At 42.5% G+C, this 57,671-nt stretch carries 52 protein-coding genes and 2 tRNA genes (2 of these 54 cut by a window edge); 14 read left to right on the top strand and 40 right to left on the bottom strand.

What is annotated here, in order from left to right:
* From LGZ98_RS05540 to LGZ98_RS05555, 4 genes are all read right to left on the bottom strand, one after another.
* Positions 1-152, bottom strand: the 5' portion of a protein-coding gene (locus tag LGZ98_RS05540) for a type II toxin-antitoxin system RelE/ParE family toxin (protein ID WP_021323323.1). 166 nt of this gene lie to the left of the window's left edge; only the first 152 of its 318 coding nucleotides appear in the window; its start codon is at positions 150-152; its stop codon lies off the left edge, out of view.
* Positions 153-598: 446 nt separating this feature from the next.
* Positions 599-1,744, bottom strand: coding sequence for an ABC transporter permease (locus LGZ98_RS05545; RefSeq protein WP_262977807.1), 1,146 nt, complete (start codon positions 1,742-1,744; stop codon positions 599-601).
* Entirely contained in the window at positions 1,744-2,889 is a 1,146-nt protein-coding gene (locus LGZ98_RS05550) for an ABC transporter permease (protein ID WP_228899468.1), read from the bottom strand. The genes LGZ98_RS05545 and LGZ98_RS05550 overlap by 1 nt, the downstream gene beginning before the upstream one ends.
* A gap of 7 nt (positions 2,890-2,896) precedes the next feature.
* A complete protein-coding gene (locus LGZ98_RS05555) occupies positions 2,897-3,868 on the bottom strand; it encodes an HlyD family secretion protein (protein WP_113041627.1) in 972 nt (323 codons plus the stop codon).
* 237 nt (positions 3,869-4,105) lie between these two features.
* Here LGZ98_RS05555 and LGZ98_RS05560 point away from each other — a divergent pair, with 237 nt between their 5' ends.
* From LGZ98_RS05560 to LGZ98_RS05570, 3 genes are all read left to right on the top strand, one after another.
* On the top strand, positions 4,106-5,809 hold the full coding sequence (locus LGZ98_RS05560) for a sensor histidine kinase (protein ID WP_113041628.1): 1,704 nt from the start codon (positions 4,106-4,108) through the stop codon (positions 5,807-5,809).
* Positions 5,806-6,522 (top strand): two-component system response regulator BtsR, encoded by a 717-nt coding sequence (btsR, locus tag LGZ98_RS05565; protein WP_112894262.1) that lies wholly within the window; start codon positions 5,806-5,808, stop codon positions 6,520-6,522. The genes LGZ98_RS05560 and btsR overlap by 4 nt, the downstream gene beginning before the upstream one ends.
* A 170-nt stretch (positions 6,523-6,692) precedes the next feature.
* Positions 6,693-8,495: a carbon starvation CstA family protein gene (locus LGZ98_RS05570; RefSeq protein ID WP_113041629.1), complete on the top strand. Its 1,803-nt coding sequence runs from the start codon at positions 6,693-6,695 to the stop codon at positions 8,493-8,495.
* Between the two features lie 139 nt (positions 8,496-8,634).
* Here the strand turns inward: LGZ98_RS05570 and LGZ98_RS05575 are convergent, their stop codons facing one another.
* From LGZ98_RS05575 to rlmE, 17 genes are all read right to left on the bottom strand, one after another.
* The gene (locus LGZ98_RS05575; RefSeq protein ID WP_113041630.1) at positions 8,635-10,554 is read right to left on the bottom strand and encodes a DEAD/DEAH family ATP-dependent RNA helicase; all 1,920 of its coding nucleotides are present in this window, start codon (positions 10,552-10,554) and stop codon (positions 8,635-8,637) included.
* Positions 10,544-10,624: a protein YrbN gene (yrbN, locus tag LGZ98_RS24210; protein ID WP_105394837.1), complete on the bottom strand. Its 81-nt coding sequence runs from the start codon at positions 10,622-10,624 to the stop codon at positions 10,544-10,546. Before yrbN ends, LGZ98_RS05575 begins: the two co-directional genes overlap by 11 nt.
* 101 nt (positions 10,625-10,725) lie before the next feature.
* Entirely contained in the window at positions 10,726-11,610 is an 885-nt protein-coding gene (nlpI, locus tag LGZ98_RS05580; protein ID WP_113041631.1) for a lipoprotein NlpI, read from the bottom strand.
* A 124-nt stretch (positions 11,611-11,734) separates the two neighbouring features.
* Positions 11,735-13,864 carry a polyribonucleotide nucleotidyltransferase gene (pnp, locus tag LGZ98_RS05585; protein WP_113041632.1) on the bottom strand — a complete coding sequence of 710 codons (2,130 nt, stop codon included), beginning with the start codon at positions 13,862-13,864 and terminating at the stop codon, positions 11,735-11,737.
* A gap of 245 nt (positions 13,865-14,109) precedes the next feature.
* The gene (rpsO, locus tag LGZ98_RS05590; protein WP_015836102.1) at positions 14,110-14,379 is read right to left on the bottom strand and encodes a 30S ribosomal protein S15; all 270 of its coding nucleotides are present in this window, start codon (positions 14,377-14,379) and stop codon (positions 14,110-14,112) included.
* Positions 14,380-14,501: 122 nt separating this feature from the next.
* A complete protein-coding gene (gene truB / locus LGZ98_RS05595; RefSeq protein ID WP_113041633.1) occupies positions 14,502-15,449 on the bottom strand; it encodes a tRNA pseudouridine(55) synthase TruB in 948 nt (315 codons plus the stop codon).
* Positions 15,449-15,859 (bottom strand): 30S ribosome-binding factor RbfA, encoded by a 411-nt coding sequence (gene rbfA / locus LGZ98_RS05600; RefSeq protein WP_036836733.1) that lies wholly within the window; start codon positions 15,857-15,859, stop codon positions 15,449-15,451. Before rbfA ends, truB begins: the two co-directional genes overlap by 1 nt.
* A 65-nt stretch (positions 15,860-15,924) precedes the next feature.
* Complete coding sequence (gene infB / locus LGZ98_RS05605) at positions 15,925-18,654, bottom strand: translation initiation factor IF-2 (RefSeq protein WP_113041634.1); 2,730 nt, start codon at positions 18,652-18,654, stop codon at positions 15,925-15,927.
* 24 nt (positions 18,655-18,678) lie between these two features.
* Positions 18,679-20,187, bottom strand: coding sequence for a transcription termination factor NusA (gene nusA, locus LGZ98_RS05610; RefSeq protein WP_113041635.1), 1,509 nt, complete (start codon positions 20,185-20,187; stop codon positions 18,679-18,681).
* Between the two features lie 21 nt (positions 20,188-20,208).
* On the bottom strand, positions 20,209-20,661 hold the full coding sequence (gene rimP, locus LGZ98_RS05615; RefSeq protein WP_146747889.1) for a ribosome maturation factor RimP: 453 nt from the start codon (positions 20,659-20,661) through the stop codon (positions 20,209-20,211).
* 211 nt (positions 20,662-20,872) lie between these two features.
* Positions 20,873-20,949, bottom strand: a tRNA-Met gene (locus LGZ98_RS05620).
* Positions 20,950-21,007: 58 nt separating this feature from the next.
* Positions 21,008-21,096: transfer RNA gene (locus tag LGZ98_RS05625), tRNA-Leu, on the bottom strand.
* Positions 21,097-21,153: 57 nt separating this feature from the next.
* Complete coding sequence (secG, locus tag LGZ98_RS05630; RefSeq protein ID WP_113041636.1) at positions 21,154-21,492, bottom strand: preprotein translocase subunit SecG; 339 nt, start codon at positions 21,490-21,492, stop codon at positions 21,154-21,156.
* A gap of 176 nt (positions 21,493-21,668) precedes the next feature.
* On the bottom strand, positions 21,669-23,006 hold the full coding sequence (glmM, locus tag LGZ98_RS05635) for a phosphoglucosamine mutase (protein ID WP_113041637.1): 1,338 nt from the start codon (positions 23,004-23,006) through the stop codon (positions 21,669-21,671).
* The gene (folP, locus tag LGZ98_RS05640; RefSeq protein ID WP_113041638.1) at positions 23,003-23,848 is read right to left on the bottom strand and encodes a dihydropteroate synthase; all 846 of its coding nucleotides are present in this window, start codon (positions 23,846-23,848) and stop codon (positions 23,003-23,005) included. The genes glmM and folP overlap by 4 nt, the downstream gene beginning before the upstream one ends.
* An 83-nt stretch (positions 23,849-23,931) precedes the next feature.
* Complete coding sequence (ftsH, locus tag LGZ98_RS05645) at positions 23,932-25,893, bottom strand: ATP-dependent zinc metalloprotease FtsH (RefSeq protein WP_191214797.1); 1,962 nt, start codon at positions 25,891-25,893, stop codon at positions 23,932-23,934.
* A 48-nt stretch (positions 25,894-25,941) separates the two neighbouring features.
* On the bottom strand, positions 25,942-26,571 hold the full coding sequence (rlmE, locus tag LGZ98_RS05650) for a 23S rRNA (uridine(2552)-2'-O)-methyltransferase RlmE (RefSeq protein ID WP_112877186.1): 630 nt from the start codon (positions 26,569-26,571) through the stop codon (positions 25,942-25,944).
* A 140-nt stretch (positions 26,572-26,711) separates the two neighbouring features.
* On the opposite strand from rlmE, the gene yhbY reads away from it, so the two are divergent.
* The gene (yhbY, locus tag LGZ98_RS05655; protein ID WP_112877185.1) at positions 26,712-27,005 is read left to right on the top strand and encodes a ribosome assembly RNA-binding protein YhbY; all 294 of its coding nucleotides are present in this window, start codon (positions 26,712-26,714) and stop codon (positions 27,003-27,005) included.
* Between the two features lie 132 nt (positions 27,006-27,137).
* Here yhbY and greA read toward each other — a convergent pair whose 3' ends face one another.
* Positions 27,138-27,614, bottom strand: a complete 477-nt coding sequence (greA, locus tag LGZ98_RS05660) for a transcription elongation factor GreA (protein ID WP_112877184.1) — start codon at positions 27,612-27,614, stop codon at positions 27,138-27,140.
* 260 nt (positions 27,615-27,874) lie between these two features.
* Here greA and dacB point away from each other — a divergent pair, with 260 nt between their 5' ends.
* Positions 27,875-29,323: a serine-type D-Ala-D-Ala carboxypeptidase gene (dacB, locus tag LGZ98_RS05665; protein ID WP_113041640.1), complete on the top strand. Its 1,449-nt coding sequence runs from the start codon at positions 27,875-27,877 to the stop codon at positions 29,321-29,323.
* Positions 29,324-29,377: 54 nt separating this feature from the next.
* Here the strand turns inward: dacB and cgtA are convergent, their stop codons facing one another.
* The 3 genes from cgtA to rplU all read right to left on the bottom strand — a co-directional run bounded on the left by cgtA (position 29,378) and on the right by rplU (position 31,265).
* Positions 29,378-30,553 carry an Obg family GTPase CgtA gene (gene cgtA, locus LGZ98_RS05670; RefSeq protein WP_113041641.1) on the bottom strand — a complete coding sequence of 392 codons (1,176 nt, stop codon included), beginning with the start codon at positions 30,551-30,553 and terminating at the stop codon, positions 29,378-29,380.
* 126 nt (positions 30,554-30,679) lie between these two features.
* Positions 30,680-30,937 (bottom strand): 50S ribosomal protein L27, encoded by a 258-nt coding sequence (gene rpmA / locus LGZ98_RS05675; RefSeq protein ID WP_036776537.1) that lies wholly within the window; start codon positions 30,935-30,937, stop codon positions 30,680-30,682.
* A 19-nt stretch (positions 30,938-30,956) separates the two neighbouring features.
* Complete coding sequence (gene rplU / locus LGZ98_RS05680; RefSeq protein ID WP_011148618.1) at positions 30,957-31,265, bottom strand: 50S ribosomal protein L21; 309 nt, start codon at positions 31,263-31,265, stop codon at positions 30,957-30,959.
* Positions 31,266-31,517: 252 nt separating this feature from the next.
* Here rplU and ispB point away from each other — a divergent pair, with 252 nt between their 5' ends.
* Positions 31,518-32,489 carry an octaprenyl diphosphate synthase gene (gene ispB, locus LGZ98_RS05685; protein WP_113041642.1) on the top strand — a complete coding sequence of 324 codons (972 nt, stop codon included), beginning with the start codon at positions 31,518-31,520 and terminating at the stop codon, positions 32,487-32,489.
* Between the two features lie 21 nt (positions 32,490-32,510).
* Here the strand turns inward: ispB and LGZ98_RS05690 are convergent, their stop codons facing one another.
* Positions 32,511-32,891 (bottom strand): DNA-binding protein, encoded by a 381-nt coding sequence (locus tag LGZ98_RS05690; RefSeq protein WP_113041643.1) that lies wholly within the window; start codon positions 32,889-32,891, stop codon positions 32,511-32,513.
* 76 nt (positions 32,892-32,967) lie between these two features.
* Positions 32,968-33,315 (bottom strand): DNA-binding protein, encoded by a 348-nt coding sequence (locus tag LGZ98_RS05695; RefSeq protein ID WP_113041644.1) that lies wholly within the window; start codon positions 33,313-33,315, stop codon positions 32,968-32,970.
* Positions 33,316-33,500: 185 nt separating this feature from the next.
* Between LGZ98_RS05695 and LGZ98_RS05700 the strand changes: the two genes are divergently transcribed.
* A complete protein-coding gene (locus tag LGZ98_RS05700; RefSeq protein WP_011148622.1) occupies positions 33,501-33,767 on the top strand; it encodes a helix-turn-helix domain-containing protein in 267 nt (88 codons plus the stop codon).
* 101 nt (positions 33,768-33,868) lie between these two features.
* On the opposite strand, the gene mdh is transcribed toward LGZ98_RS05700, so the two are convergent.
* Positions 33,869-34,807, bottom strand: a complete 939-nt coding sequence (gene mdh / locus LGZ98_RS05705; RefSeq protein WP_113041645.1) for a malate dehydrogenase — start codon at positions 34,805-34,807, stop codon at positions 33,869-33,871.
* Between the two features lie 456 nt (positions 34,808-35,263).
* Here mdh and argR point away from each other — a divergent pair, with 456 nt between their 5' ends.
* The gene (gene argR, locus LGZ98_RS05710) at positions 35,264-35,734 is read left to right on the top strand and encodes a transcriptional regulator ArgR (protein WP_011148624.1); all 471 of its coding nucleotides are present in this window, start codon (positions 35,264-35,266) and stop codon (positions 35,732-35,734) included.
* 44 nt (positions 35,735-35,778) lie between these two features.
* On the opposite strand, the gene mpl is transcribed toward argR, so the two are convergent.
* Complete coding sequence (gene mpl, locus LGZ98_RS05715; protein ID WP_113041646.1) at positions 35,779-37,149, bottom strand: UDP-N-acetylmuramate:L-alanyl-gamma-D-glutamyl-meso-diaminopimelate ligase; 1,371 nt, start codon at positions 37,147-37,149, stop codon at positions 35,779-35,781.
* Positions 37,150-37,314: 165 nt separating this feature from the next.
* Between mpl and fbp the strand changes: the two genes are divergently transcribed.
* Both fbp and ppa read left to right on the top strand, forming a co-directional pair.
* Entirely contained in the window at positions 37,315-38,319 is a 1,005-nt protein-coding gene (gene fbp, locus LGZ98_RS05720; protein WP_112877177.1) for a class 1 fructose-bisphosphatase, read from the top strand.
* 244 nt (positions 38,320-38,563) lie between these two features.
* Positions 38,564-39,094 carry an inorganic diphosphatase gene (ppa, locus tag LGZ98_RS05725; RefSeq protein ID WP_113041648.1) on the top strand — a complete coding sequence of 177 codons (531 nt, stop codon included), beginning with the start codon at positions 38,564-38,566 and terminating at the stop codon, positions 39,092-39,094.
* A gap of 99 nt (positions 39,095-39,193) precedes the next feature.
* On the opposite strand, the gene LGZ98_RS05730 is transcribed toward ppa, so the two are convergent.
* The 3 genes from LGZ98_RS05730 to tamA are packed head-to-tail and all read right to left on the bottom strand — an operon-like array spanning position 39,194 to position 45,056.
* Positions 39,194-39,541, bottom strand: coding sequence for a gamma-glutamylcyclotransferase family protein (locus tag LGZ98_RS05730; RefSeq protein WP_011148628.1), 348 nt, complete (start codon positions 39,539-39,541; stop codon positions 39,194-39,196).
* 2 nt (positions 39,542-39,543) lie between these two features.
* On the bottom strand, positions 39,544-43,317 hold the full coding sequence (gene tamB, locus LGZ98_RS05735) for an autotransporter assembly complex protein TamB (protein WP_262977808.1): 3,774 nt from the start codon (positions 43,315-43,317) through the stop codon (positions 39,544-39,546).
* Entirely contained in the window at positions 43,314-45,056 is a 1,743-nt protein-coding gene (gene tamA, locus LGZ98_RS05740; RefSeq protein ID WP_262977809.1) for an autotransporter assembly complex protein TamA, read from the bottom strand. The genes tamB and tamA overlap by 4 nt, the downstream gene beginning before the upstream one ends.
* A gap of 114 nt (positions 45,057-45,170) precedes the next feature.
* Here tamA and msrA point away from each other — a divergent pair, with 114 nt between their 5' ends.
* Both msrA and LGZ98_RS05750 read left to right on the top strand, forming a co-directional pair.
* A complete protein-coding gene (gene msrA, locus LGZ98_RS05745) occupies positions 45,171-45,818 on the top strand; it encodes a peptide-methionine (S)-S-oxide reductase MsrA (RefSeq protein ID WP_387490281.1) in 648 nt (215 codons plus the stop codon).
* Between the two features lie 154 nt (positions 45,819-45,972).
* The gene (locus LGZ98_RS05750) at positions 45,973-47,304 is read left to right on the top strand and encodes a polyamine export protein PaeA (RefSeq protein ID WP_058589600.1); all 1,332 of its coding nucleotides are present in this window, start codon (positions 45,973-45,975) and stop codon (positions 47,302-47,304) included.
* Positions 47,305-47,417: 113 nt separating this feature from the next.
* On the opposite strand, the gene LGZ98_RS05755 is transcribed toward LGZ98_RS05750, so the two are convergent.
* Positions 47,418-47,624 carry a DUF1107 domain-containing protein gene (locus tag LGZ98_RS05755; protein ID WP_011148633.1) on the bottom strand — a complete coding sequence of 69 codons (207 nt, stop codon included), beginning with the start codon at positions 47,622-47,624 and terminating at the stop codon, positions 47,418-47,420.
* A gap of 290 nt (positions 47,625-47,914) precedes the next feature.
* On the opposite strand from LGZ98_RS05755, the gene LGZ98_RS05760 reads away from it, so the two are divergent.
* On the top strand, positions 47,915-48,469 hold the full coding sequence (locus tag LGZ98_RS05760) for a YtfJ family protein (protein WP_113041652.1): 555 nt from the start codon (positions 47,915-47,917) through the stop codon (positions 48,467-48,469).
* A gap of 96 nt (positions 48,470-48,565) precedes the next feature.
* Here the strand turns inward: LGZ98_RS05760 and cysQ are convergent, their stop codons facing one another.
* Both cysQ and LGZ98_RS05770 read right to left on the bottom strand, forming a co-directional pair.
* Entirely contained in the window at positions 48,566-49,309 is a 744-nt protein-coding gene (cysQ, locus tag LGZ98_RS05765) for a 3'(2'),5'-bisphosphate nucleotidase CysQ (protein WP_228899484.1), read from the bottom strand.
* A gap of 314 nt (positions 49,310-49,623) precedes the next feature.
* Entirely contained in the window at positions 49,624-50,244 is a 621-nt protein-coding gene (locus LGZ98_RS05770) for a BamJ family beta-barrel-assembly machinery protein (protein WP_058589603.1), read from the bottom strand.
* Positions 50,245-50,514: 270 nt separating this feature from the next.
* Between LGZ98_RS05770 and LGZ98_RS05775 the strand changes: the two genes are divergently transcribed.
* Positions 50,515-51,231, top strand: a complete 717-nt coding sequence (locus LGZ98_RS05775; RefSeq protein ID WP_113041654.1) for a helix-turn-helix domain-containing protein — start codon at positions 50,515-50,517, stop codon at positions 51,229-51,231.
* Between the two features lie 36 nt (positions 51,232-51,267).
* Here the strand turns inward: LGZ98_RS05775 and LGZ98_RS05780 are convergent, their stop codons facing one another.
* From LGZ98_RS05780 to argG, 5 genes are all read right to left on the bottom strand, one after another.
* Positions 51,268-52,563: an ATP-grasp domain-containing protein gene (locus tag LGZ98_RS05780; RefSeq protein ID WP_113041655.1), complete on the bottom strand. Its 1,296-nt coding sequence runs from the start codon at positions 52,561-52,563 to the stop codon at positions 51,268-51,270.
* A gap of 10 nt (positions 52,564-52,573) precedes the next feature.
* A complete protein-coding gene (locus tag LGZ98_RS05785; RefSeq protein ID WP_229015767.1) occupies positions 52,574-53,839 on the bottom strand; it encodes an MFS transporter in 1,266 nt (421 codons plus the stop codon).
* 171 nt (positions 53,840-54,010) lie between these two features.
* Entirely contained in the window at positions 54,011-55,708 is a 1,698-nt protein-coding gene (locus tag LGZ98_RS05790) for a carbamoyltransferase family protein (protein ID WP_113041657.1), read from the bottom strand.
* A gap of 23 nt (positions 55,709-55,731) precedes the next feature.
* Positions 55,732-56,535 carry a dimethylarginine dimethylaminohydrolase family protein gene (locus tag LGZ98_RS05795; RefSeq protein ID WP_262977810.1) on the bottom strand — a complete coding sequence of 268 codons (804 nt, stop codon included), beginning with the start codon at positions 56,533-56,535 and terminating at the stop codon, positions 55,732-55,734.
* Positions 56,532-57,671, bottom strand: the 3' portion of a protein-coding gene (gene argG / locus LGZ98_RS05800) for an argininosuccinate synthase (RefSeq protein ID WP_262977811.1). 51 nt of this gene lie beyond the right edge of the window; only the last 1,140 of its 1,191 coding nucleotides appear in the window; the start codon falls outside the window, past its right edge; it ends in the stop codon at positions 56,532-56,534. The genes LGZ98_RS05795 and argG overlap by 4 nt, the downstream gene beginning before the upstream one ends.

Below are 57,671 nucleotides of genomic sequence, written 5' to 3' on the forward strand. Positions count from 1 at the left end.
AAACTATCCCGAACGGGTCTTGTTAACGGGTAGCGTAGCCCGTTGCCACGTTGCTCTAACTGGTCCAGTAATCTTGCCATCTTACCCCGAAGCGCACCCGGTAAGTCTTCTACTTCCTCAGCAGCTTCCGGATGATACAAAAGTTCAAACATCTTTCGACCTCCTTCAACTGGGTTGAAATTAACTTATACGTGAAATTTATGCAAACGATAAATTAATTTATAGGGCAAAAGATCGGATTTTCGTACAGAAATCAGCTAAGAATACCGAAACAATCCGTTTTACCAACAATGACTTTGGTATATCACGGATAGTATTTCCATAAGTATTTTCCATCTCATATCGGTGAAATTGACCGTTCCTGACAACACACCAAACTATCATTGGTTCTGTTATATGATTCTGAAAAAACAATACATAGAGAGATATTTAATGGTAAGTACTAATTATTAATGTGATTACCATAACTTAATCTATCCAACTGAATTACATAGATAAAAAATCATAATGAGTATAAAAATAGAACATATATACACCACTCTATCTGGTCATTTTTCTATCGCACTAGAATAAATCACGAATTAGGAAACATAAATCATCACTTAAATACCCTATGCAAATAATAGGTTATTTTCCTGAATTCACCATTACGCACCATACCTATCAAAATTCCTAGCAGGGTATAAACCACACCAAGAACCAGCATCATAGCGATATCTCCCAATACATTCTGTACTGGCAATCCCATCTGGTTAACACCAGCAATCGCTTTTGTTGCCCAAGTAGACGGTAAAACAGAAGAAATTACTCTCACCCAATCAGGCATTGCCTGCACCGGCCAGACTGTGCCGGAAATATAGAACACAGGCGTGGTAAGCAAAGCGATCGTTAAATAGATCATTTCTACACTGCGCATACACTCTGTTACTAATTTCCCTAATCCGAGTACTGCCAACATAAACAGGAACGTCAGCATTAATAGCAAAGGAATAGACGCCTCCTGCCGATATCCCAACACCCACGGCCAAAGCACAAAAAAGATGATGGAAAGAAAAAGCCAAATCGGTAATAGCGCCGACAGCGCTCCCAAATAGACAGGCAATGGTGGTTTACCTTTCGGTGTACCACGTATCGTAATACTGACCCGCACACAAGATATCAATAACGAGTGTTGTAATAACATCACCAACAAACCGGGAAAAACAATTGCGGCAAAACTGACACCAGGGTTAAATAATCCAATAGCTTCACTACGAATCGGCATTAATAATAATTTTGTCTGTTCAGGACTAAAACCATATTTCAATAATAATTTGCTGTTATATTCGTTTAGCAATTGCCGGTGAGCAGAAGTCAATTCTTGTTGAATTTGTCCATTAGCAAGACGACTGGTTGCATCGCCATAAATCGGAAAGGTGATATTTTTTCCATTAAGGATATTTTTCTCCAGATCCGCCGGGATGATGATAATCGCAAAAATTTCACGTAGCAGTAGATCGTGACGAGCACCAGCCAAATTGTCATAGCTATGGACAGCAATTTTAGCCGTAGAATTAAGCTGGCGTATCAAAGCGCGACTAGCAGAGCTGTGATCTTGGTCGATCACAGCAACCGGTAGATCCCATACTGTTGGCCGGACATATACCAAACTCATCATACACAAGGAAACTAGCATCAACATCCACATGGGCTTTTCCAACATTCCCATTAATACCCGGCGAAAAGTTTGCCAATACATCTGCATTATTCATCACCCTGTGGCAAGCCAAGCCGTTTAAATAACCGATTTCGTACTAACAGAAAGCAAACGACCGGATAAATAAGCAATAAAGCACAAACAGATAAAATACCCAGTAAAGAAACCTCACGCAGAAAAATATCAAACATCGCATTTAAAGCATGCGTCAAAGGCTCAATATTGGCAATTATCCGCGCCGGCAATATCATTGATAATTCTGGCACTGACATACCTGAAAAAGTTGTCGCAATACTGACTAGCACTCCGATTAAACTGTAAGCCGTCAGTGTGCTATTAGTGAAAGTAAACAACAACAAGCCAATACTTTGAGCGGCAATGACATAGAAGAAACCCACTATCACCATATATATTGGGTTACCATTCACTTTTGCATCAAATATACCAATCAGAGCCGCCAATTCTACGATTAGCAACAAAGTAAAAAACAGGGTATAAGGTGCTAATTTTCCCAACAACGCGAAAGTAAATGGTTTCATTGTCATCAGTGTCTTGCTGCGTGCCATGCTATAAATCGTGCAGGTTACAACAAAAAGCTGTAACAAATGAATTGTGGCCGCAAACTGCTGATAATAGATGTAACTACCGCTGGCATTAAAAAGGCTATCATAAACGAGCGTGACATTAGCTAATGGAGGTAACTGATGGCCCATTTCCGTCGCTAATATAGAACGGTACTTCGCATTAATCTCTGCCATTAATCCACTGAAATCCTGAATAGAGTAACTTCCAGCACCATAAAACAACGCGTTGTAATACATACGCACGGTTGGCTGGTCACCTCTGAGCGCATTAGCTTCAAAATCGTGCGGGATATAAAGTAAAGAGTAATCCTTAGCACTACCAAGCCGTTCAAGAGATTCATGCAATCCGCCATCATAAGATTTAATCTGCGCATGGGAAGCCGCATCCAGGTTACGTATTAGATGACGTGACAGCGGACTCTGATCATTATCAACCACCGATACTGGCAGATTAAGCAATGTCCCTTCTGAGAAATTAGCGCTGATAAGCACAAATAGCATCAACGGGAATAACCAGCTTAACCAGTGAAAAACTGGACTACGAATCACAGCCCGGATTTCTTGGCTAAAAGCACGCTCGAAACCACGCCATGCAACCTTGCTCCGCATCAGTCACCTACTTATCCCAACGCCACAATGCACTCATACCAGGACGTAAACCTTTAATAGGCTGTAAGGAATACAAGCGCACTTCAAAGGTTCTTAAATCGAAATCACCGGTGGCACGAGTGGCACGTTTAGTCGCGTAATCACCCATTGGTGAGATATAACGAACTTCGGCTTCAATCTCTTTATCACCTAGCGCAGGTATACGAAGTTTGACTTTATCCCCTTTGTGCACCTTTGCCAGAATGTCTTCCCGCAGGTTATAAATAAAATAAGCTTCTGGTACACGGATTAATGTCACTAAGGGGCTATTAGCACTAAATAATTCACCAACTTCTGCCGGAATCGGCCCAACTTCCCCCGCGACAGGTGCTTTGACCTGCAAATCATTACTCTGGGTTTGTAACTCAATCAGTTGCTGTTCAGCCTGACGTAAAGCCGCTGCATATTTCTGACGCAGTTCAATCCTGTCACCATGCATACCTTCATCCAATACCGCTTTTGCACTCTGCATTTTCTGATAGGCAACATCTCTACTTCTGTGAGCATTATCTAGATCGTTCCGTGAAACATAGCCTTTAGATGCTATATTCTGAATACGATCATATTCACGTACCGCGTTATCATATTCGGTCTGAGCTTGTGCCAAACCCGCTTCCAAATTTCGAATACTTTCTTCACGTGTTCCATGAAGAGATTGTTCCAACTGCGCTTTGGCTTGATCACGAGCAGCTTCTAATGAAGCAACCTGGGCCAGTAATTCAGGGCTTTCGAGAGTGATAAGCAACTGGCCTGTTTTAACATCATCTCCTCGTTCAACGTGACGTTTAATCACTCGTCCCTTAGCTTTAGATGCCACAATCACTTCCGGTGCATCAACTTCACCTTGCAACAATAAATATTGGTTATGGGAACGAAATAACACAGCCATTGCTGTGAGCAAAATAACCAGTAAGATCGTAAAAAGTGTTCTTTTTTTCATGATGTCTTACACATCCAAAATTACCCGACTCGAAACTAACGCTATAGCTTCGCATTGTTCTACGGAAAATTTCTTATATGTTTGTGCGTATAATCACTGATAGAAAGGAAAACGCTTTATAATAGTGTCGTGGTTTATGATTCTTGTCAAATATTAACCCACTTAAACTAAACTTTTAATAATATTATTAGCTGTTTCTGTAAACTAATAACATCCATAAATCCTCCCGGAAAGTTTATGTACGAATTTAATCTTGTGTTGTTATTACTACAACAGATGTGTGTTTATTTGGTTATCGCCTGGCTACTAAGTAAAACACCGCTATTTATTCCACTATTACAAGTGACTGTACGTTTACCTCATAAGTTGCTGTGTTATGTTACTTTTTCCATTTTTTGCATTATGGGGACTTATTTTGGTTTGCATATAGGTGATTCCATTGCCAATACCCGTGCTATTGGCGCTGTCCTTGGCGGACTTCTGGGTGGACCCGGTGTCGGCGCACTGGTGGGATTAACCGGTGGGCTGCACCGCTATTCTCTTGGTGGGATGACCGCTTTCAGTTGCATGATATCGACCATTATTGAAGGTTTAATCGGTGGCATTATTCACAGCTATCTGATGAAACGTGGTCAGATAAACCGACTGATTAATCCCTGGACAGCCGCTATCGTCACGTTTTGTGCTGAAATAATACAAATGGGCATTTTACTACTGCTCTCTCGTCCATACAGTGAAGCATTAGCGTTGGTCAAAAATATCGCCGCCCCCATGATCGTCACCAATAGTATCGGCTCAGCAATGTTTATACGTATCCTGCTTGACCGACGCGCGATATTTGAAAAATATACCAGTGCATTTTCTGCCCAGGCACTAAAAATCGCTGTCTATACCGAAGGTATTCTGCGAAAAGGATTTAATGAAAATAACAGTATGAAGGTAGCGAAAGTTATTTATCAACAACTGGAAATAGGCGCAGTGGCTATTACAGATAGAGAAAAACTCCTGGCGTTTATTGGTATCGGTTCAGATCATCACCTCCCTGGAACACCTATTTCTTCAGAACAATCCCGTCGAGCAATTGAAAATAATGAAGTGGTTTATGCCGATGGCAATGAAATACCTTACCGTTGTTCAATCAATCCAACCTGCAAACTCGGTTCCACCTTGGTCATTCCGTTACAGGGAGAAAATCAGCAAGTTATCGGCGCAATCAAACTTTATGAAGCCAAAAACCGTCTGTTCAGCTCAATCAACCGCCCCCTAGGAGAAGGTATTGCCAGTTTGTTATCCGCCCAAATCCTCACAGGGCAGTATGAACGTAACAAACAATCACTACTTCAATCAGAAATTAAGCTGCTTCATGCGCAAGTGAATCCTCACTTTTTATTTAATGCCTTAAATACCCTGCAAGCAGTGATCCGACGGGACAGTTATCAAGCAGGTCAATTAGTACAATATCTCTCAACCTTTTTCCGTAAAAACTTGAAACGGTCAGAAGAGATTGTCACGCTGTCTGATGAAATAGAGCATGTGAATGCTTACTTACAAATTGAGAAGGCGCGTTTCCGTGAGCATCTGCAAATAAATATTGAACTGCCGGAATCTCTGATTCACGCCAAATTACCCGCTTTTTCTCTCCAGCCAATAGTAGAAAATGCGATCAAACACGGCACATCACAGTTATTAGAAACCGGCAGGGTTACTATTCGTGCTCATCAGCAGAATCAATTGTTGATACTGGAAGTGGAAGATAATGCTGGTCTTTATAAATCGGTCTCTATGGGGGATGGACTAGGAAAGAGTCTGGTAGATAAACGGCTACGACTTCGCTATGGTGAAAATTATGGCGTGCAAATAGATTGCCAGCCAGAAAAATTTACCCGCGTAATTTTATACTTGCCACTCATTAAAGAGGCTAATAAAACTGTGTGCATATGAATATATTAATTGTTGATGACGAACCGCTTGCGCGAGAAAACCTACGTTGTTTGCTAGAAGAAGAACATGATATTCAAATTATTGGCGAATGCGCCAATGCCGTTGAAGCCATTGGCGCCATACATCATCTAAAACCCGATGTTGTATTTTTGGATATCCAGATGCCACGTATCACCGGATTGGAAATGGTTGGTATGCTAGATCCAGAGCATCGTCCCTATATTGTTTTCCTGACCGCATTTGATGAATATGCAATACAAGCGTTTGAAGAGCACGCATTTGACTATTTATTAAAACCACTGGAAAAAAACCGTCTAACCAAAACCTTACAACGATTACGGCAAGGGTATCAGAAACAGGATATTTCCACCCTGAAAGCAGAAGAGCCGTTGAAATATATCCCATGCACCGGCCACAGCCGAATCTGGCTTGTGCGGCTGGATGAAATCCTTTATGTCACCTCCCGCCCAAGTGGAGTTTATGTTATGTGTACCAATGGGCAGGAAGGATTTACTGAACTAACACTTCGCACATTAGAAACCCGCACACCAATGATGAGAAATCATCGTCAATATCTGGTCAATATGACCCATCTGCGCGAAATCCTATTTGGTGATCACGGACAGGCCGAACTGATTCTACGCAATGGCAAAACTATCCCCGTCAGCCGCCGTTATTTGAAACCATTGAAAGAGGCACTAGGATTGAAGTAACCGTGACACTCATCATCTTTTCAGCGGGTTAGTCAGTTCTTACTCACCGCTCACCTGCTGAATCTGACCACTTAACCCGCCATACAACCACTCACTTAGACACTCCCTTATAGCTTCCTTTACCTATGACAAGATACGAGTAAAAATTTATAACTCTCAGGAGAAGAGGAATGCAACACGCTCTCACATTTGTCATTGCAACGTTGTGTATTCTGGTTATCTGCTACCGCTTGTACGGCGTATTCTTCGTTAAAAAGGTACTGAAAGCAGATGACAGCGAGGTTACACCTTCCCATTTACTGGAAGACGGTAAAGATTATGTACCCACGAAAAAATGGGTCAATTTTGGTAGCCACTTCGCAGCAATCGCAGCCGCAGGACCGCTGGTTGGCCCTGTATTAGCAGCTCAATATGGTTATTTGCCAAGTATATTATGGCTACTAATCGGCTGTGTTATCGGCGGAGCCGTGCATGATACGGTTGTTTTATTCGCCTCAATGAAACACAGTGGTAAATCCCTGTCAGAAGTTGCCAAAACAGAACTTGGCCCAATTGCTGGTTGGTGCACCGGCCTTGCAATGCTGTTCATCATTACTATTACTATGGCTGGTCTATCCATGGTGGTTGTTCACGCGCTAGAGCGTAATCCCTGGGGAACATTTGCAGTATTTATGACCATTCCGGTCGCAATCGGTGTCGGTCTATGGGAGCACTTCACAGGTAATATGCGCGGAGCAACTTGGGTAGGTATTATCACCATCATGGCTTGTGTGATTGTCGGCCCTTACATTCAAACATCTACTTTCGGTGAATGGCTAAGTCTACGTACATCAACTGTTAGCTTGGTGCTGCCAATCTATGCGTTTTTTGCAACCGCTCTGCCAGTATGGATGCTACTGACTCCCCGAGGTTACCTTTCTAGTTTTATGAAAATCGGCGTATTCGGCGCGCTAGTTGTGGGAGTCATCTTTATTAATCCAGAGATCCAATTCCCGGCAGTCACTGAATTTATTCATGGTAATGGCCCTGTACTGGCTGGTCCGGTGTGGCCGTTTATCTCTATTACCATCGCGTGTGGCGCTATTTCTGGTTTTCATGCATTTATCGGCTCTGGCACAACACCAAAACAGATCGATAAGTGGAGTGATATTCTGCCAGTTGGTTTCGGTGCCATGCTGGCAGAGTGTGTCGTTGGCGTCATGGCATTGATCGCTGCCACTTCTCTATATCCTGCTGACTATTTTGCGATTAACTCCTCTCCAGAGGTCTTTGCTACACTAGGTATGGATGTTATCCATCTACCACAACTGAGTCAGGAAATTGGTCTGGATCTATATGGCCGTACCGGTGGTGCAGTCACATTGGCAGTTGGTATGGCAGATATCTTCACTCGCATTCCTTGGTTCAGCCAGTTAGCATCCTACTTCTTCCAGTTCGTCGTCATGTTCGAAGCTGTATTTATCCTGACAGCGGTTGATTCCGGTACACGTGTTGCCCGTTACCTGCTGCAAGATTTCTTGGGCGATATCTGGGCACCTCTGAAACGCATTAACTGGTTACCAGGTTCCATTGGTTGCAGTATCGTTGCCTGTTTACTGTGGGGCTACCTACTGAATTCCGGCGATATCAATTCAGTCTGGGCGCTATTCGGTGTCTCTAATCAATTAATGGCGTCCATCGGCCTGATGATTGGTGCAACAATTATCCTACGTCTGTCCGAAAAACGCTGGTATATGCTGACCTGCCTGATACCACTCGCTTACCTGTACGTTACTGTGAACTATGCTGCTTACTGGATGGTGAAGAATATTTACTTCAACTCCGCAACAAAAGGTTTCAACATCTTCAACGGAACAATCTCCATTGTGATGGTTATCCTCGGCATTGTGATTATGGTCTCTTCCATTATTCAATGGCTGAAACTATGGCGCACCCGCAGTGCAGGTAATCCCGTTGAAGCATTAAGTAACTGATCTCTTTCTGTATATTAAAAGCTGCCTTTTGTATAAAAAGCAGCTTTTTTTATTATAAAAATATTGAAACAATTAACTGGCAACAAAAACGGCTCCTGTAAAAAGAGCCGCTTTATTATTTAAATATCAGTCCAGGTGATTACTGTGCGTTACTATTGTTATAACGACGGCGTGGAGCAGATGAACCATTATCATCACCTCGACCACGGAAACTGCTACGGCTTTGGCCTTCACCACGACCTTCACCACTGCGGCGTTCACCATTGAAGCGACGGCCACCACCATTGAAACTCTCACGATCACGACGGGGGCCATTACCATTACCATTACCGTTACTGTTACCGTTACGCCCACCACCACGACGTTCGCGGCGTTCAAATGGTTGTGCATCACCCATTAACTGCATATTCATTGGCTTATTCAAAATGCGGGTACGGGTAAAGTGGGATAACAAATCACCTGGCATGCCTTTTGGCAATTCAATCGTGGAATGCGTTGCAAACAATTTGATGTTGCCAATATAACGGCTGCTGATATCACCTTCGTTAGCAATCGCACCAACGATATGACGAACTTCAACACCATCATCGCGACCCACTTCAATACGGTACAACTCCATTTCACCGACATCACGGCGTTCACGACGAGGACGATCACTACGTTCGCCACGATCATCAAAGCCACTACGACGACGATCATCACGTTCGTTGAATTCGCGGCGAGGACGACGAACCGGATCCGGAGGCAGAATCAACGGGCGCTCACCCTGTGCCATTTTCAATAATGCGGCTGCCAGCGTTTCTATATCCAAATCTTCCGCAGGTTGCAGTTTAGACAGCAGAGTACGGTACTGATCCAGATCGCTACTTTCCAATTGCTGCTGTACATTAGTAGCAAATTTTTCCAGACGACGCTGACTTAGCAATTCAGCATTTGGCAGTTCAACTTCCGGGATAGTCAGCTTCATTGTACGTTCAACGTTACGTAACAAGCGACGTTCACGGTTTTCTACAAACAACAGAGCACGACCTGCACGACCTGCACGGCCAGTACGGCCAATACGGTGAACATAAGATTCCGCATCCATTGGAATGTCATAGTTAACAACCAGACTGATGCGCTCAACATCCAAGCCACGTGCTGCAACATCAGTTGCAATCAAAATATCCAAACGGCCATCTTTCAGACGTTCCAATGTCTGCTCACGCAGTGCCTGGTTCATATCACCGTTTAGCGCCGCACTGTTGTAGCCATTACGCTCCAGTGCTTCTGCTACTTCCAACGTTGCATTTTTGGTACGCACAAAAATAATCGCGGCATCAAAATCCTCAGCTTCAAGGAAACGCACCAAAGCTTCATTTTTACGCATACCGTAAACAGACCAATAGCTCTGGCTGATGTCAGGACGAGTCGTTACACTCGCTTGGATACGCACTTCTTGCGGATCGTTCATAAAACGACGAGTAATGCGACGGATAGCTTCTGGCATAGTTGCAGAGAACAGCGCAGTCTGATGTTCAGCAGGGATCTGGCTCATGATGTTTTCAACATCTTCGATAAAGCCCATACGCAGCATTTCGTCTGCTTCATCCAAAACTAAACCGCTCAGGTTAGACAGATCCAACGTACCACGCTTCAGATGGTCCAGAAGACGTCCTGGTGTACCCACAACAATTTGTGGCCCTTGACGTAAAGCACGTAACTGAACGTCATAACGTTGCCCACCATACAGTGCAACAACATTCACGTTACGCATATGTTTAGAAAAATCTGCGCACGCTTCGGCTACCTGTACCGCCAGTTCACGGGTCGGCGCCAACACAAGGATCTGCGGAGCTTTCAACTCAGCATTGATATTATGCAGTAAAGGCAGACTGAATGCCGCTGTTTTACCACTCCCCGTCTGCGCCATGCCCAGTACGTCACGGCCATTTAATAAATGGGGAATACATTGTTGCTGAATTGGAGATGGCTTTTCATAGCCAAGATCTTCCAGTGCAGAAAGGATAGGTGCTGATAAACCCAGATCAGCAAAAGAGATTTCAGTCTCAGTGGTCATGTAATGGTGCCTCATTAGTTATGGCGGCCAGTCTACATAACGCATCGAAAAAAATTTCGGTCATTTTCATTTAAAATGTGAACTGGCTCAAAGTATTTAATTAAACGAACAAACAAGCCCTCATCGGTCAAGATGATGGACTTTACTAATCGATCTCGAAATGTTCGTCAGCTATTGCTGGTCCGATTCTGATAGGTCATCTTGTTCCTGGCCTAACAGCGCCAATTCCAACAATGCATAGCGGTGCTCAACAAAGTTATGTGCATTGTTAGCTACCGTCAGCTTGAATAACGCAGATGCGCTATCCTTGTCCCCCAGACTTAGGTAATGTTTACCTAAATAGAAGTCAGTTTCACTGAGATGCTCAGCGAGCGAAGTGTTATCCGTTGCATTCTCTTTCAAGCGGTTCATCAATGTATATTCACTAATTTTGCCTAAATAGAATTCAACTATATTCCAGCCCCATTGCCCCCGGTTCGCTTTTTCGTAGTGTTGCGACAAGTTCACCATCGCCCCTTTAGGATAAAATTCCTTTTCCACCAGGTACACCCACAACGAACGGAAAGGATCATTTGGATCGTCTTGATAAAACGCCTGCAGATCATCCTGCGCTAACTTATACCGACCACCGTAATACAACGCGATGCCACGGTTAAGACGCGCGTAATTGTAAGTTGGATCAAGCTCTAATACAGAATCAAACGCTTCATAGGCGGCATCAAAATTGCCAGCCTGTGTGAAGTAAATTCCCAGATAATTAAAAATCTCTGGAATATTAGGCCTAATAGATAAGGCAACAGAAAAATCATTCCGTGCCAAAGCCCTTAGCCCGAGACTATCATACAGCACACCTCTCTCATATAAAAGCTGTGCGTACTCATCTTCTGTCAATGACCGACTCGCAAGAATCTGTTCCATACGAGCCAGAATGACTTCTTGTTGCAATGAAGGTTGTAACGGAATAGCAAAAACTTCGTTTTTACGCCAATCCTTGCTGCTGCATCCTGCCAAAAGAAGTATTGCTACAGCATAACACCAGCGCAGAAAAAGATTCATTTCCTACTCCCGAAAGTCAGACATTAATTAAGAATGCCCTATCACCCATATTGCATTTATTGGGCCTCCTGCCCTGAGTCTATAAACGGCGCTTTTTTACAAGACGCCGTTTATAACATCAAATTTATTCTGCTGATTGTGGTGCCAGTGGTGTATCCTCAGCAATTACGCCGACTGTCGCTTCTTTAATGCTCAGACGAACACGACCCTGGCGATCAATTTCCAGAACTTTAACTGAGACTTCCTGACCAACCTGCAAATAGTCAGCCACTTTCTCAACACGCTTATCAGCAATCTGAGAAATATGTACCAGACCTTCTTTACCACCACCGATAGCAACAAACGCGCCAAAATCAACGATGCGGGTTACTTTACCAATGTAAACACGAGCAACTTCGATTTCAGCAGTGATTTCTTCAATGCGGCTGATGGCATGTTTTGCTTTTTCACCATCAGTTGCAGCAATTTTCACTGTGCCATCATCTTCAATCTCAATGGTAGTACCAGTTTCTTCTGTCAGTGCACGGATAACTGAACCACCTTTACCGATAACATCTTTGATCTTATCAGGATTGATCTTAATAGTATGAATACGTGGTGCAAATTCAGAAATATCATTACGTGGGCTGTTAATTGCCTGTTCCATTACACTCAGGATATGCAAACGCGCACCTTTTGCTTGATTCAGAGCAATTTGCATAATTTCACGGGTAATGCCTTCAATTTTGATGTCCATTTGCAGAGCGCTGATACCTTCACAGCTACCCGCTACTTTAAAGTCCATGTCTCCCAAATGATCTTCATCACCCAAGATGTCAGACAGAACAACAAAATTATCGCCTTCTTTCACTAACCCCATTGCAATACCAGCAACAGCAGCTTTAATCGGCACACCCGCGTCCATTAACGCAAGAGATGCTCCACAAACAGATGCCATTGAAGACGAGCCGTTTGATTCCGTGATTTCAGAAACAACCCGAACGGTATATGGGAATTCGTTAGCTTTTGGCATAACTGCCGCCACACCACGTTTGGCCAGACGACCATGACCAATTTCACGACGTTTTGGTGAACCCATCATACCTGTTTCACCAACAGAATATGGAGGGAAGTTGTAGTGTAATAGGAAACGATCTGTACGCTCTCCCATCAACTCGTCAATGATCTGTGCATCACGTTCTGTACCCAAAGTCGCAGTAACCAAAGCCTGAGTTTCACCACGGGTAAACAGCGCAGAGCCATGAGTTCGGGGCAGAACACCAGTACGTACATCCAATGCACGCACCATATCTTTTTCACGACCATCAATACGTGGTTCACCACACAAGACTCGGCTACGAACAACTTTTTTCTCTAAGCTACCCAAAATTTCATGGATTTCAGCTTCTTCTAAAGCCTCATCCTGTTCCAACAGCGCTGCCGTAACTTCCCCTTTAATAGCATCAACCTGAGCATAACGCTCCTGTTTTTCAGTGATACGATAAGCATCACCCAGACGGCCTTCTGCCAATTCAGCTACCCGGTCATGCAACGCTTGATTAACAGGTTCTGGCACCCAATTCCATTTTTCTTTGCCTGCTTCCGCAGCCAACGCATTAATGTTATCAATAACCACCTGTTGTTGATCATGGCCGAATACTACCGCACCTAACATTTGCTCTTCAGTTAGAATGTCTGCTTCAGACTCAACCATCAGAACAGCACCAGCAGTACCTGAAACCACCAGATCCAAACGGCTATTTTTCAGCTCATCACTGGTTGGGTTCAGCACATACTGATCATTAATATAACCAACACGAGCAGCGCCAATTGGGCCATTGAACGGGATACCAGATAGTGCCAACACAGCAGAAGCACCGATCATTGCAACAATATCTGGGTTAACTTGCGGGTTAACAGAAACAACTGTTGCTACAATCTGCACCTCGTTCAGGAAACCTTCCGGGAACAGAGGACGCAGAGGACGATCAATCAAACGAGCGACTAACGTTTCTCCTTCACCTGGACGACCTTCACGACGAAAGAAGCTGCCTGGAACACGACCAGCAGCATAAGTACGCTCCTGATAGTTAACAGTCAGTGGAAAGAAATCCTGACCTTCTTTTGCTTTCTTTTGACCAACAACAGTGACAAATACAGCCGTGTCATCCATATTGACCATGACAGCAGCTGTGGCCTGGCGGGCCATCATACCTGTTTCGATAGCAACGGTATGTTGACCATATTGAAATTTACGAACAATCGGATTAAGCAAAATAATATCCTTTCGTTAACATTGCCTTTTATATTCAGCAGACAACAATGAATGATCTCTCCATGCCACATCCTCGCGACTAACGACAGGTCTTACTCCCTTAAGCACTCTCATTAGCCGCGCGAACCTCTGTAACTGAAGAGCCTTAACAAAAACCACCACCAGCATTTTTGTGCTGTTATCTATGATGGCTTCTCAGAAGAAAAGGGGCCATATATGGCCCCTTTCCACTGAAACTTGCTTGATTAGCGACGCAGGCCAAGACGCCCAATCAGCGCAGTGTAACTTGTTACATTTTTACGCTTCAGATAGTCCAAAAGTTTACGACGCTGAGAAACCATGCGCAGCAGACCACGACGGCTGTGGTGATCCTTTTTGTGCTCTGAAAAATGGCCTTGCAAGTGGTTAATCTGTGCAGTTAACAAAGCAATCTGTACTTCACTAGAGCCACTGTCATTCGCATCACGACCAAATTCAGCAATAATTTGCGCTTTTGCTTCAGTACTTAGAGACATATTACAACTCCAAAAATATATAAACTAAAATTACAGGTGCCGATCTCTAATTCAGCCACCCAACATATAACTGCGCTATTCTACGCTGCAAATAAGTTAAGCGCAAGATAACCCAAAATACCCTAATCCCGACTTTCAACAACTAAACGGCGGGGAGCAACAAGCCCATCATCATTGATAACAGCAATGCCAATGAATTTCCGTTCATCACCTTCAGTTACGCGTACCATACTTTCAACTAAAGCTGGGGATTTGGCACTGCGCACCGCCTGACCTTGTTTAAAATAAGCCGCAACTACTGGAATCAAATTAACCTCTGGGAAATGAGCAATTGCACTATCCATTGGTAATAGTAATGAATCAATTAATTCGCCCACAGGTATTTCCTGATCTTTGGCTTGCTTTTGTAATTCATATAATTGCTCAAGTGTCACCATGCAATCATTTGGATAATGCGCTACCTGTAAACGTCTTAAATAAATAACGTGAGCACCACAGCCTAATAATTCACCTAAATCATCAATAATAGTGCGAATATAAGTGCCTTTCGAACAGTGTATTTCCAATTCCAGTTCATCATCTTCCCAACGGATAAACTGTAATTCATAGACTGTAATTGGCCGTGCTTCGCGTTCTACCTCAATACCCTGACGAGCATACTCATACAATGGTTTTCCCTGATATTTCAGTGCAGAATACATGGAAGGAATTTGCATGGTATCACCAAGGAATTTATCCAAAGCTGCATCAAGCTGAACCTGACTTAACTGGATTGCCCTTTCACTGATGATTTGCCCGTGTGAATCAGATGTGTCAGTTCGCTGACCAAGACGAGCTATCACTCGATAACGCTTGTCAGAATCAAGTAAGAACTGGGAAAACTTCGTCGCTTCACCAAGGCAAACCGGCAGCATACCGGTTGCCAGTGGATCCAACGCGCCAGTGTGACCAGCTTTGCTAGCGTTGAAAATACGTTTTACTTTTTGTAACGCATCATTAGAAGAAATATCCTGCGGCTTATCCAGTAACAACACACCATGTATATCACGACCGCGACGACGATGCCCCATTACTTCTCCTCTTTGTGATCCACAGAAGCCCGGCGCTGTTCATCATTCTTTACAACATTAGTAACCAGATTGGACATCCTCATCCCCTCTACCAGGGAATTATCGTAGGAGAAAGTCAGTTCTGGCACGACACGCAAACGCATTGCTTTACCCAGCAGAGAGCGAATAAAACCAGAAGCTTCATTCAATGCCTTAATACCATTCTTTACCACATCGGAATCATGTTCTTCAGTCAACACATTCAGAAAGGTGACGAATACTTTGGCATAAGCCAAATCACGAGAAACTTCAACGCCAGAAACAGTCGCCATACCGATTCGGGGATCTTTCACTTCTCGCTGTAAAATGATGGCAATCTCTTTTTGCATTTCCTGTGCAACGCGCTGAGTACGACTGAATTCTCTTGCCATTGTTATATCTCCTGACATTTGGGGGGCAAAAGCCCCCCAATAATGAAATTAACCAGTGGTAGGAATTAAGCGATAGATCGTTTAACTTCAATAACTTCAAATACTTCGATCATGTCACCAACACGAACATCGTTGTAGTTCTTAACACCGATACCACATTCCATGCCATTACGGACTTCGTTAACGTCATCTTTAAAGCGGCGAAGGGATTCCAATTCACCTTCATAAATCACTACGTTATCACGCAACACGCGAATTGGATTATTGCGTTTAATAGTACCTTCGGTCACCATACAACCTGCAATCGCACCAAATTTCGGTGATTTAAACACATCACGAACTTCTGCTAGTCCCATGATCTGCTGTTTATATTCAGGCGCCAGCATACCACTCATTGCCTGTTTAACCTCATCAATCAGGCTATAGATAACAGAGTAATAACGCAGATCCAAACTTTCATTTTCAACAACTCGGCGTGCAGAAGCATCGGCGCGAACATTGAAGCCTAGAATAATTGCATTAGAAGCAGCAGCCAGTGTTGCATCAGTTTCAGTAATACCACCTACGCCAGAGCCGATGATTTTCACTTTCACTTCATCAGTAGACAATTGTTCCAATGCTTCGCGGATCGCTTCACATGATCCCTGAACGTCAGATTTCAGAACAATATTCAATTCAGAAACTTCACCTTCTTCCATGTTAGCAAACATGTTTTCCAGTTTAGACTTCTGCTGGCGAGCCAGTTTGACCTCACGGAATTTACCCTGACGATACAGAGCAACTTCACGAGCTTTCTTCTCATCACGTACAACCGTTGCTTCATCACCAGCCGCAGGTACGTTGGATAGGCCAAGGATTTCCACTGGAATAGATGGCCCTGCGGAGAACACTTCACGACCTAGCTCGTCACGCATTGCCCGAACTCGTCCATATTCAAAGCCACAAAGTACTATATCACCTTTGTTCAAAGTACCTTCCTGAACCAGCACTGTCGCAACCGGACCACGGCCTTTATCCAAGAATGATTCGATAACAACGCCGCTTGCCATACCAGAACGGACTGCTTTTAGTTCAAGAACTTCAGCTTGAAGTAAGATTGCGTCCAGCAATTCATCAATACCAATACCCGCTTTAGCGGATACATTGATAAACTGAGTTTCACCACCCCATTCTTCAGGCTGAACACCGTGCTGAGAAAGCTCACTCTTCACGCGATCCGGATCAGCTTCTGGTTTGTCGATCTTGTTAACCGCAACAACTACAGGCACATTCGCTGCTTTTGCATGCTGAATAGCTTCGATAGTCTGAGGCATCACGCCATCATCAGCAGCAACAACCAGGACCACGATGTCGGTAGCTTTTGCACCGCGTGCACGCATTGAAGTAAATGCAGCATGCCCTGGAGTATCTAGGAAAGTAATCATGCCACTTTCAGTTTCAACATGGTAAGCACCGATATGCTGGGTAATACCACCCGCCTCACCAGAAGCAACTTTCGTAGAACGAATATAATCCAGCAGAGAAGTTTTACCGTGATCAACGTGACCCATGATGGTCACAACCGGCGCGCGCGATTCAGCAACAGCTTCACCTATATCGCGGTCGCTCATCAGCGCTTCTTCCAGCTCATTCTCACGACGCAGGATAACTTTATGACCCATTTCTTCAGCAACCAGCTGTGCAGTTTCCTGATCGATCACCTGGTTGATGGTTGCCATTGCACCCATTTTCATCATGGCTTTGATGACCTGAGAACCTTTGACAGCCATTTTATTCGCCAATTCAGCAACTGTAATAGTTTCACCGATCACAACATCACGGTTAACAGCAGCTACAGGCTTATTGAAGCTTTGTTGCAATGTACTGGTTTTACGTTGCTTGCCTTTTGTACGACCAACTGCACGGGCTTCTTCACGATCTGCTTTAGATTCAGAATGTTTATTATTCTTCTTCTGGCGAGTAGCCTTACCACTACGACTGCGGGCACGACGATCACCTTCAACTTTAGCATCATTTTCGTCTTCTGCTGCACGGGCATGACGGGAGGTAGTGACATGATAATCATCGCTATCAATGGAATCTGAATCACTTGACCACTTATCCTGATTCTCTTCAGCCATACGACGAGCTTCCTCAGCAACGCGTTTAGCCTCTTCCTCTACCTTACGACGCATCTCTTCTTCTGCTTTACGCTTAAGATCGGCAGCTTCTGCTTCACGGCGTGCTTTTTCACTTTGAGTTGTTTTATCAGTCTGTGCTGGTTTTTGTTTATGTTCGGTATGTTGATTGGTCACTTTTTCATTTTCCGCTGCCGGGCGCTTAGCTTTTTCAGCTGCTTCACGTTTGGCCTTGTCTTCTGCCTCACGTTTAGCCTGCTCTTCAGCGAGTTTCTTCGCTGCTGTTTCGGCTTCGCGTTGCGCTTTTTCTTCTGCTTCGCGCCGTGCTTGCTCTTCCGCTTCACGCTTCGCCTGATCTTCCGCTTTAGCCTGTTCAACTGCATCGCGGTTCACATATGTACGCTTTTTGCGGACCTCAACGGCTACCGGTTTGCTTTTACCATCGGTGCCTGAAACATTCAGCGTACTACGTGTCTTACGCTGCAATGTTAATTTATCGGGTTTACCAGCTGAACCACCTTGTTCGCGGTTCAAATGTGCCAGTAAAGCTTCTTTTTCTTTCTGGGAGACTAAATCAGTTTCGGTTTTTTTAATCCCTGCATCAGCAAATTGCTGTACCAGGCGATCAACTGAAGTCTGTATCTCTTCTGCCAGTGATTTTACGGTTACATCTGTCATGCTGTTCCTTCCTGCTACGGTTTATTACGCATCATCGCCAAACCAACAGATATTTCGGGCAGCCATGATGAGCTCGCCTGTTTTCTCATCATTCAAACCTTCAATATCAGATAGGTCGTCGATACCCTGCTCGGCAAGATCTTCCAGCGTATAGATGCCACGGGCAGCCAGGTCAAATGCCAGAGTACGATTCATACCAGTCAGATTTAACAACTCTTCAGTTGGTTGTTTATCACTGAGGCTTTCTTTCTGAGCCAGTTCCAGAGTAGTTAAAGCAGCTTTCGCACGTTCACGCAGGACTTCGATAGTTTCCTCATCAATGCCTTCAATTTCCAGAAGTTCCTTAATTGGTACATAGGCCAATTCTTCCAGAGTTGAGAACCCTTCTTCGACTAGAACGGTAGCAAATTCTTCATCAATATCGAGATGCTTAGTGAATGTATCAATAGAAGCATGAGCTTCTGCCTGATGTTTTGCTTGTAACTCTTCAGCAGTCATGACATTTAATTCCCATTTGTCATCACCACGGTGTTTTTTCAACAACTGCGCAGCCAGGCGCACATTTTGACCATTACGGCCGATAGCCTGCGCTAAGTTGTTGCTTTCAACGGCAACATCCATCGTACACTTGTCTTCGTCGACAACAATAGATGCAACATCAGCCGGAGCCATAGCATTAATGACAAACTGAACAGGATTATCATCCCACAGTACGATATCGATTCGTTCGCCGCCCAGTTCACTGGAAACAGCCTGTACCCGCGCACCACGCATGCCAACGCAAGCACCTACCGGATCGATACGCTTGTCATTCGTTTTTACTGCAATCTTAGCGCGAGAACCCGGATCTCGGGCAGCAGCTTTAATTTCAATTAGCTCCTCACCAATTTCCGGAACCTCAATACGGAACAGTTCAACCAGCATTTCCGGGCGGGAACGACTGACAAACAGTTGCGCACCTCGTGCTTCAGGGCGAACATCATACAGTACACCACGCACGCGGTCACCTGGGCGGAAATTTTCCCTTGGTAACATATCTTCGCGAAGGATAACGGCTTCAGCGTTATTGCCCAAATCAAGAGTGATATTCTCACGATTGACTTTCTTAACTACACTGGTGATGATCTCACCTTGCTGTTCGCGGAACTGGTCAACAACCATAGCGCGCTCAGCCTCACGTACTTTTTGTACAATAACCTGTTTAGCGGTTTGCGTTGTAATACGATCAAACGTTACTGATTCAATTTGATCTTCGGTATAGCTACCCAAATCGATTTCAGGCTCTTCAAATCTAGCCGCTTCCAGCGTAATTTCACGAGTCGGCTGAGTCACTTCTTCAACAACTAACCAACGGCGGAAAGTGTCAAAATCGCCAGATTTACGGTCAATGCTGACACGAACATCAATATCTTGTTCATATTTTTTCTTGGTGGCTGTGGCCAATGCTGTTTCCAGCGCCTCGAAGATCTTTTCGCGTGGAAGGGATTTTTCGTTGGAAACCGCTTCCACAACAGCCAGAATTTCTTTATTCATCCTAGTTGCCTCATCCGAACTTTAAAAGTGGGGTACCAGGTTCGCTTTCTGGATGTTGCTCAGTGCGAACACTTCATCTTTTCCATCCACCGTAACCGTGATAATTTCGCCGTCGACAGTTTTGATAATGCCCAGCCATTTCCGACGGTTTTGCATTGCTATACGTAAAACCAGACTGACTTCCTCACCAATAAAACGCTGGTAATGTTCAGCCGTGAACAATGGACGCTCTAAGCCAGGTGAAGAAATTTCCAGGTTATAAAGCACTGAGATAGGATCTTCGACATCCAATACCGCACTGACCTGGTGGCTAACATCAGCACAATCATCAACAGTGATACCATTCTCACTATCAATATAAATCCGCAATGTAGAAACACGTGCACGAATAAACTCCAAGCCGACTAACTCAAAGCCTAAAGCTTCAACTGGTGCTGAAATCATCGCTGTTAATTTTTGCTCTAATGTGGACAAGCCCACCCCCAAGACATAAAAAAAGGGCTAATTAGCCCAGTAGTTCTGTTGTCAAATAACAAAAAACCCCGAAATTCGGGGCTTTATGCAACTGGACCCTATTTGCTGCCAGTGGCTTCAACCACTCACTTCATGCCCCTTTAAATCAGAACCAATATTTCAAATATTGCTGAATTATTTCGTTCAAAAAAGTGCATCTTAATTTAAGAAGTGGTTGCGGGAGCCGGATTTGAACCGACGACCTTCGGGTTATGAGCCCGACGAGCTACCATGCTGCTCCATCCCGCGTTCGAAAACGTGGCAAATATTACGCCGATAGCTGCAAAAACGCAAGCTATCCGAATAATGGTACCGAGGACGGGACTTGAACCCGTAAGCCCTAGTGTGGGCACTACCACCTCAAGGTAGCGTGTCTACCAATTTCACCACCTCGGCACTACTATGAGGTTATCGTTGATTAAACAACCCCATTTCAATTCTTTCTTGTGACGATTACTGCGGAATATCACTATTTGGTGCTGCCGGGACCGTCGGAATCTCCATTGGTTTCTCAGCTTTAGCAGGCTCGCCAATGTTTTCCCATTTACTGCTTACACCCGTTTGGTTACTGGTCATATTTCCAAGCACCAAACTAATAATAAAAAACAGAGTGGCGAAAAGCGCAGTCATACGAGTCATAAAGTTACCAGAGCCCGATGAACCAAACAGCGTTGCAGAGGCACCCGCACCAAAGGAAGCACCCATATCAGCACCTTTACCCTGCTGTAGCATAACCAAGGCAATTAGCCCCATAGCAACTAGCAAGAAAACAACTAAAAGAGCTTCATACATATGTCGTACCTATGTCCTCGTGGGGTTTACCACGGTTTACGTGGCTACCTTATACCGCATCACCCACTCAAACAGGTTAATCACCTGACTGAGTGGGTCTGAATACTAACCAAACCACATCTGATACGCAAGGTTAATTTCAATAATCATAATCACTTGAAGAAAAAAACAACAAATTAACCAGCGCGTTTCACTGCATCAGCAATACGATGTGCCAAAGCAGTGACTTGTACATCATCTTCACCCTCTACCATGACACGAATCAATGGCTCAGTACCAGACTTACGTAACAATACCCGTCCACGGCCATTTAATTCAGCTTCAACAGATTTAGTCGTATTCATTACGCTTTCCGATTTAAGTGGATCGTGTGAACCGGAGAAACGAACATTTACCAGCACCTGCGGTAAAAGTTTCATACCACTACACAGATCGTGCAAACTCATATGGTTACGCACCATAGCACTCAGAATCTGAAGGCCAGCAACAATGCCGTCACCCGTAGTTGTTTTATCCAGTAAGATAACATGACCAGAGTTTTCGGCCCCTAAACGCCAGCCTTCTTCCTGCAATTTTTCCAGCACATAACGGTCACCCACTTTAGTACGCAAAAATGGGATACCAAGCTGCTTCAATGCTAACTCCAATCCCATATTACTCATCAGCGTACCAACAACGCCACCACGCAGTTGTCCTTGTCTCAATGCTTCACGGGCAATAATATAAAGGATCTGGTCGCCATCAACTTTCTGTCCCAAATGGTCAACCATAATAACGCGGTCACCATCACCATCAAATGCCAAACCAACATCTGCTTTCTCTTCTACAACACGTTGTTGCAACAAACGAACATCGGTAGCACCGCACTTTTCATTAATATTGATACCGTTTGGTTCACAGCCAATCGTCACAACATCAGCCCCTAGTTCTCTGAGTACATTTGGAGCAATGTGGTAAGTCGCACCGTTAGCGCAATCAAGTACAATTTTCAATCCATTAAGACTTTGCTCACTTGGAAATGTACCTTTACAGAATTCGATATAACGACCAGCAGCATCAACAATACGATTTGCGCGCCCTAACTCTGCGGATTCCACACAAGTCAGTGGCTTTTCCATTTCAGCTTCAATCGCTTCTTCCACATCATCCGGCAGTTTCGTACCATCAATAGAGAAGAATTTAATACCGTTATCATAATAAGGATTATGAGAAGCAGAGATAACAATTCCAGCTTCAGCACGGAAAGTTCGGGTCAGATAAGCAACAGCAGGTGTTGGCATAGGACCAGTGAACGAAGCAGATAAGCCAGCCGCAGCTAAACCTGCTTCTAAAGAAGATTCCAGCATATAGCCAGAAATACGGGTATCTTTACCGATAATGATCTTACGAGAACCATGACGAGCCAGTACCTTACCCGCAGCCCAACCAAGCTTTAACACAAAATCTGGCGTAATTGGGCTATCGCCCACTTTGCCACGGATACCATCGGTACCAAAATATTTGCGGTTACTCATAATTTCTTTTCTTCCTTTGCTGAAAGTGTTGCTCCGACAATGTGCATTGCCTGCACGGTTTCTTTGACATCATGTACCCGGATAATTTGCGCTCCTTGCATAGCAGCGATAACTGCGCAAGCTACACTACCGGTAACCCTTTCTTGTGGCGGTACATGAAGCAACTGACCTATCATAGATTTACGTGACATTCCTGCTAGCACAGGTAAACCAAATTGATGAAATTGGTTTAAATGTGCCAATAACTGATAATTATGCGTCAAGTTCTTGCCAAAACCGAAGCCAGGATCAAGAACAAGTTTATCTTTTGTTATCCCTGCCATCACACAACGTTTAATTTGCTCAGTAAAAAATTGGTTCACTTCTATTAACAAATTTTCATAATGTGGAGCATCTTGCATAGTACGTGGCTGGCCTTTCATATGCGTCAAGCAAACGGGTAAGCCAGATTTAGCTACGCTTTCCAAAGCACCAGGCTCTTGTAATGCACGAATATCGTTAATCAAATGGGCGCCAGCTTTTGCTGACTCACTCATCACCAATGCTTTCGAGGTATCAACAGAAATCCAGATATTAAATCGTTGAGCTAAAGCCTCAACAACCGGAACAACACGATCCACTTCTTCTTGTTCACTAACTTCATCAGCTCCCGGACGGGTAGATTCCCCACCGATATCAATGATCGCAACGCCTTCATTAATCATCTTCTCAGCATGTTGTAAGGCCATATCCAGAGTATTATGAGCCCCTCCATCAGAAAATGAATCTGGAGTCACATTCAAAATACCCATTACTTGTGGGCGGGAAAGATCGAGAACATTGTCTCTGGCTCTGAGTTTCATGTTAGGTTACCTTCAATGTCAAAACCCCAGGACTTACCTGGGGTTTCATGAATATCAAATCAGACTACGAAACAATGGAACAATTACTGATCTTTATTTCCTGACTGCCCTACTTGCTCACCACCTTGCGCCAATGTATTGATATCATCAGTTGGTTTTGCAGCCTGTGGAGGAGGTGTATTACCTGTTGGGCGACTGTTATTACTGCCGCCGCTATCACTTTCCCATCCAGCTGGTGGACGAACATTTGTACGATTCATTAAGTCATCAATCTGGGGAGCATCAATAGTTTCGTACTTCATCAATGCATCTTTCATCGAATGCAGAATATCAAGGTTGTCCATCAGAATCTGACGAGCACGTTGATAGTTATGATCGATAATTGCCTTAACTTCCTGATCAATAAGACGAGCAGTTTCATCAGACATGTGCTTAGCTTTAGCAACTGAACGGCCAAGGAACACTTCCCCTTCTTCCTCTGCATAGAGTAATGGGCCAAGTTTTTCCGAGAACCCCCACTGAGTTACCATGTTACGGGCAATTGATGTCGCCACTTTGATATCGTTAGATGCGCCAGTAGAAACGCTGTCTGGGCCATAAATAATCTCTTCCGCCAGACGACCTCCATATAAGGTTGAAATCTGGCTTTCCAACTTCTGGCGACTAGCGCTGATCTGATCGCCTTCCGGTAGGAAAAAAGTCACACCCAAAGCGCGACCACGCGGAATAATGGTAACTTTATGAACAGGATCATGCTCAGGAACCAGACGGCCAATAATAGCATGGCCTGCTTCATGATAAGCAGTTGATTCTTTTTGCTCTTCCGTCATCACCATAGAGCGGCGTTCTGCGCCCATCATGATTTTGTCTTTCGCTTTTTCGAATTCAACCATAGAAACTACGCGTCTGTTACCACGGGCAGCAAACAAAGCAGCTTCGTTCACTAGGTTAGCCAAATCAGCACCAGAGAATCCCGGAGTACCGCGAGCAATGACAGAAGCATCAACATCAGTATCCAGAGGAACCCGGCGCATATGAACCTTCAGAATCTGCTCGCGACCACGTACGTCTGGCAAACCAACAACAACCTGACGGTCAAAACGACCAGGACGCAACAACGCAGGATCAAGTACGTCGGGACGGTTAGTCGCGGCAATAACGATAATACCCTCATTGCCTTCAAAACCATCCATCTCAACTAGCATCTGGTTCAGAGTCTGCTCACGTTCATCATGACCCCCACCCAAACCAGCACCACGCTGACGGCCCACCGCATCAATCTCATCAATAAAGATGATACAAGGTGCTGCTTTCTTCGCCTGCTCGAACATATCACGAACACGGGATGCACCAACACCAACAAACATTTCAACAAAGTCAGAACCAGAGATAGTAAAGAACGGCACTTTCGCTTCACCAGCAATTGCTTTTGCCAGTAAAGTCTTACCCGTACCCGGAGGCCCAACCATCAGAATACCTTTCGGAATTTTTCCACCTAACTTCTGGAAGCGGCCTGGTTCTCGCAGATATTCCACCAGTTCACCAACTTCTTCTTTCGCTTCGTCGCAACCAGCAACATCAGCAAAAGTGGTTTTAATCTGATCTTCTGTCAGCATACGGGCCTTGCTTTTACCAAAAGACATTGCCCCTTTACCGCCACCACCCTGCATCTGGCGCATAAAGAAAATCCAGACCCCAATAAGCAGTAACATCGGGAACCAGGAAATGAAAATAGAAGTTAGCAGACTTGGTTCCTCTGGGGGTTCACCAACCACTTTTACGTTTTTATTCAGCAACGTATCTAGCAGTTTTTCATCCTGTACTGGTAGGTAAGTGGTGTATCTGCTGTTATCTTTCCTACTAACGTTAATTTCACGACCTGTGATACGAACTTCGCGCACCTGATCCTGGGCTAATTCATTGATGAAGGTAGAGTAATCCACCCTACGACTATTGGAATCGCTGGGACCAAAACTCTGGAATAACGACATCAGCACAACTGCGATAACTAACCAGAGAATCAGGTTTTTCGCCATGTCACTCAAGGGATTAACCTCATATTACAACTGTGTTAACAAATAGCATTCAGGGTACTATAGTTTCCGCCCTGTCGCTACAATGTATACTTCACGCGATCGGGCCCGCGAAGCGTCTGGCTTACGAATTTTCACGTTCGTAAATAGGGAGCGCATTTCCCTCAGGTATTCATCAAAGCCCTCTCCCTGAAACACTTTGACAATAAAACTCCCCCCAGGGGCCAGCACATCACGACACATATCTAACGCCAATTCAACCAGATACATGGATCGAGGAATATCGACCGCAGGTGTTCCGCTCATATTGGGTGCCATATCCGACATGACGACCTGGACTTTGTTATCACCAACTCGCTCAAGCAATGTTTTCAATACAAGTTCATCACGAAAATCACCCTGAAGGAAATCGACGCCAACAATGGGATCCATCGGTAAAAGATCACAGGCAATCACTCGCCCATTATCACTAATTTGACTCACTGCGTACTGAGACCATCCACCAGGAGCTGCACCTAAATCGACAACGGTCATGCCAGGCTTAAAAATTTTGTCACTTTGTTGAATTTCATCAAGTTTAAACCAAGCGCGAGAACGAAGCCCTTTTTTCTGTGCTTGCAGAACATATTTATCACTAAAGTGTTCTTGTAACCAGCGACTGGAGCTTGCCGAACGTTTTTTATTGGCCATTGTCCTTTCCAACTATACTACGAATAAAGAGCCAGATATCTATTGCTCCATACACCAAAACCACAACACACTATTTATGGTGATAGAGATGAGATGGCGGTAGAATGTCTCGTTTTCAATCCTAACTAAGCAAAAAAACAATGGCCCTTAACAAAAAACAAGTACAACACCTGAAAAGTCTCGCTCACCCGCTAAAACCTGTCGTCATGATTGGTAATAACGGCCTGACCGAGGGTGTGTTGGCCGAAATTGAACAAACGCTGTCACACCATGAGCTTATCAAAGTCAAAATCGCAGGCGAAGATCGCGAAACCAAAAATTTGATCGCCGATGCAATTGTCCGCGAGACCGGTGCATATAATGTGCAAATTATCGGTAAAACTCTAGTTCTTTACCGCCAATCGGAAGAACGCAAAATTATTTTACCTAAATAATCAAACCACATTTATATAAAATGCGGTGCGCATATTATGATAAAAAAGGCCATATTCGGCCTTTTTTACTTTTCCACGATCCTTATGTAACTTTACCTAACGTAAACCAATAGCAACAGGCCAATCCCGAAGTTAAATATATTCAACTTTCAGGATTTCATATTCAACTTCACCACCTGGTGTTTTGATAATAACAACGTCATCAACTTCTTTACCTATCAAACCGCGGGCAATTGGTGAATTCACTGAGATTAGATTTTCTTTAATATCCGCCTCATCATCACCCACAATCCGGTAAGTCTGCTCTTCATCAGTATTAACATTCAAAACCGTAACTGTAGTCCCAAAAATAACACGTCCAGCCTTGGGCATCTTTGTGACATCAATCACTTGTGCATTAGAAAGTTTAGCTTCGATTTCCTGAATACGGCCTTCGCAGAAACCTTGTTGTTCACGAGCAGCATGATACTCAGCGTTTTCTTTCAGATCACCATGTTCACGCGCTTCAGCAATGTCTGAAATAATTTTTGGACGACGTACGTTCTTTAGATAATCTAGCTCTTCGCGCAACTTATCCGCGCCACGTACCGTCATTGGAATCTGTTTCATTTATTAATCCTCTAAATCTTTCCTGAGCAAAAAACCAGCATCATCCTGATGTTTTCAGATAACAGCACAATGAGCACACCTTGTCGGGCGGGCTTACAGACAATAAACAATAGTGCAAACCATGGGACTACCCAGAGTTCACAATCATATTTTACATATTAATATATCATTCTAACGTAGACTTGGTGATGGGTCATCGTTTACTTTTCCCCACTTTGCGCCTTAGTATTGTGGTATGTCTACATCCATATGCGAAATTTATGTCCTTCTTTAAAATTGCCGGCAGATTAATTTGCGTTACCGCTCTGTATCTGATTACACCCAACGCAAACGCCACACCTGTTGAGGAATATACGCAATATCTGCCTGATGGTACTAATCTGGCGTTAATCGCTCAAAAAACGGGTAGCAGTACCCCGTTAATTGATTATCACGGGCAACAAATGGCTCTACCAGCAAGTACGCTGAAAGTTGTCACAGCTCTTGCAGCATTGTTACAACTGGGTAAAGATTATCGCTTTATCACCACACTGGAAAGTCACGGAAAAATTTCAAACGGCGTCCTGAAAGGGAATTTGATTGCTCGTTTTGTCGGAGATCCGACACTGACCCGTCAACAACTTCGCAATATGGTCACAGTTCTGAAACAATCTGGCGTGGAAAAAATTGACGGCGATCTTCTGATAGATGTTTCCACCTTTGCCAGCCACGATAAAGCTCCCGGTTGGGTATGGAATGACATGACCCAATGTTTCAGTGCTCCCCCTGCTGCCGCAATTGTAGATCGAAATTGTTTTTCAGTTTCGCTATATAGTGCTGAACGCCCCGGTGATACTGCATTTATCCGCGTAGCATCCTTTTATCCCGTAAATATGTTCAGCGAAGTTAAAACGTTGGCAAAAGGCTCTCCTGAAAGCCAGTACTGTGAACTGGACGTCGTTCCCGGAGAACTGAACCGTTTTACTCTTACCGGATGCCTTACTCAACGCAGTGAACCGTTGCCACTGGCTTTCGCGATTCAAAATGGTACCAGCTATGCGGGTGCAATCCTCAAAAATGAATTGCAAATTGCAGGAATTGAAATCACAGGTAATCTTAAACGCCAAAGCTTACCAACTGAACCGGGAAAAGTTCTGGCTCAAAATCAATCAGCACCATTACATGATCTGCTGAAAGTCATGCTAAAAAAATCTGACAATATGATTGCTGATACCGTATTTCGGACAATAGGCCGACAATACTTTGATATACCAGGAACCTGGCGTTCAGGCTCTGATGCGGTAAGGCAAGTATTAAAACAAAAAGCAGGTATCGATCTAGGAAATACCGTGATGGTGGATGGCTCAGGATTATCCCGCCATAATCTGATTACTCCAGCAACCATGATGGAAGTATTACAGTTTATTGCTCAACATGATCAAGAATTAGATTTTATTTCCATGCTGCCATTAGCGGGTCATGATGGCACATTAAGATACCGAGGAGGGCTGGATGAAGCAGGAGTAAACGGAAAAGTTTCGGCTAAAACCGGTGCTCTGCAAGGAGTTTATAACCTAGCTGGCTTTATAACCACTGCTAGCGGTCAACAAATTGCTTTCGTGCAATTTATTTCTGCTTACGCCGTACCGCCAAAAGAGCATCGCAACCGTCGGGCCCCTTTGATTCGATTCGAAAGCAGACTGTATAAAGATTTATACCAACACAACTGATAAAATTGGCGCCACAAAGATGGCGCCCTTAGCTATGATGAGAAAGTAAAAAAATCAGCGTTTGTAAATAACTTCAACGCCTTTATCGTCATCTTCGTCCCAATCGTCATCCCAGTCATCGTCTATTTCCGAAACCTGTTCCAATTGCTTCTTATGGTAGTCATCCCACATGAATTCAACTTTCTCAGGCTGAGCTTCACCTTCTGTTCTGCTCATATTACGAGGCTGAGTTTTCATAAAGTCCATAATATCCCAGCAAAGCGCTTTAACGCCCAGACGATTTATCGCTGAGATCATATAAAAGTCGCCTTCCCAACCCAATTCATCAGCAATAGCTTGGGCACGCTGTCTAGCTTCTTCTGGCTCCAACAGATCAACTTTATTGAACACCAACCAACGTGGTTTTTCTGCCAATTTTTCACTGTATTGCTGTAGCTCGTTGACAATAATCCGGGCATTTTCAATAGGATCTGATTCATCAACAGGACAAATATCGATTAAGTGCAGCAATACCCGGCAACGTTCCAGATGTTTCAAGAAGCGAATACCCAAGCCAGCACCATCGGAAGCACCTTCAATGAGCCCTGGAATATCAGCAACAACGAAACTTTGTTCGTTATCCATCCTTACTACACCCAAGCTTGGGACCAGAGTGGTAAATGGATAATCTGCAACTTTTGGTTTAGCAGCAGAAACAGCACGGATAAAGGTGGATTTGCCCGCATTTGGCATCCCTAGCATACCAACATCTGCCAACAACATCAGTTCCAGCATCAATTCACGAGTTTCACCTGAAGTCCCCATCGTTCTTTGACGAGGGGCCCGGTTAACAGAAGATTTAAAGCGGGTATTACCAAGCCCATGGAATCCACCCTTTGCTACCATTAGACGCTGTTCATGACGAATCATATCGCCTAAAACCTCACCGGTTGCTGTATCACGGATACGAGTCCCCACAGGGACTTTAATCGTAGTATCCTGACCACGCTTGCCTGTACAATCACGGCTTTGACCATTTTGTCCACGTTCTGCTCGAAAGGATTTTTCAAAACGATAGTCAATCAATGTATTGAGATTTTCATCTGCTAACAGATAAACATCCCCACCATCCCCACCATCCCCACCGTCTGGCCCACCTTTCGGAATATATTTTTCACGACGGAAGCTGACACAACCATTGCCACCATCCCCTGCAACAACCAGTATTCTGGCTTCATCTACAAATTTCATATTTTTTCTCCGTATGATAGCCATTACAGTGCTGGACGGCCGTGTTACCCAGAGATGGCGTACTTTAAATATAAAAAGCCCCGCAACACATGCAGGGCTTCTGATTCGGTTTATAACTCGAAAAACTTATTCAGCTTCGATGCTGATAAATTTGCGGTTTTTCGGGCCCTTAACTTCGAATTTAACTTTCCCGTCAGCTAATGCGAACAGGGTGTGATCACGACCACAACCAACGTTATCGCCAGCGTGGAATTTAGTACCACGTTGACGAACAATGATGCTGCCTGCTAATACAGACTCGCCACCAAAACGTTTTACACCCAGACGTTTGCTTTCAGAATCGCGGCCATTACGAGTTGAGCCGCCAGCCTTTTTGTGTGCCATTAATCTGCTCTCCTAAATCTTAAGCGATGCCAGTGATTTTAACATCGGTGAACCACTGACGGTGGCCTTGCTGCTTACGGCTGTGTTTACGACGACGAAACTTAACGATTTTAATTTTCTCGCCACGACCATGGGCAACCACTTCAGCTTTGATTTTAACGCCTTCAACGACAGGAGCGCCGATTTTGATGTCATCACCATTAGCGACCATCAGAACCTGGTCAAACTCAACAGTTTCACCCGTTGCGATGTCCAGCTTTTCCAGGCGAATTGTTTGACCTTCGCTGACTCGGTGTTGTTTACCACCACTTTGGAAAACCGCGTACATATAAACTCCGCTTTCCGCACGCCCCCTTAAATAATCATTCCAGAGCGCACTATAAATATTCATAATAGGGCGCGAATTCTACGCAAAAAAGCCTAAGAAGACAAGAGCAGAATTAGAGCAGATGATAAAAAAACACAGTTGCTGAATTGTCATTTATTTAGACTGTTTTTCGAGTACAATCAAGACACAGCAATAACTATTTTAATGTTAATATGAACACAACTCTGCATTAAAACCCACAGCCGAAAAAATATGAATTTAGAATCCATTATCAAGCTAACCGCTGATGATATGGCAGCGGTAAATGAAACCATTCTTAGTCAGTTGAATTCTGACGTTACTCTTATCAATCAGTTGGGCTACTACATAATCAGTGGTGGTGGAAAACGTATTCGCCCAATCATTGCCATCCTGGCTAGCAGAGCATTGGGTTATCAGGGTGATAAGCATATTACTGTTGCTGCATTAATTGAATTTATCCACACAGCGACTCTGTTACATGATGATGTAGTGGATGAATCAGACATGCGACGTGGCAAAGCGACTGCCAATGCCATGTTTGGTAATGCAGCAAGCGTGCTGGTTGGTGATTTTATATACACGCGCTCTTTCCAGATGATGACAGCGCTTAACTCCATGCGAGTTCTTAAATTGATGTCAGAGGCAACCAATGTTATCGCTGAAGGCGAAGTTTTACAGCTGATGAACTGCAATGATCCAAATATTTCTGAAGATGATTATATGCGGGTGATTTACAGTAAAACAGCCCGATTGTTTGAAGTCGCCGCGCACTCTTCCGCAATTCTTTCTAATGCCACCCCAGAGCAAGAAATGGCTTTACAAAATTACGGACGTTATTTAGGCACTGCATTCCAGTTAATTGATGATTTACTGGATTATAATGCTGATAGCGATACATTAGGCAAAAACACCGGTGATGATCTTAACGAAGGTAAACCGACATTGCCCTTGCTACACGCTATGAATCACGGCACTCCAGAACAATCCGCACTTATCCGTGAAGCAATTGAAAAAGGTAATGGCCGCCATTTACTCGAAACCGTACTGACAACCATGAAACAGTGCGGTTCATTGGAATATACCCGTAAACGAGCAGAGGAAGAAGCAGATAAAGCAATAGCTGCTTTGCAGGCGCTGGAAAACTCCCCATACAAGCAAGCACTCGTGGGGTTAGCCCATATTGCCGTACAACGCCTTTCTTAATCGATAGAACGAAACCTGGGGTTAATCTGACTCTAGGTTTTTCTCTACGTCTTCAACACCTACATCAATATAACCAATAAGTTTTGCGAGCCCCTCTCGAAGAATAAATTTCACAATTTTTTCCCGCTCAACTTTAGTTAATTGATAGTAAGCCTCAATCCAAATTAAGAATGGGTCTTGTCGTTTGTTTGTATAATCAATAGTACTTTCCCCTACGGATAGCACATTAAGTACATCTTCAGGCAAACTATTTATATGATATTCAAGAGCCTTGCCCTGAACACCTCGTTTACGTCTATATTCCCATCCTTCCCGCCTTGCCATCAGATTTATCCCCTGTGGCGAAGAAGGAAGTCCGGCAATACCAACCAGCTCTTTAGCTGAGTACCATTCTTTTTTCATACTTTTCTTCTCACTTTGCACCGGGATAATGAAGAAGAATCCAAGTTAGTTGGCATTTCTAATTTCCAAAAATGGGCTAAACAACAGAAAGTTTTTCTAAAAAACTTCTGATACCATCCCGTAAAATCATGGCTATCACAGCCTGTTTCTCAGATTCTGATAACTGATGAAAAGCGCCAACCCAAATCGACAAAGGATCTTGCTTATGCACCTGATACTCAGAAGATGATTCATGAAGCTCCAATGCTGCAATGGTCGTTTCCGGGAAACAGGAGTAGTGATACTCGACTGCTTTACCTTGTACACCTTGTCTTTTTTGACATAACCACTCCTCTCGTTTTGCTCTGGCATTAACTCCTTGTGGTGATCCAGGTAACTCACCCACGCCGATTAACTCCTTGGCCGAATACCACTCTTTTTTCATCACGTTTCTCTATTTTTGTAACCAAGTTCAAAAAAGAAGTTTTTAAGAAAAAATTTGGAAATACTTTTGGAAAAATAATGCTATTTTATTTCTCAATAACAGGTTTAAGTTCGTTATTGCTCTCATGCACACCTGTTATTTATACCACTAACATAGCATCAAATTTAATAAAAAAAGGATTAAAAATGATTTCAAGGAAATCTGATTGGCATCCTGCCGATATAATTGCAGCTTTACGCAAGCGGGGAACAACCTTAGCTGAGGTATCACGCAGAGCAGGGCTCAGCTCATCGACCCTGGCGAATGCACTATCTCGTCCGTGGCCAAAGGGAGAATGGATAATTGCGAATTATCTGGAAATACACCCTTCAGAAATTTGGCCAAGTCGTTATTTTGATCCAAATACTGGAGAATTATTAGAAAGGAAAGTACGCGAACAAACAAATAATTAGCTAACGAATTATATTAGCTGAACAAAAACCGCCGGTAATTCGCTATACCAGCGGTTTTATTGTTTCATAGATATATATTTTTTACTTATAAAATATATTAATTAGTTATTAATAAATTTTTCGCCTAATTCTATATCTTTTCTCAATACATCTAGCATGCCTTCCAGTGCTTTTTGTTCAAAATCACTCAGCTCACCAACGTTCAAACGCTCTTCTACGCCATTTTTACCCAAACGAACTGGCTGGGCAAAGAAGCGAGTATATTTACCATCACCTTCAATATAAGCACATTCTACAACATCACTTTCGCCTTGTAAGCCACGGACCAAAGAGAGGCCCAGACGAGCCGCAGCTTGCCCCATAGACAGAGTTGCAGATCCTCCACCCGCCTTAGCCTCAACGACTTCAGTACCGGCATTCTGAATACGCTTAGTTAAGACAGCCAGCTCTTCATCAGTAAAGCTCACACCAGGGATCTGAGACAACAGAGGTAAGATTGTCACACCAGAATGACCACCGATAACGGGTACTTCGATTTCCTGTGGTTTTTTACCTTTCAATTCAGCAACAAAAGTATTAGAGCGAATAACATCCAGCGTTGTAACACCAAACAGGCGGTTTTTGTCATATACACCTGCTTTTTTCAGCACTTCGGCTGCAATAGCCACAGTTGTGTTGACTGGGTTAGTAATAATCCCAATCAGTGATTTAGGGCAAGTTTTAGCCACTTGTTCTACCAGGTTACGAACGATCCCCGCATTAACATTAAACAGATCTGAACGATCCATACCTGGTTTACGGGCAACCCCGGCAGAAATCAATACAACATTTGCTCCTTCCAACGCTGGAGTTGCATCTTCACCAGCAAAGCCTTTAATTTTCACTTCCGTTGGAATGTGGCTCAGATCAACAGCCACCCCAGGTGTTACTGGAGCGATATCATATAAAGAAAGTTCTGAACCTGAAGGAAGCTGGGTTTTTAGTAGAAGAGCAAGAGCCTGACCAATACCACCGGCTGCACCGAGAACTGCAACTTTCATCCTGATACTCCTTAAATCGTTTATACTTTAAAATGCTGTGAATTCATCTAGTTAAGAACCATAGATTACTACGTTTTTGAAAACAATCGGTTAACAACCAAATTGTGGACTTACGCTATAGATAGTGGGACGCAAAAGTCGCCGTATTCTAGGCAAAATGCTTATCTGTTAATGAGATAACGGACACTATTTTGAGAATTTCCTTATGATTTTACGAAACAATTGGCTAAATACCTTACACCCAACAACAACGCCAAACAACATCATTTGATTAACAATATATTTACTTGATAACCGGCTAAAAAAGCAAATTTCCATATTCATATTTTATGAATTTCTATAATAACATAAGACCAACTTTACACGGTTCAAATTGGTTATAAAATCATTATTATTGCATAAAAATTCATTTATATGCATAATACAAGTTTCATAGCTGATTGAATATGGTGAAATATGCGCACTCCCTCTAAACAGGAAGACTTAGTAAAAGCTTTCAAGGCGTTATTGAAAGAAGAAAAATTTAGCTCTCAAGGTGAAATTGTCACTGCTTTACTGGAAGAAGGTTTTGAGAACATTAACCAATCCAAAGTTTCTAGAATGCTGACTAAATTTGGTGCTGTTCGCACCCGTAATGCTAAAATGGAGATGGTTTACTGCCTGCCTGCTGAGCTTGGTGTTCCTACTGCCACTAGCCCACTAAAAAATCTAGTATTAGACGTTGATTACAACCATCCTATAGTTGTGATTCGCACAAGCCCTGGTGCAGCTCAACTTATTGCTCGTCTGCTAGATTCTCTTGGTAAATCAGAAGGTATACTCGGCAGTATCGCAGGTGATGACACCATCTTCGTTACACTCACCAGAGATTCTACAACAGAACAGCTGCGTGGAGCCATCCTTGGGTTGTTCGAACAAGAGCTTTAAATGAACGCGCCAACATGGCGCGATTCATTTTCCCGCTGCTATTCTCAGGATTGATAAGCTTTTTTATTCAGCTTAGAGAGTAATTTTTCATGAATATCACCAAACCCTCCATTACTCATAACCAGAATATGATCCCCCTGCTGCGCCTTATCAACAATCATATGCACCAGTGAATCTATATCAGCACTCCAATACGCTGGCTGAACACAGTGATCTGCAATTTCTGATACGTGCCATTTAATATTAGCTGGCTGGAATAAGAATACTTCATCAGCACGCCCCAATGCTGGTGCGATCTCATTCTTACTCACACCCATTTTCATCGTATTTGAACGCGGTTCCAGTACGGTAATAATACGGGCTGTTCCTCCAACCTTACTACGCAGGGCTTCGAGTGTTGCCAAAATTGCTGTCGGGTGATGAGCAAAATCATCATAAACAGTAACGCCGTTTTCCTCACCACGTAGTTCAAGGCGACGACAGGCATTAATAAATTCACTTAAAGCACAACAGGCATCTGCGGGCTGGACACCAACATGATGTGCAGCAGCAATTGCAATCAACCCATTGCGCATATTATGTTCACCCACCAGCAACCCGTTCACTTCTCCGACAACTTTACCACCATAAGACACCTGATAATGACAGCTGTCTGTACTGATCTTTTTTGCCTGCCAGTTACCGGTTTCACCCACTAGTTCCAACTCACTCCAACAGCCCATAGACAAAACCTGTTTCAGGTTAATATCATTATCCGGGACAAGGATCTTACCACTACCCGGAACGATCCTGACAAGATGGTGGAACTGCCTCTGAATAGCAGCCAGATCGCCAAAAATATCGCCATGATCGAATTCCAGATTGTTCATGATCAGCGTACGTGGGCTGTAATGCACAAACTTAGATCGTTTATCAAAAAAAGCGCTGTCATATTCATCAGCTTCTATTACGAAAAACGAGCTTTCCCCGATCTGAGCTGATGTTTCAAAATTCCCCGGAACACCACCGATTAAAAAACCGGGTTTATAGCCACAAGCTTCCAAAATCCAGGCTAACATACCCGCAGTTGTTGTCTTACCATGCGTCCCTGCAACCGCCAGCACCCAGCGTTCTGGCAAAACATAATCATGCAGCCATTGTGGGCCAGAAGTATAAGGGAGCCCACGCTCCAGCACCGCTTCTACACAAGGATTCCCACGGCTCATAATGTTACCGATGATGACCATATCTGGCACAGAATCCAACTGTGCCGGGTCATATCCCTGAATCAGATTAATCCCATGTTTTTCCAGTAAGGTACTCATTGGTGGATAAACATTGGCATCAGAACCAGTCACTTCATGACCAAGAGAACGAGCCAAAATTGCCAGTCCCCCCATAAAAGTGCCGCAGATACCAAGAATATGAATACGCATTGATTTCCTATTCCATAGCATGAAGTTAGCCACTATTCTAACCATCAAAAGCAAGATAAGAAATGGAATAGCCTATGAATCATCCCTTTCTTTGGCTAAACTGCCCGCGTAAGAGTGCAATGGACACTCTAAAACCACTATCAAATCACATTCAGGACTTTCGTCATGAAAACATTAGGCGAATTCATCGTCGAAAAGCAGCACGATTTTTCTCACGCTACAGGTGAACTCACTGCCTTGCTTTCTGCTATTAAGCTCGGAGCAAAAATCATTCACCGTGATATCAACAAAGCCGGTTTAGTGGATATTTTAGGAACCAGCGGTGTGTCCAATATCCAAGGCGAGGTGCAGATGAAACTGGACCTGTATGCTAATGAAAAACTCAAAGCAGCACTGAAAGCACGCGGTGAAGTTGCGGGGATCGCTTCAGAGGAAGAAGATGATATTGTTATTTTCGAAGGAGACCGCGCTGAAAACGCAAAATATGTTGTTTTGATGGACCCATTAGATGGTTCTTCAAATATTGATGTAAACGTTTCCGTCGGTACTATCTTCTCTATCTACCGCCGTATTACCCCCATCGGCCAGCCAGTGACTGAAAAAGACTTCCTGCAACCAGGTCATCGTCAAGTCGCCGCCGGGTATGTTGTTTACGGTTCTTCAACTATGCTGGTCTACACCACTGGCTGTGGGGTACACGCCTTTACTTACGATCCTTCCTTGGGAGTATTTTGTCTTTCCCATGAGAAAGTTCAGTTCCCACCCAATGGCAATATGTATTCCATCAACGAAGGGAATTACATCAAATTCCCTATGGGGGTAAAGAAATACATCAAATATTGCCAGGAACAAGATGAAGCAACTCAGCGCCCTTATACCACCCGTTATATTGGTTCGCTGGTTGCTGATTTCCACCGCAATTTACTGAAAGGCGGCATCTACATTTACCCAAGCACCGCCAGCCATCCATCAGGAAAATTGCGCCTGCTGTATGAGTGTAACCCAATGGCATTCCTGGCTGAACAAGCCGGTGGTAAAGCCAGTGATGGAGCTAATCGCATTCTGGATATCATCCCATCCAAACTGCATCAACGCGTCCCTTTCTTTGTGGGCAGTAAATCGATGGTAGAGAAAGCCGAGAGTTTTATGGCTGAGTTCCCAGATGAGTAATTTCATCGGTTAATGACGGATAAGCGGCGGGATTTTTCGTCGCTTTTTTAATTTTAACTAATGAGGTTAAAATACCCCAGCTATCCTGTCCGCTAGTTTTTTCTGAGAGATATTCAGCTCTTCTCTCATCAGTTGCAAACCCGTTTCTAACAAGCTACTTGTCAGAAAAATGGAGAGTACTTTAAAAAATGTTTTGGTTATAATACTCCCCACTCTATTCTGGTTTAAAATAAAGGAAACTTTCATGAGCCTGAACTTAGTACCGGCAGGAAAGGAACTGCCTGAAGATATCTATGTCATTATTGAGATCCCTGCAAATGCAGATCCGATTAAATATGAAATTGATAAAGAATCTGGTGCGCTATTTGTAGACCGTTTTATGTCTACTACGATGTTCTATCCATGCAACTATGGTTACATCAACAACACTTTATCTCTGGATGGTGACCCGGTTGATGTTCTGGTTCCCACACCATACCCACTACAACCAGGTTCTGTGATCCGTTGCCGTCCGGTTGGCGTTCTGAAAATGACTGATGAATCAGGTGAAGACGCGAAACTGGTTGCAGTTCCACATAGCAAACTAACCAAAGAGTATGATCACATTAAAGATGTGACTGATTTACCAGAACTACTGCGCGCTCAGATCACTCACTTCTTTGAGCGCTATAAAGATCTGGAAAAAGGTAAATGGGTTAAAGTTGATGGTTGGGATAATATCGAAGCTGCTAAAGCAGAAATTATCTCCTCTTTCGAACGTGCCGCTAAGAAATAGCTTTTCTCTGTTTAAATAATTAAAAAACCTCTGGGGAACATCACCGGCAGAGGTTTTTTAAAACCATACTCCCTTTTTATGACAAAAAAGGATTTTTATTTACTCTTCCACATGGCGCTTCAACCAGTCACCACTTTTTATCCGCCGTAAACCGGTTATTGGAAACTGATAAAGATATATCCATGCATTGCCATACGGTGTTTGAATCAATTCCCTTACATACTCCCGCGAATTATCTTTCAAATCATCTAATTCTGTCAGTATAGTAGAATTGATTCGATATACCTCACATTCAATACTTCCGTCACCACGGATAACGGCAGGATAATGCCCAAGGTCATATAGCTCATAGCCTTCCAGCCGATGATCACCTAACCATTGAGCATCGGTCATCCAATGATGATTGCCCTGTTTGCGCCGTAAGCTGCCATAAACAATAATTCGCATTTTTAAAACTCAAACTGATAGAGCAAATCCAATGTCTGATCAATACCAGACACCGCTTCCAGATACAACCTAGGCATTAACCTATAGCGTAAGGTTAATGTTGCTAGTGAATCAAATATACCAACACCATACTTAACTTGCAGATCTTTTGTAATCTTTCCGCTAACAACTACCTGTGATTTGTCACCAACCCCCTGAGTATCCAGTGCTAAGTCGGAAACACCAAATATTTCACCGATCTTACCCACCAACTGACCACTCTGTGCAACCCCCAAACCTATTAATATTGCCGTCATCTGTGAGTTGTCCGAGTTACTATTCTCTAACCCTTCACCACGCAACAGATAAGAAAGTGCTTCCAATTGTGATCTAACAGGCTCTGAAAAAATTTCTACTTTTGGCTGATCCGCCAAACCGCTCACCCTTACCCCTGCAATAACCCGCCCATCGGTAGAATCTGGATTACGGATAGCCTCAATGTTAAGTAATGGCTGATCAGGTGGGCCTGAGAACATAATCAGCCCTTTACGAACGATCAGATCCTGTCCATAAGTATGGAAACGACCATCAAGAATATCAACTTGACCATTCAAACCCAGGCCTTGTTTATCTTGAACAACCATCAGATCGCCTTTAAGTTGTGCTTTAAGGCCGAAAGCACTAAGACGAACATCATCTCCTATATGAATCGTCAAGTTACTTTGAATCGGGATAGACGCTTTTTTCTGTTGTAATGGCTGAAGATTCTCATTCAATATAACTTCATCCGATGAAGCCTCAACTGTCGATTCTGGTAGCTCCTTCACGGTAATACGCGCCCAAGGAATACCAACGCTACCATCCAATTTCAGCAACTGAGGAGAAGCCTCAAACACCAGAGCAGGGCTAACATCAATTTTCACCATTGGTGGAAAAACCACTCTTAACTTGTCGCCGTTAGCCCTTACTCGTGCATGCCATGCATCCACATTACGCCAGTCTGCATCACCATTTAGGTTAAGCTGCCCCTTCGGCGTTTTAATAACACCATCAAGAACGGAACGTATTCCATCAAAATTCACACCAACTTGCCCTTGAGTAATATCAAATGGGATCCAATGGCCCGAAGCTTGCAGTGCACTCAGGTCTAACCGGCCAAACAATAATGGATTTCTGACATTGCCTCCCAGAAGCAGGTGAGCATTCAAATGACCTTCAGCTTTATCACCTTTCCCAAGAATCGGCTTGATTAACGCCAGTGAAATATCCTGAATATCTACATTTCCCGACAGCTTACGGCTCCCAGCAAGATCAGCAACCTGTACGCCACCGTTGAATCGGCCATTTCCCATAATCTTAAATAACCAATTCAACTCTGCTGTGCCATTCTTCAAGCCTACATTGAGTGTCAGGGTCTGGAAATCTACCGGTAATGCAGTGCCATCAACCATCTGCCTAACATGCACCCCATCACCACGCAAATTAACGTTGGCCTGAGGCAATCCGCTTTCCGCGTTCCATTTAACGTCGGCATTGCCACTGAATACACCTTTCAAATGTATTTCAGACCCCAGTAATGGCTGAATCATAGCAAGATCCAAACGTTCAAGAACAATGGATGCACTACCGCTGACGCCAGCTTCAATAGATTCAGGTACGCAGAGCTGCGCATGTGGATTCAGCCAACAGTGAGGGCCCACAGTGACTTTCTGCTGCTGATTAAGATAATCAAGAGTTATCGCTTTAGTTAAACGCCATTCTCCAACCGGGGTGTCAAAACGGGTATTGTTAATGCTACCTTTCCATCGCTGCTGCTTACGATCAAAACTACCATTCAATGCAAGTTGACCAGCAATCGGTTTGCCGTCAATCTTCAATTGCAAGTTGTGCTGTTTCTCATTGCCCTTAGCATCCAACGTAAAATTACGGACAATCAAATCCGCTTGTTTCAACTCACTGACTTTAACAGCAAGATTCCCTTGGATCTGTTCAGCAGAACGTACATCCCCTTTCACATTCACTCGATCAATGAGAAAATCCTGCCATTTCAACCTGTTAGCATTGAGATCAACCAAAAGCTGAGGTGCTTGTATATTACCACGTAATTTCAACGTTCCATTCACGACACCGCCAAGCCCCGGAAATATACCATCCAACTTCGGTGCACGGATATCGCCATCCAGTTTCCACTGTTTGAACAATTGTCCCTGGAGATTCATTTTATTGCGCCCTAAAGCCAGCTCGAATTGAGGAATATTCCACTGACCGGCCGCGTTACCAGAAATCTTACCTTTGGCTTTTATTAAGTTCTGTTTTACGTTACCGTCCAGCATAATTTCCGGGATATGAAGCTGCCAACTACCACCGTGTAAACTACCCCGGGTAACTATTTTCCCATCGATTTTGGCTGGCCATTCCGGCCACTGTTTAGCGGTATTGATCCCGGAGAGTGTCAGCACCGCATTCCAACTTACTGCCTTACTCCAATCTGCTACACCGACCAATTCGCTCTTTCCTTGCAAAGCAGACAGGCGTAAACGGGTCAACTTAAGCTGTTCTTCATTACCTTTGGCATCTAATACAAGTAATGCTGGCGGGATTTCACTACCGTTAATACCGGAACGCAATGACAAATCATAACCACTGGCCTTACCATTGAGGCGCATTTTTACGCTATCAAGCTGATATTCTGGCTTCCCCGTTAAAGGCCAACTCAGTTGCTGGCTTTCAAGCGTCACCCGCACGGGTAAACCTACCTTAGCCAGTTCCGCTTGAGCATCAAGTTTAGCACTGACAGGACCAGACAAATTCAGCCCTAAGTTGAGTTGCTCCAGTAAAGCGCCATTAAGCTTTACATTAACCTTTTGTCCTTGGATCTCTTGTCGACTTAGCTCACCTTTTATTACCAGTTTTATCGGCCATTGCTGTGCCAGAGTCGCGGAACCATTAATGGCAAGAGAACCTTGCGGCATTTTAACATTCAATTTATTGAGCTGAATCTGCTGCCCCTGATTGCTAAGTTGCAGTAAAAACTCATTGATTGTGATATTGGTATCACCAGTCAGCCTTAATTGCTTACCACTTATCCCTGCAACAGTCATATCCAGTGGAATAGGCACTTCTGGTAATGTTGCCAATAGCGGTTGAGAGAATAATTTTTTCAGAATTTCTCCCAACGATTTTTCCAGTTCGGTCCCTCGTTTCGCTTTCTCCTCTGCTTCCGCTATTTTCAGCCGTTCAGGGGGAGTTTTTGGCAGTCCCACCAGCAACCCATTAATTTTCGTTGGCTTAAGCGTTAATGCCTTTTGCTGCCACTGAGCTGCGGTTCTAAATTCATCAAGGGCAAATACCACGCCATTTACAGTGACAGTGGCATTTTTAACGGACAACAAATCAAGTGAAATCGGATATGGTGTCCTCAGTTCAGTTAAAGGTGCTGACTTTGGCGACGATTCTCCCGCAAGTGGCAATCGTTTGGTATTAATTGCAACTATTACGCCTTCTGTCGTTAATGCATTAACACATAACTGACTGTTTTTAAAGCAGGAAAGACGAAGCGAAAGGTGGAGTTGATTCACATTGACATCAACACCGGGCATTTGATACTTAACGCCTTTCAGGGTCAAATCACGCCAACCGCCACTGACGCTGGCTATATCTAGTCCCGGTACCCAACGAGCAGCACTGTTAATCATAAAATGCAGGCCAGATTGCGTTCCTACCAACCCGGCAACAACAATAACCAACAAAGTCACCATCAGCAGAAAAGTAATACTGACCTTTTTAATCCATCTCATAATTCAGATCCTAACCCGATGTAAAACTGGATATTACGGGATTCTGAATCCCCTATTGGTCTGGCAAGGTCAAATTTAATGGGTCCGACCGGAGAAGCCCAACGCACACCAACACCCACGCCGGTTTTAAAATTGCTCTTTCTAATGTCATTAATGGCTTCACCGGTATCAACAAAAACAGCACTCCACCAATTACCCGTTACGTTATATTGGTACTCAAGTGAACCCACAACTAGTGCGGATGCACCGGTCAATTTTCCTTTATCGTCTTTAGGGGAAATTTTCTGATATCTGTAACCACGAACACTGTGATCACCACCAGCAAAAAAGCGTAAGTCGGGTGGAACCTTCTCGAATGCATTAGTTTCTATCCAACCCAAATTACCCCGAGCAACAAAACGGTGATTATCCCAATAAGTTCTGATCCAAACGTTTTGCGCCTGTAACACCAAGAAATCAACATCAGAACCCCAAAGGGTATCAGAGATATCAATAGAATAGCGCTGGCTATCGCCCCAATAAGGCATCGTTCCTCCACGCTGGCGGATACGGCTGACGTTCACCCCTGGGTAAAATAACATTGCCGTATTGGTGACATTAGCCTGAGTAAAGTGGCTGAGACTCCAACGCATATTTATCCCATACTGCCAACCCGTTGAAAGATCCCAATTACGGGAAAGATTTACTGTCGCGGTATCTGATACGGTATCGTTGATATCTTTACGCTTATACCCCGTCTGCAATGCGTAATATTGCTCTAACGGATTCACCTTCAGCGGCATTTTATAGGTAGCATCAATCACCTGTTCAGGTGCAGAAAGGTTGATGCTGGTGCTAAGGCTGTGTCCACGGGAATTAAGCCACGGTTTTGTCCATTTCGCCTTTACCCGTGGCCCTACATCAGATCCATAACCCCCACCCAGTTCAACATAGTTTTTGGAACGTGGAGTTAATACCGCTTCAAGAGGAAGCATTCCGTCACCATTTTTTCTCGCGGTATTAAAATCCGGTGAGACTACTGCTGAATTAAACCAGCCAGTTTCTGCTAACCGCCGATTCAATTCGGCCAATTGTTCAGAGGTATAAAAATCCCCTTCTTCGAATGGAACTAGATGACTCAAATAATCTTCGCGGATCTGTGAACCACGATAACGCACCTGACCAAAGTGATAACGCTCACCGCTATTAAAAACAAAGTCCCAGAATGCCTCATGTCGTTCTTTGGCAACACCCAATTGGCTCTTTTTCATAACCGCGTCAAAATAACCTTTCCTAATAGCGAGCCCGGTCAGAGAACCTTTAAGGTTTTCATATTCATCATGATTTAGAATCGTTCCTTTCTTTGGGCTTTTACTTTTAACAAGTTTGGCATAATCTCCATCTGTTTTAGCCCCACCTTCCAAAACAACGTTAACATCGGCAATTCTCACAGGTTCGCCCGCAGTAACTTTTGCCGTTAATACCGAGCGAGCTGGCGGTTTATTTTCCTGATAGGTAAATTCGATAATAGGTTCATAATAACCAAGCGGGCGCAAGCCTTCACGAATCGCTTTATCTACACGAGATCGAAAACGGCCATCTGGCGCAACTTCATCAGTGCTGATAGTGGAGAGATGAATTCGAGCATTTTTTTCCAACTTACCTGTTAATCCTTCTATTTTCAGACGAAGATTAGCACTATGAGCAATAGGAGTTACGATAGACACACAAAGAAAGCATAAAACGGGGTACCTCGACACGCGAACTCCTAACCTGATCGGAATAATTTAACTATAATCAATTTATCTTGAGTAAAGTTTACAATATATACAATCTATCAATATCTGAAAACTTAATAATTACGGGAGTGAATTGTGCCAACTTCAGCTAATAAAAGCCTATCTATTGATCCTCATAGTGCATTACCAGGCAGAACTGAGCCACTTAAGGTTTCACCTAACCATGCTGTTACCGATCATACGATAGAACCTGTTCCAGAAAATATGGAAGTTGCCTATTTTGGTATGGGATGCTTCTGGGGCGTAGAACGCCTATTCTGGCAACAACCTGATATTTACACCACCTCCGCAGGTTATAGCGGCGGTACAACACCAAATCCAACTTACGAAGAAGTTTGTAACGGCCTGACCGGACATGCTGAGGTTGTTAGAATTGTTTACGATCCAACAAAAAACAGCTACGAAAACTTATTAAAACTTTTCTGGGAAAACCACGATCCAGCTCAAGGGATGCGCCAGGGCGGGGATATTGGCTCTCAGTATCGCTCCGCGATTTATACCGTGTCACCTCAGCAACATGAATTGGCATTAGCCAGCCGTGAACGTTTCCAAAAAGCAATGCAACAACAAGGCGATAACCGCCCTATTACAACGGAGATCACAGAAGCGGGACCATTCTATTTTGCTGAAGACTATCACCAACAGTATCTATTTAAGAACCCTGAGGGGTATTGCGGGCTAGGCGGTATTGGTGTTTGCCTACCCAAAATGAACAAAAACTAGCCGCCACATTTAATTAATGTTATAATTACCAAGCTAATCAATAGCTTTCTAAGTGTTTGTTGTCACTTTTTATTTTATATGATTTTTATTGTTTCCTCCGGTGCTTTTCTAATGACAACCTACCCTACCACCGGAGGTAGAACATGGATTCCTTATGCTAAATAGTCTCTTAATAGTATTTTTATTGTGCGCGATAAGCGCCTTTTTTTCGTTATCTGAAATCTCTCTTGCTGCCTCTAGGCGAATCAAACTAAAACTGATGGCAGATGAAGGTAATGTCAACGCAGCCCATGTCCTCAAATTACAAGAAACGCCGGGAATGTTTTTTACCGTGGTGCAAATCGGCCTAAATGCAGTGGCAATTTTGGCAGGTATTGTCGGTGAATCCGCATTCTCTCCTTCATTGAAAACGTTTTTCATGAAATTTATGCGCCCCGAATGGGCAGACCAGTTGGGCTTTATCTGCTCATTTATCATTGTGACCAGTATATTCATTTTGCTCGCTGACTTGACACCAAAACGTATCGGCATGATTAAGCCTGAAGCAGTCGCCGTGAAAATCGTTAACCCAATGCGTTTCTGTCTGACAGTTTGTCGTCCACTAGTTTGGCTATTTAATGGCCTGTCTGATCTTATTTTTAAGCTCTTTAAAATTCCGACAGCGCGTAATGAAGATATCACATCCGATGATATTTTTGCGGTTGTGGAAGCAGGAGCTGTTGCTGGTGTGTTGCGTAAACAAGAGCATGAACTGATTGAAAACGTGTTCGAGCTCGAATCCCGCACAGTGCCTTCTGCCATGACCTCAAGGGAAAATATCATTTACTTCGATAAGAATGAAAGCGAGGAAAGTATCAAACAATGGGTTTCTAGCCAGCCACATTCCAAGTACCTAATATGTGATAGAGATATTGATCACGTTATCGGTTATGTGGATTCCAAAGATCTGCTTAACCGTGTCCTAAGTGGTCAAAGCCTAAGCTTCAATAAAGGTGTCCAGATCCGCAACGCGCTGATCATTCCAGATACCTTGACACTTTCAGATGCACTGGAAAGTTTTAAAGCAGCGGGTGAAGATTTCGCTATTATCCTGAATGAATATGCGTTGGTAATGGGTGTGATTACCCTTAATGATGTTATGACCACACTGATGGGTGATTTAGTCGACCAAGGACAAGAAGAGCAGATCATCATCCGTGACGAAAATTCATGGTTAGTAGAAGGAGGAACACCTATTGATGATGTACAGCGTGTACTGGATATTGATAATTTTCCTGATTCAAGTAACTATGAAACCATTGCAGGTTTCATGATGTTTCGGTTGCGTAAAATTCCAAAGCGTACTGATTCAGTTAAGTTTGCTGGTTACAAATTTGAAGTTGTCGATATTGATAACTACAAAATCGATCAGCTATTAGTCACAAAAATCACTGATACTCTCACCACGACACCAACGCAAAACCTGCCTATCAGTGATGATAAATAAAAACGGCCTATTCTTGAGCTAAGGCCGTTTAGTATTCTCATGTTAAGCGCCACTTATTGTTATTTTGTGGCGCAGATTACACCAGTATGCAACCCGATTCTTTTTCGTTTTATCTATCCTATTTCGGCCTGCAAACGTAGCACTTGCTGATTGACTTCACTCATTACACTAAAATGGCGCTTATCTCTCACCTTCGGCGGTAAAATTTTGCCGCAGTCGAATTCAAAAGCCCCCATATCTTTAATGTATAAACGTCCACGGAATAAAGTTTTAACGTAGAGAGCAATTTTCAGTGGGTTATATCGGTGAAAAATTTTCATCTCTGCTTTTTTCCTCCTAACTACTTCTTACGGTTACGTTTGGTGAACCAACTCCATACACCATACCGTTATGTAGAATAATAGACTGAATTTATCCGATTTTGTTCCCTCCATTTTTAGTTTTATGCACTGAATTTACATAAAATGACAGATATTTAGATATACATAACTATGTAACTTTATCTCTTACTTAATGTTAAAAATTTGATCTTCTTTAAAGAGATAAATCAGTTAATACCCGCTATGCTAGAGATCCATGCATTGTCACATTAACCTACAAAGGAAAAATTATGATAAAGAACTTTATGCTATATGCTGCGCTACTTTGTTCTCCTGCTTTAGCATTCGCCCACAACATCACTCTGGAACAACAGGTTCCTGCGATCAGTGTTTCTGATAAAGGTGAGTTGTTACTCAACAATAACAAGTTTAGCTACCAAAATTGGGATAGTGGAAAACTGATTGGTAAAGTGAGAGTCATACAACATATTGCAGGTCGTAGTGCAGCTAAAGAGATGAATGCCCCACTGATAGAAGAAATAAAACGCGCTGATTTTTCAAAAGAAAAATACCAAACAACCACCATCATCAATATCAATGATGCAATATTCGGCACTGGACCATTTGTCCGCAGCAGTATTGAAGATAGCAAAAGAGAGTTTCCGTGGTCTCAGTTTATCGCTGACAGCAACGGTGTGGTCAAAAAAGCTTGGCAGTTGGAAGCTAAAAGTTCTGCCATTATTGTCCTGGACAAAAATGGCGTAGCGAAGTTTACCAAAGAAGGTGCGTTAAACAATAGTGAAATCAAACAGGTCATTGAATTAGTCCGTAAGGAACTACAGTAAAAACATCCGTGGTGATAACGACTTACAGGTATGTTTTCGTTTGCCCTTATCACCACAATTCCGCTGAAAAACAAATCTACTAGAAAACAACCACGATTAAAAAATCGTTACTCTAAATCCCGGATTCAGGAATGATTCACGAGGCGTATAATCTAGCGTCTGGCCTTTCCAGTTGGTCACGTGAGCACCAGCAGCAATGGCTATAGCATGACCCGCCGCAGTATCCCAGATATGAGTGGGTCCAAAGCGAGGATAAAGTTGCGCTTTTCCTTCAGCCACCAAACAGAACTTCAGTGAAGAGCCCACAGAAACCGTCTGATGTTCACCTAACTGATTGAGATAATCTTCTAATTCTGTATCCATATGGGAGCGGCTAACGACGACCATTGGTGGATTAGCATCACGAATCTTAATCGGCAAACATTGACCTCCACAGACTTTTTTCCATGCCTGCCGCCCTTGCCCGGAATAAAGCGTATCCTGCACAGGAGCATATATCACTCCCATCACAGGAACGCCTCCATCAATCAAGGCGATATTAACCGTAAATTCACCGTTACGATTAATAAATTCCTTGGTACCATCCAGAGGATCAACTAACCAATAGCGCTTCCAATCACGCCTCTCTTCCCAAGTAGGAAGCTCTTCTTCCGACAACAGTGGAATTTCCGGAGCGATACGGGATAATCCGGCTTTAATTATTTTATGAGCCACAATATCAGCCATAGTAACCGGTGAATCATCTTGCTTATGATCAACTTTCAGGGGATGTTCATCCTGATAAATTGTCATAATAGCCGCACCAGCTTCCTGAGCCAGTTGGCAGATTTGTTCTAGCATCACACACCTCTGCGGTTAGTCATCTGTTATCATTTTAGACTATATTACCAATTGATCTTTTTATTGGAACGGTAAGAATTTTATTACCACTCTTAATAGCATTCCTGTCTATTTTTCAGATAAATGGCAAAAGCTGGCGGGCCAAAGACTCTATTTAAAGAAATAATTAGGAAATTGAGGGAAAGCCAGTTCATCGGCGACATCCTAGCTGAAATTTTCGATGGTTTGAAAATATCCCCCATTTTTTAAATGGGTTTGTCAGTAGTCTGAGACGGATATACCGGCTATTTTTTAATCCTACTTCTGGATAAAACTTACAGAATTTCCAACAATTCCACCTCGAAAATCAGAGTGCTATATGGGGGAATCGATGCACCGGCACCACGCTCGCCATAAGCCAGATTATAAGGGATATAAAGTTCCCATTTAGAACCGACAGGCATCAACGTCAATGCTTCAATCCACCCAGCAATCACCCCATTTACAGGAAATTCAGCAGGTTCACCACGCTGTACTGAGCTGTCAAACACGGTGCCATCAATCAGACGACCCGTATAATGAACACGCACGTGGTCAGTATGGGCAGGAATTGCACCATCACCCTGTTTTAGTACAGAGAACTGTAAACCAGATTCTGTCGTGCTTATACCGTCACGCTGAGCGTTTTCTGCCAGAAACTTCTGACCCTCTTCTGCCATAGCTTGCTGACGTTCACGACGCACACCATCTGCACGTTCGTGCATTTCACGTAAGGCACGATGCAATATATCGACCGGCACCGCTGGAGAATGATTTTCCAGCGCATCACATAACCCCGCTAACAACGCTTCAGGTTCCAGACCTTGCAGGCCAGACTCCAGTAATTGCTGACCAACCTGCAAGCCAACCCCATAACTTGCTTGTGCTTCGATAGAGTCAAAAGAAAGTTTTGCCATGAAAATACCTGTGATCAAATTAAATTAGATTTGTAAGCATAACAGCGCCATGCAGCAGGGTAAACCGAAGATGTCACCCGGAAAATACATGTCGCCCAAATATATAAGAGCTAATAATAGATATAATTCTAAGTAGCATATTTATTTCTTAAAGGTTACAATATAAAAATTCAATTTTTAAAAATTTTTACTTATAATTGATTATATGAATAAAATATTTTTTATATAAAATTAATTTTATTGCAAATATTATATGATGAGGAAAATCTTATGAATAAACCATTTAATGAGATTTTATCAGAAATTAAAAAGTCCAAAACCATGCCTGAATTAGAAAAGAGGTTGTTAAACGCGATAAACTATCTGGGTTTTGAATTCTACTCAATTTATCAGGAAGAAAAATATCCATTCACGACAAAAAAATATGTTCTAATAACCAACCTAAATATAGAAACTGCAAGCAATTATAATCAAGATAATAATCACGACAGCGACCAATTAATGAATGGTGATTACACTTTCTCTATTCCGTCAGTTTGTAATGATAAAATATCAAAATCTGCTGATTTTATGATTAAAAAATCAAATTCAAATAAAAATGAAGTTAAAAATAGTCTTTCAATAAAAATTAAAGGTTATCATGGAGAAAGGTCAATTTTTTCAGTTGCCAGAAAAGAAGGCTCTATTTCCCACAATGAAATACTTAATAAAGCAGGAGTATTAGGCATATTGGCAAATGAATGCATAAAAACATTTAATAATCTAAAAAATAAAAAGGATAAAATCATTGTTCCAACGCTCTCTACCAGAGAAGTTGAAGTCATAAGATGGACTTGTGAGGGAAAAACTTCTGCTGAAATAGCCGATATACTGGATATTTCAACAAGAACAGTTAATTTCCACATTAACAATGTTATGGAGAAATTAGTGGTTCCCAATAAAGTTGCAGCAGTTGCTAAAGCAATAGCATATAATCTAATCATATAATAATTAGAGCCAAAATAAGGCTCTAACCATACGAAATTATACAATATAATTAGACAATATCTCTCTCCATGCATCATTAATCTCATTCATCAGGGATTCACATTTGACGTGCTCATCATTAATATGCACACAAACGTAACCACAGAAATCATTATTGCTTTTTGGTGTTTCATAAACCGGTGAATTCTTATCTAAACTAATTTTTATTGCAATAATTTCATAACATAATTTACTCAAAATATTATCAACAGATGCTAATAATACTTCATTAACTTCTGTTTGATCGAATTTATCATTAATTTTGCCATCTTTATCTGCCAGCAAATTAATCAAAAATGCCCTTCCCTTTGCTTCAGGCAATATCATTCGATCACTAAATCCTTTGACTAAATGGTCAACCCAAATTTCCTGCAAGCTTATACCATATACCCGGTTAGCCATATCCCAAATACGCATACCCGCTGGTCTACGATTAGTTTCAACCAGAAAAGTTTCTCCCGTTTTACTATCTTGCTTAATCTCATTATGGAATGCGCCAAGAGTCTGCCCTGAAATCAGATTCATTGCCTGCCCCGCTTTATGTAATGCAATCGTATTTCTGCCATCACATTGCGCCGGAACTATTTGCCCTATTTCAACAGGAAATTCCCCTTTCTGGGAAACTTTTTGCGTTAAAAATGCCATACAACCAATACCATCGTACGAATATTCTGTATCGAAAATAATAAGTTCTTCTGCAAGAGTTTGATTACCACCAGATTGCTCAACAGATTGAGCAAAAGCCGTTGGGATTTTACTTCTATCTTTAACCGCTACCACGCCTACATTTGCCCGACCACAATTAGGCTTAATAATCACACCATACGGAACAGAATCATAAAACTCTTCCAGTTCTTTAATCTCATTAATGAAAGTATATCGAGGCGTCTTAATATGTTGTGCCGCAAGCAACGGTAATATTCGAGTTTCTTGTTGGCGAAATTGATATTTCTCAATACCTGCGAAACTTAATTCGGGATCATCACCATAAACGTTTAATTTCTTCGCGATAACAGCAGTATACCCAGATACCGCATCCATAAAAGGAAGAATACCAGCACATGTCATATTAAGTTCAGCAAGAACTGTCATCACACTATCAACATAATTCTCTGTTCGTACAGGAATATGATAGACAAATGGTGTGACATTTTTTTCCTCACCGGACAACATATCGCTAATAATTACCAATTCAAGGGAGTAATTATATCGAATATAGTCACGAATATTGACGATTTCATTCAGCCTTGCCGGAAGATAATCAAGCACTAACAAATATTTTTTCGAACTCATATTTCCTCCATTATTGACTATTATGCAGATTAAATTTAAGCGAACGATAAGGATTAATAATGATAAACATCAATAAAACAAATGCAGAGAATATCAGATAAATACTATTGTAGGAAAAATAGTTCAGTAAATTAGCACAAATAAAACTGGTTAAAGGTGTCGCTAACTGATTCAAAACCAGCACCACACCAAGATACTGAGAAAAACGCTGCTTCGGAATAAGACTTGCTCGATAAGAGCGGGAAAAAAGATTAAAACAACCTTCCGAACCAATAACCAGTAAGAAACCTAATGTGTAAACCACAAATAACGGCCCAGTCGCAAATAGTGTCAGACCACATAACGCAATCAGAAAAGCCGTTACACCAACGATACGCACATCAAAAATCCGGCACAATTTTGGCGCAATAAAAAAAACACAACAATTCACCAGCCCCGCATAAGCCAAAAGCTGAGCATAACTCCCTTTCGGCTGTGAAAAAACACTGGTAATAACATAAACTGCCGTTGACAAAATAGCACCTTGCATCACATTCATCAGGAATGTCAGGCTAATGACGCGTAACAAGGGTGGGTTTTCCATCAAGAATTTAAAAATGGCCGGCAGATTATACCCTTCTCTATTAGCGTGTTCTTCAATCCGGTTTTTCCTTTGTAGCTGAAACCATATCAAACTACTAATTAGGAAAGGAAAAAATGCAAATGCAAATACCGCATAAACACTGAATTTATAAACCAGCACACCGACAACCGCCGGGGCTGCAATATAGGTAAACTGTTCAACAAATTGTAAACGAGAGTTAACAGAAGGTAATTCTATTGCACTCATGTTTTTAGAGACAAAACCTTCAAGATTGACATATCCCGCTCCACTAAAAAAGGATAAAACACATGAGAGAGAAATAATGATATATACGATACTATTATCAGAATATATAAATGAAAGGATAAAAAGAAATAAGCAAACTAATGATCGAAGAATATCACTCAGGAATAACATAACCAGAGTATGCATCCTGTCCCCCATCCAACCAGAAATGGGGAGAGAAATCACTCTGAATAGCCGTTCAAGCCCAAAAGCAAAAGATGAAAGTGAAGCGCTATTAGTTGAGGTATATACTAATACAGGCACAGCGAACATAACAAATGCCTCTGAAAAAACAGAAAAAAAGCGAGCCAGTATGATCTTATGTATCATTAATATTACCTCAACCTTATTATACCCGTTATCTTTCAAGTTGCCTCTTTGTTGGCTGCGCTCACTCACCCCGGTCACATCGTTATCTATGCTCCCGGGGATTCACTCCCTTGCCGTCGCGATGCATCTTGAAATCCATAGGGTATATCTATCCCATTAGACTATTGTATTTATCAATTTGAAACTGAGCAATGCCCAAATTGACTTCATCAATTACACCTACTGGGATAGACGTTTACTATGCAATAATTAATGAATCGATTTAATCAAATAATTCCCCAAAACTAAATAATCAATATTAGTTTTCATGAAAGTTTTAATAGCATCTTCCGGTGAACAAACAATTGGTTCGCTATCATTATAAGAAGTGTTCAGCAACAAAGGCACACCGGTTTTCCGATAAAATGCCTCAATCAACTGGGCATAATCTGGATTTGATGCACTATCTACCACCTGAACTCTGGCAGTACCATCTTCGTGAACCACTGCCGGAATTTTCGATGCTTTATCCACTTTAGCATCCATCGCTAACAACATATATTTTGCAGCTTCCGGTAATTCCTTCCGAACATGGAACCAATCAGCAACATGTTGACGCAATACACTAGGCGCAAATGGCCTAAACATTTCACGATGTTTAACTTTACGATTCATTAAATCGCGAATATCTTTATTTCTTGGATCAGCCAACAAACTACGATTACCTAATGCCCGCGGCCCAAATTCCATCCTCCCCTGGAACCAGCCAACGACATTATTTTCAGCCAGCAAGCCTGCGACAACCTCATGAATATTCTCTTCATATGTCCAGTCCAAACCGTGGGCCTTCAAACTACGCTGGTAATCATCTTCACTATATTCCAGACCCCAATAGGTATGCGTCAGAGGATAGCGCTGATTATTTTCAAGAATATGATGCCAAATAAATAGTGCGGCACCTGTGGCAGTCCCGGCATCATGTGCAGCAGGCTGAATAAAGATATCTTCGATATCCAACTCTTCATATAACCGTTTATTCGTTATGCAATTCAATGCGACGCCACCCGCAAGGCAGAGTTTATTCGTTGCTGTTTCCTGCAAATAATGATGAGCCATATTTAACACTATTTCGTCAGTTATTTGCTGGAGAGAAGCAGCAATATCATAATATTCCTGCGCTACCTCTCCACCAGGAACTCTTTTCACAATACCAAACAAAGATTCTAATTTAGAAAAGTCTTGGCTGCGGAAATTGAGAATGGTGTTATCGATAGTAAACTCACCTTTCTCATAAATTTTGACAAGTTGTTGGAACGCTGGCATAAAACCTTCAGGCTTACCATAAGCAGACATTCCCATCACCTTACAGGCATCGTATACAGAGAAGCCCAAGAATTCTGCCAATTTCTCCCACATAAAACCAATTGAATTAGGGTATTCAATGGTTTTAATTTTCTTCAGACTATTGCCATCGCCCAGATATACCCCTGCGGTATTATCCTCTCCCACACCATCAAGTGATAAGGTTAATGCTTTATCAAATGGCGAAACAAAATAAGCAGATGCCGCATGAGCTGTGTGATGAGGAACCCAATGAAATTGACCACGGAATCCCATTGATTGTAAAATTTCTGGTACTGAAGTGGTCTTACGATAAAAAATGGACTCACCCGATACACTTCCCCAATTTCCCTCACTGGTGACTTCATCAATAAAGACTGATTTTCTTCGTTCTATCGGATCAATAGAAAACCCAATATGACTCACATCTTCCAAGCGAATACCCGCAAAGTCTAATGCAACTTCAATGGAAGCCAATGGTAGTTCATCAGGATTATCAACATTTGCTGGTTTTCCGTGTTTTCTTCTATTTAAACGCTCTTCTTCAATGGCAAAAATAGTTTCTCCATCTTTTAATAAGCAAACTGCTGATTCATGGTAAACTGAATTTATACCTAAAATATACATGACTTATTATCCTCCCATTATAATTATTTAATTTTTAATACTAAGCAGCGCAGACTACCACCACTCTTTAAAAATTCACTCATATCGCATTTAATGACATTATAACCATAATTATTTAATTGATGTTCAACCTCTATAGAACAATCATGCATGAGAATATCTTTACCTATTGGGATATTATTACAGACAAATAATTCCTTAGCGTCATGTTCTGATATTGAGATCCGGCGTTCAAATGTTTTATCAATATAATTCTGGCTCTCTTTAGTAAATGCTTCTGGATAGTAAATAACCGTATCTTTGTCAATAAACGAGAATGCCAGAGCCACATGAAAGAAAGTCTTATCCTGAATATGTAGTTCACCTTTAACTTTAAGTTCTGGATAGACTTTCTGAATTGTATTTATTGCTTCTTTATCTGAGCGAGGACCATAACCAAATATGATGTCATTATCCCAATAGATAACATCTCCAAGCCCTTCAAAATAAATACCTTTATCAACACGATGTATCTCATAACCTAGATTTTCCAGATAATCGATATAGTACTGGCTTTCCCCCTGGCGTTCAGCGTGCCGGAAATTACTAGCAAGGAATTTATTATTATGCACCATTCCACAATCACCTGAGAAAGTCATATCAGGCAAACCATTAACAGGATCGATAGTGCGAATAGTGATGCCACGTTCAGTCAACCGTTCATAAAGAAAATCCCATTGTTGCTGTGCCAATTCTTTATTGACTCTATTATTAGGGTCCATCCAGTCATTAATAACGTATTCAATATCATAAAAATCCGGTTTACACATTAATAATTCTTTAATCATAACTTTTGCCTCATCTTAGATTTAGCACTTTGCTTAGTATGGATATTAAATATTTTTGCAAATCCCTCGGCATCGTTTTGACTATATAAATGCCCACAATTATATATTGCTAAATTATCATCATAGATAGTCGTCTTTGAAGTACGAGAACAAACGTTGGCATATTTATAGCCTAATTCAAGTTTAATCTCACCATTGACATGTTGATTCATGCTATCAATAAAGTGGTTTAAATGAGTTAATAAGGGATCATACCAAAGCCCAGAATAAACTAATTCAACCCATTTTTTATCAATTATCTCTTTAAACCAATTTTCGTGACGATTACTACAATAACATTCTAAATCACGATGTGCGGTAATTAAGATATGTGCGGCAGGTGATTGATAAATTGCGCGTGTTTTCAAACCGACAATGCCATCTTCAACAATATCAAAAATACCAATTGATAGTTTTTTACCAATCTTATTTAATATTTCGATAATTTCATATAATGATTTCTTTTCGCCGTCAATCGATATCGGTATACCATTCTCAAAACCTAATGACAAAAATATTGGCTCAGTGGCTGATAGTGCATGCTCAAATAATTTCTCTCTGACATCTTCAGGAATTAATGTTTCCGGTTCTGCCAACTGACCACATTCGACACTTAATCCCCATATATTTTCACTAGTAGAATAAGGGTTATTACAACCAAATTCTTGAGGAATACCATACTTCATAGCATAACTATTTACGATATTTTCGTCGTATTTAAAATCTCTCAACGAAGCAATAGGTATTTTATTCAGAATTTCTATATTCATATCCATTCTGACTTGATCATTACCTCTGAATTGATGGGCAATATAATCAATATTGAGCTCATTGGCTACTTCAACTGCCGCCTCAGCAATCGCAGGCCGGGAAAGTGCCGCACTGAGAAAATAACCATTTTGATAAATAGCATTCGCTTTTATCGCTTTTGTAAGGAAGTGTTCAGCATATTGTGCTCGATAATCTTTATAGATAAATTTATCAGCACCTGCAACCATACATTCCAATTCAATATCGTCAATGTCTCTTACCTGCCCTTCATCAATATAAAGAGCAATTACCTCTCTATATTCAGATTTAAGACTTCTTATGATAAG

Source organism: Photorhabdus kayaii (genome assembly GCF_025384895.1).
In the GTDB taxonomy this organism is placed as follows: domain Bacteria; phylum Pseudomonadota; class Gammaproteobacteria; order Enterobacterales; family Enterobacteriaceae; genus Photorhabdus; species Photorhabdus kayaii.

Coding starts and splice junctions, on each gene's coding strand:
- LGZ98_RS05545 (WP_262977807.1), bottom strand. CDS start 1,744: ATGCAGATGTATTGGCAAACTTTTCGCCGGGTATTAATGGGAATGTTG.
- LGZ98_RS05550 (WP_228899468.1), bottom strand. CDS start 2,889: ATGCGGAGCAAGGTTGCATGGCGTGGTTTCGAGCGTGCTTTTAGCCAA.
- LGZ98_RS05555 (WP_113041627.1), bottom strand. CDS start 3,868: ATGAAAAAAAGAACACTTTTTACGATCTTACTGGTTATTTTGCTCACA.
- LGZ98_RS05560 (WP_113041628.1), top strand. CDS start 4,106: ATGTACGAATTTAATCTTGTGTTGTTATTACTACAACAGATGTGTGTT.
- btsR (WP_112894262.1), top strand. CDS start 5,806: ATGAATATATTAATTGTTGATGACGAACCGCTTGCGCGAGAAAACCTA.
- LGZ98_RS05570 (WP_113041629.1), top strand. CDS start 6,693: ATGCAACACGCTCTCACATTTGTCATTGCAACGTTGTGTATTCTGGTT.
- LGZ98_RS05575 (WP_113041630.1), bottom strand. CDS start 10,554: ATGACCACTGAGACTGAAATCTCTTTTGCTGATCTGGGTTTATCAGCA.
- yrbN (WP_105394837.1), bottom strand. CDS start 10,624: ATGAAAATGACCGAAATTTTTTTCGATGCGTTATGTAGACTGGCCGCC.
- nlpI (WP_113041631.1), bottom strand. CDS start 11,610: ATGAATCTTTTTCTGCGCTGGTGTTATGCTGTAGCAATACTTCTTTTG.
- rpsO (WP_015836102.1), bottom strand. CDS start 14,379: ATGTCTCTAAGTACTGAAGCAAAAGCGCAAATTATTGCTGAATTTGGT.
- truB (WP_113041633.1), bottom strand. CDS start 15,449: ATGGGGCATCGTCGTCGCGGTCGTGATATACATGGTGTGTTGTTACTG.
- rbfA (WP_036836733.1), bottom strand. CDS start 15,859: ATGGCAAGAGAATTCAGTCGTACTCAGCGCGTTGCACAGGAAATGCAA.
- infB (WP_113041634.1), bottom strand. CDS start 18,654: ATGACAGATGTAACCGTAAAATCACTGGCAGAAGAGATACAGACTTCA.
- nusA (WP_113041635.1), bottom strand. CDS start 20,187: ATGAATAAAGAAATTCTGGCTGTTGTGGAAGCGGTTTCCAACGAAAAA.
- secG (WP_113041636.1), bottom strand. CDS start 21,492: ATGTATGAAGCTCTTTTAGTTGTTTTCTTGCTAGTTGCTATGGGGCTA.
- glmM (WP_113041637.1), bottom strand. CDS start 23,006: ATGAGTAACCGCAAATATTTTGGTACCGATGGTATCCGTGGCAAAGTG.
- folP (WP_113041638.1), bottom strand. CDS start 23,848: ATGAAACTCAGAGCCAGAGACAATGTTCTCGATCTTTCCCGCCCACAA.
- rlmE (WP_112877186.1), bottom strand. CDS start 26,571: ATGGCCAATAAAAAACGTTCGGCAAGCTCCAGTCGCTGGTTACAAGAA.
- yhbY (WP_112877185.1), top strand. CDS start 26,712: ATGGCCCTTAACAAAAAACAAGTACAACACCTGAAAAGTCTCGCTCAC.
- greA (WP_112877184.1), bottom strand. CDS start 27,614: ATGAAACAGATTCCAATGACGGTACGTGGCGCGGATAAGTTGCGCGAA.
- dacB (WP_113041640.1), top strand. CDS start 27,875: ATGTCCTTCTTTAAAATTGCCGGCAGATTAATTTGCGTTACCGCTCTG.
- cgtA (WP_113041641.1), bottom strand. CDS start 30,553: ATGAAATTTGTAGATGAAGCCAGAATACTGGTTGTTGCAGGGGATGGT.
- rpmA (WP_036776537.1), bottom strand. CDS start 30,937: ATGGCACACAAAAAGGCTGGCGGCTCAACTCGTAATGGCCGCGATTCT.
- rplU (WP_011148618.1), bottom strand. CDS start 31,265: ATGTACGCGGTTTTCCAAAGTGGTGGTAAACAACACCGAGTCAGCGAA.
- ispB (WP_113041642.1), top strand. CDS start 31,518: ATGAATTTAGAATCCATTATCAAGCTAACCGCTGATGATATGGCAGCG.
- LGZ98_RS05690 (WP_113041643.1), bottom strand. CDS start 32,891: ATGAAAAAAGAATGGTACTCAGCTAAAGAGCTGGTTGGTATTGCCGGA.
- LGZ98_RS05695 (WP_113041644.1), bottom strand. CDS start 33,315: ATGAAAAAAGAGTGGTATTCGGCCAAGGAGTTAATCGGCGTGGGTGAG.
- LGZ98_RS05700 (WP_011148622.1), top strand. CDS start 33,501: ATGATTTCAAGGAAATCTGATTGGCATCCTGCCGATATAATTGCAGCT.
- mdh (WP_113041645.1), bottom strand. CDS start 34,807: ATGAAAGTTGCAGTTCTCGGTGCAGCCGGTGGTATTGGTCAGGCTCTT.
- argR (WP_011148624.1), top strand. CDS start 35,264: ATGCGCACTCCCTCTAAACAGGAAGACTTAGTAAAAGCTTTCAAGGCG.
- mpl (WP_113041646.1), bottom strand. CDS start 37,149: ATGCGTATTCATATTCTTGGTATCTGCGGCACTTTTATGGGGGGACTG.
- fbp (WP_112877177.1), top strand. CDS start 37,315: ATGAAAACATTAGGCGAATTCATCGTCGAAAAGCAGCACGATTTTTCT.
- ppa (WP_113041648.1), top strand. CDS start 38,564: ATGAGCCTGAACTTAGTACCGGCAGGAAAGGAACTGCCTGAAGATATC.
- LGZ98_RS05730 (WP_011148628.1), bottom strand. CDS start 39,541: ATGCGAATTATTGTTTATGGCAGCTTACGGCGCAAACAGGGCAATCAT.
- tamB (WP_262977808.1), bottom strand. CDS start 43,317: ATGAGATGGATTAAAAAGGTCAGTATTACTTTTCTGCTGATGGTGACT.
- LGZ98_RS05750 (WP_058589600.1), top strand. CDS start 45,973: ATGCTAAATAGTCTCTTAATAGTATTTTTATTGTGCGCGATAAGCGCC.
- LGZ98_RS05755 (WP_011148633.1), bottom strand. CDS start 47,624: ATGAAAATTTTTCACCGATATAACCCACTGAAAATTGCTCTCTACGTT.
- LGZ98_RS05760 (WP_113041652.1), top strand. CDS start 47,915: ATGATAAAGAACTTTATGCTATATGCTGCGCTACTTTGTTCTCCTGCT.
- cysQ (WP_228899484.1), bottom strand. CDS start 49,309: ATGCTAGAACAAATCTGCCAACTGGCTCAGGAAGCTGGTGCGGCTATT.
- LGZ98_RS05770 (WP_058589603.1), bottom strand. CDS start 50,244: ATGGCAAAACTTTCTTTTGACTCTATCGAAGCACAAGCAAGTTATGGG.
- LGZ98_RS05775 (WP_113041654.1), top strand. CDS start 50,515: ATGAATAAACCATTTAATGAGATTTTATCAGAAATTAAAAAGTCCAAA.
- LGZ98_RS05780 (WP_113041655.1), bottom strand. CDS start 52,563: ATGAGTTCGAAAAAATATTTGTTAGTGCTTGATTATCTTCCGGCAAGG.
- LGZ98_RS05790 (WP_113041657.1), bottom strand. CDS start 55,708: ATGTATATTTTAGGTATAAATTCAGTTTACCATGAATCAGCAGTTTGC.
- LGZ98_RS05795 (WP_262977810.1), bottom strand. CDS start 56,535: ATGATTAAAGAATTATTAATGTGTAAACCGGATTTTTATGATATTGAA.